The organism is Shewanella sp. NKUCC01_JLK (assembly GCF_019345615.1).
Taxonomy (GTDB): domain Bacteria; phylum Pseudomonadota; class Gammaproteobacteria; order Enterobacterales; family Shewanellaceae; genus Shewanella; species Shewanella oncorhynchi.
In genome coordinates, this window is record NZ_JAHKRD010000013.1 from 57672 (window position 1) to 115342 (window position 57671).

Sequence of the window (57671 nt, forward strand, 5' to 3'; positions counted from 1 at the left end):
ATATTAGTGGCAAACGTCGATCAGTATCGCCTTGTCATCGATATGTTGGGGAACAGAGGCACGCCAACCTTTGGTAAGCTCAGCCAAGAATTGTACGGCAGTGCTAGCCATAAACTGCATGGCGATCGCCATACCTTGCGCCAGTTAGGCGATAAACTCAGCTACATTTTCTCGCTGCCCGCGGCGAGGCACATGAATAAACACCACCCTAAAATTATTAGCGCGCCAGAAGCGGTTAACGTGCTCAGCCAACGTTTAGAAAAGTACTTTCATAGCGATGATATGCGTGTACGCCTTAGTGACGGTATCGTCTCTGACGCTGCAGTCGGTGGCGACACTGTTAAGCTCAATAGCAAAGCAATGTTCAGCGAATCGGATCTTAATGTATATGAAGTTCACGAAGGTTGGGTGCATGTCGGCACAACGCTAAACGGCCGAGCTCAACCCCACGCCACTTGGCTCAGTGTCGGTTCTCCGCGCGTAGCAGCAACCCAAGAAGGTCTAGCCGTTTTACTGGAAATGCTGACGCTAAGCTCAAATCCAGGACGGGCTCGGCGAATTAGTGACCGTGTTGCCGCGGTCGATATGGCTGAAAATGGTGCTGACTTTATAGAGGTATTCAATTATTTCAGAGGATTGAATCTAAGTGCGACAGACAGTTACCGTGTCACTCAAAGGGTTTTCCGTGGGGGCATGGTGGAAGGCGGCAGTTTCTTCACTAAGGATATTTCCTATGTGCGTGGTTATGTGGAAAACATTAACTTTATCCGCAGCGCCATCACCTCAGGCCTTCCTGAACTCATCCCTATGCTATTCCTCGGTAAATTGGCGATCGAAGATATCCCCGTGTTATACCAAGCTTGCCAAGAGGGCATTCTGACTACGCCTAAATATCTACCGCCTATGTTTGATAACTTTAGTGGCCTTTATGCTTGGTTTGGTTTTGCATCAGGTTTAGCAGGAATCGATTTGAAAGGTGTACAGCGCCATTTCACTCGCTTATTTAAAGACGTACCGAATGTCGTCCCGACCTTTGAGTTACTCGATGATACTGAATTTGACAACAACTCTGACTAATACAGTAACCTGCTTGATTTAAAATAAAAAAGCTCACAACTATGTGAGCTTTTTTATAAAACTAAACGCTAATCTTCGATAGAAAAACCTTCACCATTACATTCAAAATACAACTCATCGCGAGCTCGCTTTGCCACACGTGTAGAAGATAATGGCATTTCCACCCAACTTTTGAACTTGCACTTTCAAATCTTTTAAGGCTTCCACACTAACTGCGGCAGCGCATTTAAATCCAATCGGTCACCCTGAGTCGCGATTGCTATAGCCTTTGGTTTAGTCTGAGGATCTTGGTTAATCACATCGACTAATCCATGCTGCGCCTCGGGTTCTCCATGGACTAAAATTAACGGCGGCTGGCCTTCAAAATGGTGATACCAACGTAATAACTCTGCTTGATCCGCATGGGCTGAAAGTCCACCCACTGTGTGTAACTTAGCCGCTACTTTAATGCTGTTACCATGAATAGACAGTTCCTCAGCGCCATCGACGAGGGCGCGCCCCGGTGTTCCAAGCGCTTGATAACCACAAATAATCACATCACATTCTGGGCGCCATAGATTATGCTCTAAGTGGCTACGAATACGTCCACCGTTACACATGCCGCTCCCTGCGATAATGATCAATCCCTTATGCACATCGTTCAGCGCTATCGACTCTTCGGTCGTTTGGATAAATTCGACATTCGACAACAGTGGATGCTGCCCAGGATGTTGGCGGGTAAAGCGTTTAAAGTCCTCATCCATCAGCGGATAATTATTAACGTAGACGCGTGTCGCCTCAATTGCCATCGGGCTGTCTAGGCAGATTTTCCAACGGCCGAGATCCCATTCTTTAGCATATAAATGAAATAGATATAATAACTCCTGTGCTCGTCCAACCGAAAAAGCGGGGAGCAATATATTGCCTTGGCTCTCGTTGACTGTCTTAGCAAAAATGGCTTTCAACTCGGCTAAGGTATCCGTCCAACTGCGGTGAAAACGATTGCCATAGGTGCTTTCCATTAAGACTAAATCTGCCGAATCCACTAAGGTAGGATTACGTAAAATCGGCATACCTGCACGGCCAAGATCGCCACTGAAGACGATTTTCTTCTGTGATTTTCCCTCACCTAACCACAACTCGACTAAGGCGGAACCTAAAATATGCCCTGCATCTGAGAGGCAAATATCCACATGGGGAATAACCCGAGTCACTTGACCATATTCCAATGGTACAAATTGAGTTATCGCGAGTTCAGCATCTTCAACGGTGAATAGCGGTTCTAGGGGTTCAAGATCATGTTTAGCACGCTTTTTATTGACTCTTTCGGTATCGCGGGTCTGCAGCATAGCCGCATCTTTGAGCATGATGGCGCACAGCTCTGCCGTGGCTTTATGGGTGTAGATAGGCCCATCAAAACCCGCTTTGACTAAAAGTGGTAAACGCCCAGAATGATCGATATGGGCATGGCTAAGCACGACAGCAGAAATAGACTCAGGATCAAATGCGAAGGGATCATGATTACGCAACTCATCAGACTTACCGCCTTGGATCAAACCACAGTCGAGCAATAAGTGTTCATGATCAACCGAGAGTAAATGACACGAACCCGTCACTTCCTCTGTCGCCCCTAAAAACTGCAATGTCATTCGCATGGTGTCCCTCCAAGGTGTTTATCTCATATAAAGATAGACTATGCCCTTATTCCTAAAACAAAAAGGATTAATTAGTCACGTGCGAGCAATGTCAACTTTAGCTGTAATGCTTAGTCATCAATAACCTAACAATGGGTACAACTGACCTTGACGTACCGTTTTGCCAGCGTTAGCAATAGTGCCATCGCGCAGCCATTGTTCGAGCAAAATCTGCAAAGGCTGTTTGACCTCTGCGGCCGTCATTCCAGCGCTAATACTTGGGCTATAGAGTAATTTAAGCAAAATGAAATCGAGCCCAGTGAGTAAGTCCTGCGGGGTTTTGTCGTTAAAGATGGAGGGAAATACTTTCTCTGAATCATTGGGTAAACCAAGCACTTGGGTTATCTCTTCCACTACGCAAGCCACTAACTTACCGTGCATTTTGGCTTGATCTACAGGAATAATAATCCAAGCACGTTCAATCTCTTGCCGTGAATTGAGAGCAAATTTTGCCATACACACAGAGCCATGGACATTTTTCGCCGAGCTCGGTCCCATTAAGCGCATCACCTCACTTGCCCATAGGGATTGACGGGTAAACACTAAGTGCAGATTCGCCTCTGAGAGCGTATCTACCCGTTGAATATCGAGGCCGGTGATCTTGCCTAAGTGTGTTAAGTGCATCAACACTAATTGAGTGTGCAGCGCCTTATCACCCACTTGATGCTCAATAAACACTCGTACCGGTATGCGCCACTTACGCACGCTATGTTTAGCAAGGTCATACTCATTTTGTAGGGCGACTTCACTAAATGCTTGGGTGATATAAGCGGAGTTTTTCCAATCCGTAGCGGGCGTTAACACTTGGGTTAATCCGGGAGATGTTTGAGCAGCAAACAAAGGCAAAACGAATAAACTTAGCGTTAGAAAAAGCCCTAAACGAAACAGACGTGCAGTAAAAAATAACCAACTGTAGAAACGTGTTAATACCCTAAGCCACTTTTGCATTGGCACTCATCCCGCAACTTGACGAGGTCACTGAATCAAAATCATAGCAGTGATACTGATAAAAGAAGTCGAAATCTGCAAACAACCTCATACAACATAGACTTAATAAACTCGCCCAGATAATGCAATGCTGACTAAACAGTAGCCAATAAAACCCCATAATAAAATGACTACACAAAGCATCAATGCATTATTTTTAAACACATTATATTTAATATCATTAATCGTATACTGATGATATTACACCACCATTGCCAAGGATTCAGGATGACAATGGTGTGCATTTTTAGCTTAAGCGCTTTCTAACGAGCATACTCCGTGCAACTATTCAGCGAGTCAGCGAGCTCTAGTCCCTTAACCACCCCTCAACTTCATCGCGCGTCGGTACTGAGCCGCTATGTATGAGCTCACCATCGATCACTACCGCAGGGGTTTTCATCACTTTAAATTTCAATAGGCTTTGAGGATCTGTGTCCTTTTTTACAATCACATCCACACCCATTTCTTCTGATATGTCCGCAATCATCTCAGCGGTTTTGCTACATTTAGCGCAACCACTGCCTAATACTTTGACTTGTTTCATGTTACTTCCTCAACGAACTGTGCTGCAAAATTAAAAATTTCAACCTACTGTCATACTCACAGCCACATATAGCAAGGTAAATTTCCAGCCAAGCAAACTCATAGACAAGAGTATGGCAACATCTATAGCTCAATTCATGCCACAATAAGATAACTGCATTATTAGTTGCATTGCATTGATTGCTATTAATTTCTATATATAAATATAAACAAATATTTATAAACCATCTGTTATAAACACTACCAAAAAACTAAAAAAGTACAGCCTAGTTTTTCATAAAATCACAATACTCTAGTTAATTTCACGACTCAAAAAATAATCTTGATAACACAACAAATATTAATACAACCTAAATTAGATGTTTGGTGAATATAGCTAAAACAGTCAATATTTTACTTGATTATTATTTAGGTATTTCCCCGCCATCATTTATCAACACATCTCGTGACCCATATCACTTATTGCAACATTTAAGATTGATCCTACATCACTAAACACTAGTATCTGCTATGTTGCGGCTGCAACACGATTTATCAACATATTATAACAATACGGAAACCTCCCTATGACCTGGACCCAAACATACACGCCACTCGGTAGCTTGTGGCTAACCGCAATGGTTGCTTTACTGCCTATTGTGTTTTTCTTCCTAGCCTTAACTGTGTTAAAACTTAAAGGCTATATCGCTGGGGCATTAACCTTATTAATTGCCTTAGCAGTCGCGATACTCGCCTACAAAATGCCTATTAGTATCGCGCTTGCTTCTGCTATATATGGTTTTAGTTATGGGCTATGGCCGATTGCTTGGATTATTATTACCGCAGTATTTTTATATAAAATCACCGTTAAAACAGGTCAATTTGAGGTTATTCGCTCGTCAGTCATCTCAGTCACGGAAGATCAACGATTACAAATGCTATTGGTTGGCTTTTCATTTGGAGCCTTCCTCGAAGGTGCTGCGGGTTTTGGGGCACCTGTTGCTATTACAGCTGCGTTACTTGTCGGGCTTGGATTCAATCCATTGTATGCAGCAGGACTTTGCTTAATCGCAAATACGGCACCCGTCGCCTTTGGAGCTATGGGTATCCCAATTATCGTAGCGGGCCAGGTTTCATCACTAGACCCATTCCATATTGGACAACTCGCTGGCCGTCAGTTGCCAATATTATCGATTATTGTCCCCTTCTGGCTCATCGCAATGATGGATGGCATCAGGGGAATACGTCAAACTTGGCCCGCAACATTAGTAGCAGGCGTTTCATTTGCGATCACCCAATTTTTGACCTCAAACTTTATCGGCCCCGAATTACCCGATATTACTTCGGCGTTAGTCAGTCTAATTTGTTTAACGTTATTTTTAAAAGTCTGGCAACCAAAAGAAATATTCAATTTCTCAGGAATGAAAAAAAGAATTACTACCCCTAAGTCTACTTTTTCTAATAGCCAGATATTTAAAGCATGGTCTCCCTTTATTATTCTCACGGCGATTGTAACCCTGTGGAGTCTTAAAGATGTACAACTGGCATTAAGTTTTGCCACTATCAGTATTGAAGTACCTTACTTACATAATCTCGTTATCAAAAGTGCGCCTATTGTCGCTAAGGAAACCCCTTATGCAGCAATATATAAACTTAATTTATTAGGCGCTGTTGGAACAGCCATTTTAATCGCAGCAATGATCTCAATTGTGGTCCTTAAAATGTCAGTAAGTAATGCACTGACATCCTTTAAAGACACTTTAATTGAATTAAAATTCCCGATATTGTCAATTGGATTAGTATTAGCATTTGCCTTTGTTGCAAACTATTCAGGTCTATCTTCAACCTTAGCACTCGTGCTCGCAGGCACTGGCGTGGCATTCCCCTTCTTCTCACCATTCTTAGGTTGGTTAGGGGTGTTTTTAACAGGTTCAGACACCTCATCAAATGCCCTATTTGGTGCGCTGCAAGCCAATACAGCAAACCAAATAGGTGTAACACCGGAGTTATTAGTCGCCGCAAACACTACGGGAGGAGTAACGGGCAAAATGATTTCGCCACAATCTATTGCCGTTGCTTGCGCTGCAACGGGATTGGCGGGTAAAGAATCAGATCTTTTCCGCTTTACGCTAAAGCACAGTCTATTTTTCTGTACTTTCATTGGCGTGATCACAGTACTCCAAGCATACGTAGTCCCTTGGACATTAGTGTTTTTCACTAAATAAAGCGATATCTAAGATATATTAAAAGCCGAGTGATAAACCACTCGGCTTTTTAGATTGGAATGGATATAAAACTCACTCTGCGATGAAGTTAAAATGGGTTCAATTAAGCAAAGTAGCAAGGCAGCTTTATTAATCCCAGTGAAGTCAAACAATCAAAGTCCAGCTTGTCATTCTTGTCGTAGATAAATACCAGGTACATTGATGACAAATGCAACTTAAGCCAGCAATTTCGCCTTATCCTTACCTAATACGCCTTTTAGCACTAAAGAGTTAAAGTGCAATGGTTCCAGCTGCGGCCATTAGTCACTTGCAGTATCAATGAGATCCATTCGGATAGAGATCTAAATACTGGCTCGATAGCATTAATCAACACTGCAAGCTCCTAATCGTTTATCTCATGGCTAAACAATCACTTGATGATAGGTTTCCACATGGTATGACTCGACTAATTCGGGCATCACTTGGTGGAAATAGTGTTGAATTGCATCTTTAGCGCAGTGCTCATCAAAGGCGGCAATATCGACAAACTTCTCTACAAACGTCACGCGACGTGGTTCATCACGGCTCACATTGAGTTCGTAACGAATACAACCCGCTTCACGGCGCGTATCAGGAATAAGGCTCGCGAGCGCAGCGATTAGCGCTTCGGTTTTGCCCTCTTTAGCCAGAAAACTCGCCACGCAGGCAATTTGTTGTTGATTGATTCTATAGTCCGTTGAAATCGACATCTCGGTTCCTTATTGGCTTAATATTGAATGTTTATGTGCCAAGATTTTGTTGATCGTTTATGTTGATAATTGATGTAGATAACTCATATTGATAGCCGCTTATGCTGATTGGTAGCGCATATCTAAATGGGGAATACCATCTTCTAAGTACATCTCAGAGCAGGCGACAAAGCCGAGTTTTTGATAGAAAGCTTTGAGGTAATCTTGAGCCCCGATTTGGATCCCCGCGTCGGGCCATGTCGTCAGTGCAGATTCGATGGCGTGCTGCATTAAAGGCATGGCTAGCCCTTTGCCTCGACCCGCTGGCGATACCACCACACGGCCGATACTCGCCTCTGGATAACTCAACCCCGGCGGTAAAATACGCGCGTAGGCAAGCAGTTCCCCGTCTGACGATAAGCCGAATAAATGCTGGGTTTCTGGATGCCTATCCTTATCGTCAAGCTCTGGATACGCACAGGTCTGCTCTACCACAAACACATCGACTCTTAGCTTCAATATGTCGTATAGCCTATTGGCATTTAATTGATTAAATGTAAGATTTTGCCACTGCAAACGATATCCCTCTGCAAATCATCGAAAAAGAGCTTTGAGTCTACCACAGCATAAAGACCATAAAAAAGCGCCTTAATCCGTGAGGACTAAGGCACAAAGCTGTTGCGCAAACCAATAGATCTGGGGAAATCTATGGCAACAACAGGATAACGAAAAACGTTATTACTCAACCATGGCATCGTGGGCCACAGGCCCTGTCGGTTTACGGATCAGCAGCACAGCGAATACGGCGATGAGTAGCAGAGCGCCCATGATGTAAAACACATCGTTATAGGCCTGAATATAAGCTTGCTGACTCATGGTTTTGCCCAGTAAAGCTTTCGCCTGCGCGGCAGCGGTATAGGGATCTGAACCTCCCGCCTGCAACATGCTTGCGCTTTGGGTTAAATAATCCTGTGCTTGTGTGCTCACTGCGGGTAAAGATTCCTTAATATGAGCCAAATGCCCGCGCGACAAAGTGTCAGTCAGGGTCGCCACCAGCGCGATACCAAAAGCACCACCTAAGTTACGCATCACGTTTAATACCGTCGATGCCGAGGCATTTTCATGGGGTTTTAAATGCATGGTCGCAAGCATTCCAATTGGCACCAGAATAAAAGGCTGACCTAATGCCCGCACTACTTGCGAGGCGATCATCTGCGGTCCGGCATAATCTGCGGTCATCTGGCTATTCATGTAATAGCTAATAGCGAACATTAAAAAGCCAAAGGCAGCGAGATAACGACTATCGAAGCGCTCCATCAATTTCGGCACTAAGGGCAAGACCAATAGCTGCGGAAATCCCATCCACATAATCACACCACCAATTTCTAACGGTGTGTAATCATGGACTTGTGATAGGTAAAGCGGGATCAAATAAATAGCACCGAATAATGCCATGCCCAGTAAAAAATACGCCACGGTAGAGAGCACAAAATCACGCTTACCGAGCAGGCGCAAATTCACTAACGGCTCTTTACGCCTTAACTGGATCCAAACAAATAACACCAGATTCACGACGGCAATAATGGCCAGATTACGAATGAGTTCTGAACCAAACCAGTCCTTGCGGTTACCTTCTTCGAGCACCACTTCAAGGCAACCCATCCCCAGCGCCATAGTGACTATGCCCGCCAGATCGACATTCTTCAGCTTATCCCAAACGACCGACTGCTTCTCTAAACCGTAGGCCAACATGGCCATCACCAACAAACCCGGTGGCACATTGATATAAAACAGATAATGCCAGCTAAATTGCTCAGTCAACCAACCGCCTAAGGTCGGGCCGATTGAAGGCGCAAAGGTCGCCGTCACGCCAAATAACGCCATGCCGACGGCACGCTTGTTATCGGGTAAAAACTCAAGGATAAGCCTAAAGGCCAGCGGAATAAGCGCACCGCCAAAGAAGCCCTGTAGCGCCCGAAAGGCGATCATGGCCTCTAAGTTCCACGCCATAGAACAAAGTACGGAAGCAAAGATAAAGGCGGCCGTGGTCCATAACAGATAACGCCTGACCGACAATCCCGTACTGAGCCAGCCAGAAAGCGGGATCGCGATCATCTCAGCAACCAGATACGCGGTTGAAATCCAACTGCCTTCTTCGAGCGTTGCCCCAAGGCTGCCTTGAATCTCCTTCATCGATGCATTAGTGATTTGAATATCGAGGATCGCCATAAAGGCGCCGATCAAACCACCAAATACCGCAATCCATGAACGGCGACTGCCACGCTCATAATCGGTAGGCTTTCTAGGTACACTGATGCCCTGCGCCTCCATATCGGCAGACGCAGTGATAGAGCCAGTTGCGCTCATACTAACGACCTGTATTTGCAGCGATTGCCGATATTGCAGTACCCGACGCCGTATCCACTTTCACGACCGCACTTAAGCCCGGTAGCATGTGTGCTTCTTCCTCAGACAAATCTAAGCGAATACGCACGGGAATACGCTGCACGATTTTAGTGAAATTACCTGTGGCGTTTTCCGCAGGCAGTAGACTGAATTTGGCTCCGGACGCCGGTGACAGACTATCGATAACACCTATAAAGGTTTTGTCGGGAAACGCATCGAGACTGACCTGCACCGACTGTCCTGGTTGCATATGTTGGATCTGGGTCTCTTTAAAGTTCGCCGTGATCCACACAGCCCCATCCGGAACCAAACTGTAGAGTGCTTGGCCGGGCTGCACGTACTGCCCCACCATAGCGCCACGTTTACCAATCACCCCAGAAAAAGGTGCGGTCACACGGGTATCATTTAACTGAATTTTCGCCAGTTCTAAAGTCGCATTGGCCTGTTCAACCACAGAACCCGCCTGATCTAATTGGGCATTAAAAACCGCTAACTCACGTTGCTTTGCCACTAACACGGCTTGAGCTTCATCGAGACGGGCGGCGGCAGAATCAAATCCTGCTTGCAGTTGATCGACATCATCTTGGGAGCTGTAATTACTGACTTTAAGCTTTTTTGAACGGCTCAATTGTTGTTGTGCCCGTATTTTATCGGCCTTTGCCGCCACCACGCCTGCGCTGGCTTGAGTGATTAACGCCCGTTGCAACTCCACCTTTGCAGCTAAGGTTTGCAAGTCCGCCTTCGCACTCGCCTGTGAGGCTTCGGCTTGACTCACTTTGGCACTAAACTGGTTATCTTCTAGCTGAGCTAATAACTCACCCTTTTGCACATGCTGGTTATCGGTTACATCGCTTAACACAACGTAGCCGGGTACTTTCACGCTGATATGGGAAATATCGGCCTCAACATAAGCGTTATCAGTGGTTTCGATAAAACGTACCTGTGTCCACCAGTAATAACCGCCTCCCGCAACTGCAGCGAGTAACAGTGGAACGGCGATAATGAGTTTACTTTTGGACATGAATGACTCCTTGATTAGTGATATCTAGTGTACTACTGTCTCACTAAGTTTATTAGTCAGTAAAAAATCAACCCACTGTTTCACAGGTGTAACAATGATGGATCTAAATCGCGTGCAAATTTTCGCTCAAGTGGTCGAGCAAGGCAGCTTTACTGGCGCAGCTAAAGCCCTTGGGCTCACTAAGGCAACCGTCAGTCGCAAGATAGCCGAGCTCGAAGCCGATACCGGCACACAACTGCTTTTTCGCACCACGAGAGCCCTAAAACTCACCGAAGCAGGATCGAGTTATTACAACAGGATCAATAAGATCCTCAGCGATCTGCAGAGCGCCGAAAATCAGCTCAGCGCCCAACAGCAATTGATTAAAGGCAATCTAAAAATTGTCTGCCCAATTGAATTAGGCCAATTGTTTTTAGGGCCGATTTTCGCGCAGTTTTTAACGCTTTATCCCGAAATCACCATAGAGGCTGAACTCACCAATCGAAAGGTTGATGTAATAGAAGAAGGCATAGATCTGTTATTTCAAATTGCCGATTCGGGTGACACTCGCCTGCAAAGCTATGCCTTAGTCAACGCCCATAAATCGCTCATGGCAAGCCCAGCTTATTTAGCTGCCCATGGAACACCCAAAGTGCCACAGGACTTAGCAAAACATAAAGCGATTCGCTTGCAGTCGGCGCATATCGAAGGTGCGTGGAAATTATTCGATGGTAAAACTTGGATTGTCGCCGAGCCCAAGACTCAACTGACGGTAAACAATGTCACCCTCGCTCGCGAGGCCGCCATTGCGGGGCTTGGGATCACAGCGGTGCCGTCCATCATAGCCCAAGTCGCATTAGAAAAAGGCGATTTAATCCCGCTACTAGATGACTATCCAATGGTGCAAACTAAGGTAGTGCTTAGCTATCCACAGCGGGCGTATCTACCGCGAAAATACCGCGTCTTTATCGAATTCATCTATAGCTCCCTATTTAAACGTTGGGGATCGCAAGTCTTAGAAGTCCCTGATTTTATCGGCCATGCCGATCTAGATGAATAAATCGAATACCCCAAACAGTAACAATTGTTACTTTGTAAAGTGTAAATTATTGCCTTGAGGATAAATCCTCTATGTCAGAATTGCCTTAATCCATAAGCCCCTATAAGCTTGGCAAGGTAACAGGCTGCAAAAGACCTTAGGTTTTCCTGATACAGTTTGCACAATAAAATTTAACATTTAATCTCAATTTTGGAGGAAACCTAATGAGCTTAATTAAAGAGTTCAAGGCTTTTGCGTCCCGTGGCAATGTGATCGACATGGCCGTTGGTATTATTATAGGTGCCGCATTCGGCAAAATCGTCTCGTCCTTCGTGGCCGATGTCATCATGCCACCAATTGGCATCATCCTAGGTGGTGTGAATTTTAGTGATTTGAGCATAGTGCTACAAGCAGCTCAAGGTGATGCGCCTTCTGTTGTCATTGCCTATGGCAAATTCATTCAGACTATTATCGACTTTACGATTATCGCCTTCGCCATTTTTATGGGTTTAAAAGCCATTAACACCCTAAAACGCAAGGAAGAAGATGCGCCTAAAGCGCCACCAGCACCGACCAAAGAAGAAGAGTTGCTGTCTGAAATCCGCGATCTATTGAAAGCTCAACAAGAAAAATAATCTCAAACTTAAGTGTCACGCATAAAAAACCCATCTCTAGAGATGGGTTTTGTTTTTACATCAGCGAGATAAGTGATTACTCAGCTTCAACATGCACAGTTTCACTGTAATCTTGCACTACTTCTGCCACCCGAATGCGATAAGAGTTAAACAAACAGGGCACGATACCCGTTTGCTCGGCAATGCTGTGGGCCATCTGATTGCGCCATTGGGTAATAGAGGCTTGGTCCTCCCAAAACGACAGGCTTAGTACTTTGCCATCGTCGGTTAAGCTCTGAAAACGTTCGATCGAAATCAATCCCTTGCGGCCTTCTAAATATTGGCGCATTTCAGCGGCCACGTGCAGATACTCTTCCTTCCCTTCCTTTGTCGGGATGACTTCAAAAATTACCGCAATCATAATGTTCTCCAGAAATGAATGTCCTTAATGTCGACTCTAAGACTAGCCCATCTATCACTCTTTAGCTCACTGATTTTTAGAGTTTTAGTCAATGTGATAACCCTGCCTACAACGAAAGGCAATAACCCGAAACATAACAAGTTATTGCCCACGATGACGGCTTACTTGTGATTAACCGAGCTCATCAATGCGCTTATCGCCGCGATATAGCCAGCGATACAAGGTCGGCAAGACGAGTAAGGTCAGCGCCGTCGAGCTAAACAAGCCACCGATAATCACCACTGCCAAGGGCTTTTGGATCTCACTGCCAACACCCGATGACAATAAAATCGGGATCAAGCCTAAGGCCGAGGTGAGTGCCGTCATCAATACCGGCCGTAAACGCCCCACAGTGCCCTCATAAACACAATCATAGAGTGCTTCGCCGCTTTGCCTGCGCTGATTAATCGAATCCACCAGCACCACACCGTTGAGCACAGCCACCCCAAATAGAGTGATAAAGCCAATAGAGCTAGGCACTGACAAATAAGTACCACTGACATACAGGGCCACTATGCCGCCAATCAAAGCTAAGGGCACGTTCGCCATGATGAGCAACACTTGCTTGAATGAACCAAAGGAGAAGTACAACAACAAGGCAATCAAGGCGATAGAAATCGGCACCACTAGCATCAACTTTTGCTGCGCTCGCTGCTGATTCTCATATTGGCCGCCAATGATCACTGTATATCCCGCTGGCAAATCCGCCTTTGGCACTAGGGCATAAATATCTTTTACAACCGAGCCCATATCGCGCCCCGCCACGTTGGCCTGCACCACAACACGGCGCTGCACATCGTCACGGCGAATATTCGGCGGCGCCATTTCCACTTCGACGCTGGCGACTTCCCCTAAGCGCACTGTGGCGCCATTCGTGCCGCTGAGTAACAAGTCTTTAATCGCATCAGGGCTTTGGCGAAACTCGGCCGCGAGTCGCACATTGATGTCGTATCTGGCATTGCCATCGATCACTTGCCCTGCACTCGCGCCGCCAATGCCTTGGCTGACGAGGCTCATCACTTGATCGACACTGATGCCGTAACGCGCCAATAGCTCGCGTTTGGGCCGCACGACTAATTGCGCCTCGCCGCTCACTTGCTCAAGCGACACATCCACGGCACCAGGGATTTTCGCAACGAGATCAGTAAGTGCTTGGCCTTTCTGTGACAATACCGCTAAATCAGGGCCGAAGATTTTAATCGCTAGCTGGGCTTTTACCCCCGAAAGTAATTCATCTACCCGAGTCGCAATCGGCTGCGAAAAGGTCAACAAGAGTCCAGGGAACACGCTGAGCTTTTCCTCCATCAAGCGTTGCAGTTCCAAACGCGAGCTTGCCGACTGCCACTCTGCTATCGGTTTCAAGCCAATATAGACTTCAATATTACTCACAGGCTCGGGATCGCCGCCCAATTCAGGTGCACCAATGCGGCTCAGGGCATATTCCACCTCGGGAAATGCTAGCAAAATAGCCTCAAGCTTAGGTGCTACTTGGAGCGAAGTACCTAAACTCGCTGTTGGTGCCAGCGTCACCCTCAAGTTAATCGTGCCTTCCTCCAGTTCAGGCACAAATTCGGTACCCAGCCTTGGTAGCAATAATAGACTCAAGCCGAACACCACCAAGGCGCTGAACATCACCACCTTTGGCCTAGCAAGCGTTGCCGTCAGTAACTTGCGATAAGCGGTATCCAGTGGCGCTAAAATCACACTTTGTTTAAGCAGCACACCGCGCTTAAACAGATACACAGCAAGGGCTGGCACGGCAATCAGCGCCACCAGCAACGCCGACATCATAGCCAAAATGATACTGACCGCCATCGGCTGAAACAATTTACCCTCAACCCCTTCGAGGGCAAATAACGGTGCAAATACGACGATAATAATGGCGGTGGCGAAGAAGATTGGACTACACACCTCTTTTGCCGCGAGCATGATCCGAATAACCATATTCGATTCGCTGACATCCCCACTGGCTTTAGCGCCATCCTCCTCACTGTGATAGGGATCGTCCTCACCATCGGCACGCGCCCTCGCCTCAGGTAAATGGCGGCGATCCGGTTGGGTTAAGTGTTTGAAAATATTCTCTACCATCACCACAGAGCCATCGACTAGCATACCAATCGCCACAGCTAAACCGCCAAGCGACATCAGGTTTGCCGACAGACCATAATAGGACATCACCATAAGTGCGAGCCCGATAGACACTGGAATCGACAACAGCACCAGCAAGGTCGCGCGGATATTGACGAGGAACAACGCTAAGATCACCACGATAAACACAAAGGCCATTAGCAGCGCGTCGCGCACTGTGGTCACAGCCTTATCGACCAGATCCGCTTGGTCGTAAAACACCTCAAAGGACACGCCATCGGGCAATGCCTGCTCAATAAGGCTCACCCGCGCACCAATATCGTCAATCGTCGCCTTAGTGTTTGCCCCCATGCGTTTGAGCACGACACCAGCCACCACTTCACCGAGATTTTGCACTTGGCCAGATTCATCGCGGCGCGTCATAGTCACAGCCCCGACACGGATCTCACTGCCGAAATCCACCTGAGCGATATCGCCAATACGCACTGGCGTACCGCTGGCTTCGGTCAGAGGGATCTGCGCGATCGCCGCTAATCCCGCATCTCCTGCGGGCAACATGCCATAGCCGCGCACCACAAGTTGCTCTTGGCCTTGGTCCATAAACCAACCGCCAGCGTTGCGGTTATTGCTCTCTAGCGCTTCGGTCACCTGCGCCATCGACAAGCCATAGGCACGCAGTTTATTCGGGTCGACCTGCACTTGGTATTGGCGCACATCGCCACCAAAAGACAAGACTTCAGTCACGCCGCCCACGGGCATCAATATCAACTTCACCAGATAATCATTTAAGCTACGCAGCTCGGCGGCATTAATGCCAGAGTTAGGTTCTGCACGCAGAATATACTGATAAATCTGCCCTAATCCCGAGGTATTGGGGCCGATTTCCGGCACTCCAACGCCGCTTGGGATCATCTCCCGCGCCGCCTGTAACTGTTCAAACACTTGCTGACGGGCGAAGTAAATATCTGTCCCCTCGGCAAATACCACAGTCACAATCGACAAACCAGTACGCGATAACGAGCGCACCTCAGTCACGGCTGGCAAGGCGTACATGGCCGATTCCACCGGATAACTGATAAGTTTTTCCACCTCTTCAGCGGCTAAGCCTTCGGCCGCAGTATTGATGGTCACTTGCACGTTAGTCACATCAGGAAAGGCATCGAGATTCAACTTTGGCAGCATGGCCACACAGCCCACAATCACGGCGAGCAGAGCCAATACCACTAACAGCCGATTTTTAATCGCGGCTTCGATTAACTTTTGCAACATAGAAAATCTCCAAAATGAGGGCGCTCATATTAGTGGGCGTGAATATCAAAGCCCGCTTTCGCCTGCTCGGATGCCAAGAAGAACGCGCCAGCCACCACAACCTTGAGCTGTGCCTGTTGGGCTTTTTCAAGCTCAGGTCCACGCACTAGACTCAAGCCGCGTTGACGTTGCACCACTTCTACCTCAATGGACTCAAAGCCATCCTCATCTTGAATAAAAATCTGCCAATCGCCATCGCCGCCACGGGTCAACGCCGCATCGGGCAGCACTATGCCACTGCCGTTTGGATCGGTAGTAGAGCCAGCAAAGTACAATTCAGCAAATTGCCCCGCATGCAACACATGATCAGGATTGGGCATACTCACCAGCACTTGCTCGGTGCGCGTTACGCTGTCGAGTTCATGGGAGCGACCGATGATCTTACCTGCCAACGTCTTATCCCCTACTTGCACTAAAGCTGAACTGCCAACCTGGATATACGTAGTTTGAGTTGGGGTTAACTGCGCCTCCACCCATAAATAGGATTCATCGGTCAGTTGCATTAAGGGCGTGCCCGCGCTAAACACTTGACCTAGCATGGCGATATCCTGCTGCACTCGGCCGTCAATTGGCGCTAAGAGTTGATAACTGCCTATGGCTTCGGGCGTCGATTCCAGTGCACGAATTTGCGCGGGCGTCATCTTAATGGCCTCTAAAATTGCCCGTTTAAGTTCGGCATCCACCTGCGCCTGCATCCGCCTACTGACGCTAACCGCACCTTCACTCATGCGTTTGACTCGACTCCATTCGGCAGCGGCATTAATGTAGTCCGCCTGTGCCTGCGCAACGGCGGCGCCACCCAAGGTAAGTAAAGGCTCACCTTTTTTCACTTCTTGTCCCGGCACCACATGGCGCGCCAACACACGCACATCGAGCTGCGGCGCAAGGGTCGCGGTTCGATCGCGATCCACCACTAAGGTCGCCGTCGCCCTAATATCGAGATTCAAATTGGCTAGGTTCAAGCTATCGCTCGACAAAGGTAATAAGTTAATCCCCGCCAAGGCTTGCTGCGCTTCGGTCAATTTCAGCGCCTGTTCGCCGTGTTCATCCGTCGACGCCATTTGCGTTACCGAATCGCCACTTTCCTTAGCGACGGGGGCGTGATCACCGCCAGCCAATACAGGCTGAGCGAGAAATGCCAGCGTGCTCAGCACGAATAATGCGAGAGCGATTTTTGATAGGTTAAACCGACGCTTTTCAGACGTCGTTACAGCATCCAGTTGAAGGACATTTTCATGGTGAGTATTTGAATTCATTATTGTGACCTCATGGGTTTACTGTGCGTACGGCGGTATTAGATGTTATCGAAGGGACTGCATTTAGCTTTTCTATAATGAGCTTTTCGATAAAAGGCATAAGCTGGCCGCTTTCGCCCATCCAATTTAACCAACTTTGATAGATAGCCGTTTCTAGGTTTAAGCCCACCAAATAACTGGCGGCTAACTGACGACGGCTCTGTAAGTACTCGCTAGTACTCACATCCCCCGCCTGCCATTGTTGGCTTAAGGATTTAGCGGCTTTAGCACCTGACACTTGCACTAACTCGCGCCAGTCTTGGTAACGTTCGAGTAAACGCGGTAACGCATAGAGGAATTGTTTCTGCTTAGCGGTAAGCACTCGCTCACGGGCAAGATAGCCTTGCTCCGCGATAGCGATGCCCTTATCGGCTACGGCTTGCAACTCACTGTAGTTATTGCGAACTTGTAGAGGAATCGACACGCCGACACCGAGCTTATTGTCCGTGCCTTCCTTTTCAGCGCCTAGGCTAATAGTCGGGTCAGCTGAAGCTTCCGCTTTGACTTGCATGACATTAACTCTGGCGAGCAGCACTTGCTGATAAGCACTCGCCAGGGCTGGCAAGGCTGATTTAGACGTGCCCAACTCGGCCGCTGGCGCTTGCTTAGCCTGAGTCACAAAGAAATGGATCTCCTTGATAAACTCACTAAAAGCGAAATTATTATCCCCAAGTAATTCAATTACTTTGCCATCGGCCACTAAGGCCACCTGCTCGGCTAAGGCGTAGTCGGCAGTATTAGAGGCGACTTCGAGTTGTATCAATTGCAGCTCGACGTTGGATAAATCCCCCGCCGCCAATCGCTGCTCAGCAATATTAAGCTGCGCCTTGGTGAACCTTAATTGCTGCTCGGCAAAGGTCAGCGCCTTACGGCTTTGCGCCTGTTCTGCCAAGGCCTGTAAGCGTTCGGCCAACATTTGGCTACGCTCTAACCCTATGTCCGCTAACAGGATTTGTGCTTCAAGCTCGGCACGCTGTGTCGCCACGCCGCGCTTGTCGCCCCAATCGAGGGTTTGACTGAGCCCTAAGCTGTAGGCATCTGTATCAGCATTTTGATAATTAAGCCCAAGTTCTGGGTTATACACAGCGCGATTTGCCGCCTGAATGGCCAGTTTGGCCTGTTGCTGCCTTACAAGTTGCGCCTGAACTTCAGGTAACTGATTGAACTGTTTGAGTAACTCAGGCAACCATTGGCTAAAGTTGACATGTGCCGTGTCGGTTTCTTTGGCGGGTAAGCCCAGTGATTGCGCCTTAAATGCCTCAACTTCAGAGGCTTTGATTTCAGGGGCATTAGCTTCAGAGGCTTTGGTTTCAAGGACCTTGACTTCAAGGACATTGACTTCAAGAGAGTCATTTTCTGCCGCGAGGGCAAAGGCTAGCAATCCGGCGGCCAATACTAATCCGCAGCTAAACAAGCCCGATCTAAACAGACAAACTAAAGTACGGGCGAGAATCGTTTTTTTCATCGCAAATCCTAACAATATCGAATGTGGATCGGCTGACTTTTGCGCCCAAAGCGAAACGGCTAGATGTGAGCTTCATTTAAATAGCTCAATGCAAAGCAATCATATCGTTCTGGGCATGGCAAATAAGCGCCGATCGAATCATCCCGCCAAGCAATACAGTGCGCGGCTAAAAAGCCAATGACGGCTCCAACAGTTAACGCTGCGAGCATCAGTTCAAGCGTATCTTTTGGGGGATGAACATAACGGGCTTATCACGCGGCAAAATAGAATGAGATCCAATCAGATGAATCAATCGTCATAGGCCGAGAAATAAGCCGAATATTAGAGAATTAAGCGATAGGAGGGCGGTATTTAGGTAAATTTTCAGGCGGAAAATAGGATACATCGGTAGGCAGATAGACGCTTTCTAACGCCTGTACAGGCTGACTCACTGCCTGAGATAACAACGCCACATGACCGCCATGGCATTGGCAGTCGAGGCATAGGTCAAAATCTTGTATTTCAGTGGTTTTCACTAAGTGGGAATGAAATCCGCTGCTTTGGTTTTCTCCCGTGTGATTACTGGTGACACCCGTGGAGTCCGCAAAGCCTAAGGCTTGCTCGCTTGGACAAACGCAATCGACACATTGGGCCAAAGTGGTCACTTGAGCACTAAATTGCAGATGGGGATGATTCTCAGCTTCTTCCGCGCCATTGCCCGCATGTAACTGATGCGCACCCAAATTCGCGCCAGCAAATTGCAGCACGATAATGGCTATCAGTAGGGTCACCATTCGAGTAAAAAATGGCTTAGCGGTAGAATTCAAATATCACCTATAGCAAATAACGGATAACGGATAACGGATAACGGATAACGGATAACGGAACATCTGACCCGTATGTGACCCGTATGATAAACATAAGTTCACAGCTCGCAAGCAAAGTCTTTCAAGCTGTGATCTCTAAAGGCTAACGCTGACTTAAACACTCAGTGCTTATTTAAACACGCAACACTTATTTAAATACACAGTGCTTATTTAAATACACAGTGCTTAGCATAATCAGCGGCTTCGTTAGCAGTCCAATCGCCAGACGGCTTATTTTTCATCTGTTTACACCAAGCATCACTGCCCACTTCTGGCGCGCAGGCACTCAGTCCAGCGGTAAATGCCAACACTAACGCAATCGCACTGACCTTAGAAACGGTCAGCGAAGAAAAAGAGCGCAATTTCAATAATGACATACTTAATTCCTTGTAAATATGGCCTAAATTAGACCATTAAATATTCGAACGCTTAGTGATCCAAGCAATCGCTTTGGCTTTCTGTTCGAGTGGAAACCAAGCCACTTCGCCCTGCATAAAAGGCCCGAGTAAGCGCACCGCATTTCCTACCCAATCAGGGCCGCCCACAAATACTAAGGCTTCAAAATTCGGTAATTGGACTTCACCACTACCGGTCAACGACTCAAATTCCCAGCCTTCGAGTAACACATCCGCCTCAATATACAGGCAAACTTGGCCCCAATCCTTACGATAACTCTTAATCGCAGGCTGTAAACGGGTCCGATAATCGGTGGAGGATAGTCGGCCACTGGCAAAAAGACTGATAACACCCTTAGCAATATCGGGGATTTGGCATAACATAGAGGCACTCCGAATCGAGAACACTTTTGCAGGCAATGGCTTTAGCCAATGCAGCGGCAAAGAATGCGCCCGATGATAACAAATCTATTGGAAAGCCATAAGTCATTATTGATGGCTTCTCAATCCATGCTGAAAAATGCCTAAGTTTGCCATGATAAAAATCTCAAACCGTGTGGAACTTCAGGAAAATGAAATCGAGTGGCAATTTATCCGTTCGAGTGGTGCAGGCGGCCAGCACTTAAATAAAGTGTCCACCGCTGCGCAGCTGATTTTCGATATTAAAAGCTCATCATTACCCGAGTTTTACCAAGAACGCTTGCTCAACAAGGCGGATCACCGCATCACTAAAAGCGGCAAAATCATTATCAAATGCCAAGCGAGTCGCAGCCAAGATGCCAACCGCCAAACGGCTTTGGAGCAATTTATCGCCTTGGTTGCCAGTGTCGGTGAAGTGCAGAAAAAACGCATCCCCACCCGCGCCACTAAAGGCAGCCAAACTCGGCGATTAGAAACCAAGAAACAAAAAGGTGCCACTAAGGCCATGCGTCAACAGAAGAGTGACTATTAACTTAGGTGACAGTTAACTTAGGTGGCAATTAACTCAACTGACAGCCAACTTAGACAATTACTAACCCGGTACCAGAGAAATAACCGCAATTGAACCCAGCCAACAATGGCACAAAATGTCAAAGGTATAATTGGCTCGTACATGCTCAGCTCGCACACAATCGACTAACGGATAATGCAAAATCGATTTGAACAGGTTAAGTTAGTGGCCTATGTCGAAAACTGAAATAAATTTATTCCAACTTTAATCCCAACATTAATCCCAAGGCATGCCGTAAAGGAAAGCGCAATGAGTCACAAAATTTTGCTCGTCAATGGCCCCAATCTCAACCTCTTAGGCCGCCGCGAGCCCAGCGTTTACGGTCATCAAACCTTAGCCGACATAGTGGCGGAGTTAAATCAGCAGGCAAAGTTGGCGGGAGTTGAGCTCGAACATATTCAGTCCAACGCCGAATTTGAGCTAATCAATGCGATTCATGCGACCGATGCCCAGATGATTATTATCAATCCCGCCGCCTTTACTCACACCAGCGTCGCCCTGCGTGATGCCTTGCTTGGCGTGGCAATTCCGTTCTTTGAAGTACATTTATCCAATGTGCACGCCCGTGAAGCCTTTCGCCACCATTCCTATTTTTCCGATAAGGCGATAGGTGTGATTTGCGGTTTCGGTTCACAGGGTTATGAGTTTGCGCTGGCAGCGGCCATTAAACGGCTCAACCAGCCACAGTAATCCCATTCAATAGCGTGCTTTGCAAGGGCAGATAAATGGCAATGGATCTTCGTAAAATTAAAAAACTCATTGAGTTAGTACAAGAATCTGACATAGCAGAACTGGCGATCACCGAAGGTGAAGAATCAATTCGCATCACCCGTTACAGCCCTATGCCAGCCAATGTGCAATCACAGCAAACGCTACCCAGAGCACGCGTCACGCCTTTGAGTGAACAGGCAAAGCAAACAGGCATTTTGCCAAGTACAGAAGGTTTTGTACAAGTCTCACCTATGGTCGGCACTTTTTACGCGGCGGCAGAACTCGATGAGGTGCCGCTGGTTAAAGTCGGTCAACGAGTGAGCCAAGGTGAAGTGATCTGCATTATCGAAGCGATGAGAATGATGAATCCCATCCAAGCCGAGCGCGATGGCGTGGTCAGCACTATTTGGGCCAAAGACGGCGATGAAGTGGCATTCGATCAGCCACTATTTACCTTAATCTAACCGCTCGCCTTCCCATGAATTGAAGCGCACTTAGATTTAAGATGCGGTTTTCAAACCAAGACAGCATTAACCGAGGTCACTATGATATTAATTACCGGCGCCAGCAGTGGTTTAGGCGCGGCGCTCGCATCGCTCTACGCCAAAGAGAATGAAGCACTGACACTCACAGGTCGCCATGCCGAGCGCCTGCAAACCGTCGCCAATGCATTAACGCCTTTCTCCAACAAAACGATCGCTGCTATCACCGCCGATCTCGCCAGTGAATCGAGTCTCGAAGCCCTGTTCGATGGCCTAACGCAAGCCCCTAAAACCGTGATCCACTGCGCGGGCAGCGGCTACTTTGGAGCGATTGAAACCCAAACCGCCAGCGATATCCAAAGCCTGCTCAATAACAATGTCACCTCGACGATTCTGTTAGTGCGGGAATTAGTTAAACGCTATAAAGATCAAGCGGTCACTGTGGTTGTGGTCATGTCCACCGCAGCACTGGCCGCCAAGGCGGGAGAATCCACTTACTGCGCGGCAAAATGGGCGGTACGGGGATTTATCGAATCGGTGCGATTAGAGCTTAAACAAAGCCCAATGAAGTTGATTGCCGTGTATCCCGGTGGCATGGACACAGGCTTTTGGCCCAGTAGCGGTAAGGCTTTAGATACCTCAAGCTTTATGTCCGCCGATGAAGCGGCGGGCATGCTCAAACAAGCCTTGGTTGCCACAGAGCATGGTTATATCGCCGATATCACCATACAAAGGGGCTAAATGTGCGGATTCGAGACGCAGAATATGACCACTGCGTCTCTTCCTTAGCGCTCGCTAGTCGGCGCAGTTTGCTGTGTTTAGGGTAACGACGCGACGGCTTTCTCTGTGGGTCAGCCACCACATCAGCAGTCCTCCCAATGACAACAAAGACGCCGCATAACCTGTTGCGGCAATGCCTTGTCCAGACAGGATCACTAAACTGCCCACCCAAGGGCCAATTGCATTGGCAAGATTAAAGGCGCATTGCACTAAAGCGCCTGTCATGGCTTGCCCATCGGGCGCCACATCCATCAATCTGGCTTGCACAATAGTGGCGAGCCCTAACCCACAACCGACAAAAAATACCACGGGCATCAGCGCCCAGTAATGTCCGGTCAAACTCGGGTAAATCGCCAACACCACAGTGCTTAACACTAACGACCAAAACGCCGCCGCTAAGGCCGACTTATCCGCCGCCCAGCCGCAAACTAAGGTGCCCAATGTTGCGCCAATACCAAATACCGCCATCATGATTGGGATCTTAAACGGCTCGACTTGTGTCACTTGGATTAAGGTTTCAGCCAGATAGGTATACACGCAGAAGATACCACCAAAGCCAATGGCCGCGATACCGAGCGTCAGCCAGACTTCACGATTTTTAAGGGTTTGTAGCTCTTTTTTGGGACTCGCATCAGCGGGCACGGCTTGATTAGGTGCTAAAAAATACACCATTATCGCGGTAATGGTCGCCAGAATTGCCACTATGCCAATGCCAGAGCGCCAGCCCACAGTTTGCCCCATCCAAGTCGCAAACGGCACACCGATAATCGTCGCCAGCGTAAGGCCAATAATCACCCGCGATACGGCGCGGGCCTTCATTTCTGGCGGCACTAAAGAGGCGGCGAGCAACATAGCCACGCCGAAATAAGCGCCGTGGGGCAAGCCGCTGAGAAAACGAAAAAAGATTAACCAATTCAATGATGGCGCTAACGCACTTAAGCCATTGGCCACCGCCATTAACCCGGCTAAGGCAATCAAGAGTGTTCGCCGTCTGACCCTAACGGCCAGCACCATGATAATTGGCGAACCGACCACAACCCCCAGCGCATAGGCACTAATGGCATAACTCACATGGGCAACCTCTACCCCTAAATCACTCGCGATATAAGGCACTAAGGTCATGGAAGCAAATTCTGTGGTGCCTAAAGCGAATGTTCCGAGTGCTAAGGCAAGTAACACCCATAATGTACTGGCGCCCTTATGCTGATTTTGGACAGATGGATTTTGAACCTGATGTTGAACGGTTTTCAAACGTTTTCTCCGCTATGCTATAAAACGACAACTAGCTGATAAATAACTAATAAAAAGATAATAAAAGATGATAAATAACTAATAAAAAGATAATAAAAGATGATAAATAAATTGGAGCCCACTAAGGGGCTCCAATTTCTCAGTCATTTACGTAATGTAAATCTATCTGACTAACTGTTCTTGATAGGTTTGACTGTTCCAGTCGTAGGCGTAAAGCGTGCCTTGCCACTCGTAAAGTGTACGACCATCCTGCTGCACAACCCTAGCATTGCTCGGCAAGCTAGACACACTGTGCGGTGCGCGTGGGCGCGGAGTTGCAGCTGTTTTGCCTGCGGCATTACTAGTTTGCGACACCAGTTGCCCAGTCGTTTGTCCGGCCATATTTACAGGCATACTCGACACCATACGGCCTTCACTCGCAGAATACTGCATACTGGTTGTTACCCGTACAGGTGCAGAAATGGCCACAGGTTCATCATCATAGGCCATAGGAATCGACAAACCTATGCCCGAATAGGGCGAGTTCCAGTAATTTCGAGCGTAGGCGTCACGCGACGTATTCCAACCCCAATCATTGTTCCAATGGGTGTTCACACCGTAACCAACATTCCAACCCGATCCCCACCCCGTAGCGAGCCCTAAACCCCAAGGGTAATAAGGTCGATAATAGGGACGATAATGGCGATTATCTTTGCGCACATGGCGGTTGTCGTAATAATTGTCATGACGATTGTTGTAATGACTATCGCCACGACTGTAGCTATCACGATGACCGTGGCGTTCGTCTTGATCCGAATAGCCTCTATTTCCGGCCACCGCCACAGTCGGCACACTGAGCGCCCCCAAAAGTGAGATCCCCACGGCAAGCGATAAAACCAAGCACTTTAGCGACCGCTTATGCGCGCCATGTGATTGACTTTGAACACACTTTTCTTGAGCAAACCATACAGGAATATTCATATAAACCTCGAAATAAAGGGCGTAAGCGAGATCTATCGCGACTTACTGGTAACCATTTTACGCTTCCTAAGCTTGAAGATCACTGAATTGGTTAACCCTAAAACAGAAAAATGCTATAGTGCGCGCCACATGGATTTTCACTGCAGAGGCTATTTCCACATGAGTTTTAAGGATTTACGCAGCTTTATTGATCACTTAGAAGCCAATGGCGAACTCAAACGCATTAGCTACCCAGTTGATCCTCATTTAGAAATGACAGAGATCGCCGATCGCGTATTACGCGCTCAAGGCCCTGCGCTATTATTTGAAAATCCCAAAAATCATCACATGCCCGTGTTGGTAAACCTGTTCGGTACGCCAAAACGTGTGGCCATGGCACTCGGCAAAGACGACCCATTAGCCCTGCGCGAAGTGGGCGAACTGTTAGCCTTTTTAAAGGAACCTGAGCCACCACGCGGTTTTAAAGACGCGATCGCTAAGATCCCTATGTTCAAGCAAGCCTTGAATATGCCGCCAAAGACAGTGCGTAATCCGCCTTGCCAACAAATCATCAAAACCGGCGATGAGGTCGACTTAACCCAATTGCCTATTCAGCATTGCTGGCCTGGCGATGTCGCGCCACTAGTGACCTGGGGCTTAACCATCACCAAAGGCCCGCGCAAGAGTCGTCAGAATTTAGGCATTTATCGCCAACAATTACTGGGTAAAAACAAGCTGATTATGCGCTGGTTATCCCACCGTGGCGGCGCGTTAGATTTTGCTGATTTTAAACAACAATTCCCCGGTGAGCGTTATCCGGTTGTGGTCGCACTCGGCGCCGATCCTGTGACCATTTTAGGTGCCGTCACCCCAGTCCCCGATTCCATGAGCGAATACGCTTTTGCCGGTTTACTGCGCGGTGAACGTACCGAAGTCTGTAAGGCATTAAGCTGTGACTTAGAAGTGCCCGCCACCAGTGAAATCATCCTCGAAGGCTATATCGATCCTGAGGAACTGGCGGAAGAAGGCCCCTACGGCGATCACACGGGTTACTACAACGAAACCGATAAGTTTCCAGTATTTACCGTTACTCACATCACTCAGCGTAAAGATGCCATCTACCACAGCACTTACACTGGCCGTCCACCGGATGAGCCCGCCATGCTGGGGGTCGCATTAAACGAAGTGTTTGTGCCGATTTTGCGTAAGCAATATCCTGAGATCGTTGATTTTTATCTGCCGCCTGAGGGTTGTTCGTACCGCATGGCAGTGATCTCCATTCGCAAACAATATCCGGGACATGCCAAACGAGTGATGATGGGCGCTTGGTCTTTCCTGCGCCAATTTATGTACACTAAGTTTATTGTCATAGTGGATGAAGATGTGAACTGTCGTGACTGGCAGGATGTGATCTGGGCGATCACCACCCGCATGGACCCTAAACGCGATACTGTGATGATCGAAAACACCCCGATCGACTACCTCGATTTTGCTTCACCCGTTGCGGGCTTAGGCTCAAAAATGGGACTCGATGCCACCAATAAGTGGGAAGGTGAAACCAACCGCGAATGGGGCACGCCAATCGTGATGGATCCAAAAGTAAAACAAAAGATCGACTCAATCTGGGATGAGTTAGGCATAGACGACAGCCCAACCCTATAATTCAGCTTAAGCCATTACTCAAGTATCGGCTTAAGCCAAGAGAATAGGCCAATAACAGGCCTCTAAAGCGACACCTAGACACATACTGTTGAAGAAAGGTGCAAAGGAAGTTTGATGAAAACCATACGTTGTAAGATAGAGAAAGTTAACCCATTTAACGATGCCGTATATCAAGTATTGTTAAGGCCTGAAACCGCCTTCGATTTCCAAGCGGGGCAATACTTATGTGTTGTCATGGGTGAAAAAGATAAACGCCCCTTCTCTATCGCATCAGCGCCAAACGCCGAGCTGATCGAATTACACATTGGCGCCGCTGTAAGTGAAAGCTACCCAATGCAAGTGGTCGAGCGCCTGAAAGCCTGCGCCATTGATGGCAGCACTATCGACATCGAAGCCCCAGGCGGCGAAGCCCACCTGCGTCACGAAAGCATTCGCCCTCGTCTGTTAATCGCCGGCGGCACAGGTTTCTCTTACATTAAAAGTATCATCGAGCACCAAATCGCCCTCGGCCAACAAGTTGAAACTATGCTGTATTGGGGTTGTCGCACCCAAGATGCCATGTATTTTGAAACCATCGCTCGCCAATGGCACGACGCTCACCCTTGGTTACACTTTGTGCCAGTCATCGAAGAAGCTCCCGCAAATTGGCAAGGCAAAACCGCCAATCTGTTAGCGCAAATCAAACAAGATTTTGTCAGCTTAAATGGCTACGACATCTATATCGCCGGCCGTTTCGACATGGTGGGTGCTGCACGGGAAATCTTCCGCGAGATTGGTGTAGAAGAAGCGCATCTCTACGGAGATGCGTTCGCGTTTATCAAATAACGCGATAATTGGTTAGCTTAGCTGGCTAACCTTTGCCAGCTAAGGCTTAAATAATAAACCCCAGTTTTTACTGGGGTTTTGTTTTTACATTACGCCGTATTTCACTTATTGGTGTGTTCTAAAGATCTAGAAATTTTCAAGTCAGCGAATAATGTAATTATTAAGCACTGTCATTCCAGTGACTCGCCGTAAATATATCCCTATAGGCTCGACGGCGGCATCCATGCCGCCAACGGTCACTTACATGCCAGTGCTTAATCTCCTTAAACTCCTCAGAAACCTGAAAGTCTTTTTTACTGCCATGATTGCTGAAAGTTTAACAATGGGCGGGTCATCAAATTACTAACAGATAGTAAAGATGTAAACTACATCAGCTGTGAATCTCTTCACAGCCCACATACCCTATAGTTTAGATTAATCTGGCTTTCAATCATCACGACTTCAACCTCAGGAGAAGAACACTCGTGACAGAAGAAGCTAAATGCCAGCTCACCACTTATCAGTCCGCTCTTATCGGTCTAGTGACTATAAGACTAAGATCATCTTGCCAATGTAATCCCGGTGCTTTCATAAACCCGGCATCCTCATCACGGAGAATCACATAGCCAGAAGTTGACTACGCGCCATTAAGATTAGGTGTCTCTATTCTTTTATCTCTTTCAGTGTAAAAAGAACTAACGGAATATTTTTACAGAATACTTCGGAAATTTTCTAGTGATATTAATGATATATAAGATAAGAATGCCAACTCTTATAGTTCAACTTTTTAGGTCTGTATGCCAAAATCAATTTTATCACCCATTATTCCCATAGCTTCCACTCAATCAATATTTGGCACTGTAGGGAAAAGCGAAAATGATTTTTCCAAAAATGTAAAAAGTGTTCGGAATATCCCAAATGTAGCAGCACAAATATCACCAAGGGTCTTCAATCATAATGGCATAGCGATAAGCCAAACAGGTCATGCTAAACAATTAGTTATTTTGACTCACGGCGGATGGAAAGAGCTTGAGAATAAGTCAACCGCCTTTCGCCGCCAGGTCGGTGATGGATGGACACATGTACCCACTGGATTACGTATAGATTTCTATACTGAGGATAAAAACTTCACTAAAGGGCCGAGTGTACTTTCAGAAGTGAATAAACGACCAAATGATGCGCTTAAAGGATTAGAGCCCCATCTAGGGCTCAGTGAAAGCGATTTAGTTCTCTTAGCGAATAGTCGAAATAAGTCGGTTGAGAGTATTAGAGATGACATGCTGAACTTGGCGACTTATAAGAAAGATGGCGTCACTGAGGGCGGGAGAGTGAAAGATTATGCCTTATACCATCATGAAAATACTCATGCCTTAATACAGCAACATCAAAATGGAAAATATAGTCCAGATGTTGATATTGCATTGGTCACGGATAAAAAGCATAAACGACATCTCTCTGATATTTTTGAAGCGATCAAAAAATCTGGAGCAGAATATCAGGTTATTCACTTTGGAGCTTGTAGGGTTGAACGAAGTGGTTCTGCAGTGCCTGAGTTAGCATAATCTCAGCAGTCAGAATCGCAACGGATTTGACCAGTAGACGATTTGAGACCTAGCAACACCTTTAGACACCTTGCTAAGTGAGTTAAATCACTTAGCAAGGTGAATCATGGCGACATAGAAAATCGCTGAATTTAGAGTCGAAGCACTGAGGCGTGTGGATAAGATCGCTGTTGCCGCTCAGCTCACCGTTAGACAATTGTCACTCACCCCATACCCGACCAATGAGGACTGCTCGTCCTATCAAAAACGTCCATGTTAAATAGCCAGCTCGATATCCATATCTCGCGCTCAAAGCGGCCGTAGGCCTTCGCCCTTGGATTCTCCAAGACGAACAACTTCCATATCTAACTGCCAGTTCGTCATCCATGACTCTCGTTCATAACGCTGCTGCGCAGCATTCACCCTAGCGAAGTTACATGCATTAGTGACTGGCTTCGTGCTTATTCGAAAATCGCTCACGCGATTTTCTTCAACCCCTTCAGCAACTTCGCAGGTGATAGGTATTATCTGTAGCTAACGAGTTAAAAATTTAATTTTAATCATACTGTTATCACTATTTATAGCTTTTTAATTCCATTAAAAGAAGCGGCTAATTGTTGAAGCTCGCCAGTTTCATGAAGCCACAAATAAACCGTGTCCAAAAACCTGCCTGACTCTTTTATAAAAACCATTTGGTCACCTAACCCATTGCCCGCAATTGTGATGGCATTCTCAGGGAAATGACCGAACCCTTTGCAGGAACTAGTTTCATAAAGGATGTGATGACAAGTGCGGGAAATTCGTTTTCTATCGGAAGTATCTTTAATCGGGTACAACTCCCAATCATCATCTGCCGTAGCAGCCTCGCCACCATTATCCAATTTCATTGCTTCACGATATTCGTGTGGCAATGTTGCACCCAACTCTAGTTCAGTTAGGACTAGTTGTTCTTCCGATAAATCAAAGGGCACTTACCTCTCCTTAGATAGAAAATCTAGCCGCCCATTATAAATCACTATTCGAGTGTGAAAACAGCAAAAAAATCATCGACATCGAAAAATGCTTCCACTAACTTATGCATAAGATCTCCAGTGTAATGGGGCTCTCGTGGTCAAAAAAATCGATCACGAGGAGGGCCATTAGTTCAGATTAGTTAATAATCTCTAGCTACTAAGAAAGGAATCAGATAATGCAAATAAATAAGGATTGGTCATTCTCCGAAGCTATTTTAAAAATTAACAGTAACTATAAGCCTGGAGGTCAGTTTTCTGGAAAGGCTAGAAATGTCGCTATCGAACACTGGGTGCAATTAGCAGGTAAAAATAAAGCCCGAATTGAACTTCAATCGGCTTTGGATGAGTGCGGAACTAAGAAAGCGTTTTATCAAAAATACCAAATGGCGAGTGCTACGTTGGAAGTAATTCTGGAGCTTATCTCTAACCTGCCTGAGCAACAACTTGTACAGCCAAAAGCACATACCAGCAAATATCAAAAAGTAGACAGAGCTTTCAGCTTTCTTGTTAGTAAGGAACGATCAGGTGAAACTTTCACGATAAAAGAGCTTGCTGAAGCTACAGACTGGACAGTTGAAACGTGCAGAACATACCCAACAAAGCGTTGGCATCAGTATGTGGAGAAGATTGGTATGGATTATTCCAGCTCGGGCTTTGCCTACATGAGTTTGGAAGAGTTCAGGGCCGTTCACAGCCAAAAATTGCAACAAACTACAGATCTATCTTCACGAGGTATTTTGCTTGAGAAAGCAAAGGAATTTGCCTTGCTAGCAGTATCAACCTATAACAATCCTTTTACTCACTATAAAACCTATGGGTTTATAGTGAATGTTGTGATTGCTTACACTTCCTTGTTTCACGCAATTTTCGAGAAAAAAGGGGTGGATTATAGGTATCTTGATGGTTCTGGTAATCCAGTCATGATTGATGGGGATACGAAAGCTTGGGAATTATCAAAATGTTGTCGGTATTACTGGCAAAATACTGGAGCGGCTGAGGTAGCTAATATTGAATTTTTGATTGGGCTAAGAAACAGAATAGAACACCGAAGTCTTCCTGCTTTGGACCTTGCTGTTGCAGGAGAATGCCAATCAGCTCTTTCTAATTTTGAGAACCTTCTGATTAAGGAATTTGGAGACACGCACACGCTATGCGCAAATCTAGCCATTGCAATGCAGTTAACCAGAATTTCTGAGCAGGCTCAAATTGATGCAATGAAGCAGCTACAAAGAGAAAACTACCGTGTTGTTCGGGAATACATGGAAACTTTTAGAAAAGACCTCGATGAAGATGTGTTTCAAAGTCAACACTTCCGATTAAGAGCATTTTTGGTCCCCAAAGTAGGCAATCATGCAAAAAGCTCTGATTTGACTATTGAGTTTGTTAATGTAGAAAAACTGAGTGCTGAGCAGCTCATGAATTATGAACGTGGTATAGCTTTTATTAAGGGAGTTGAGTCTCCATATAAGTTAAAACCAGGCAAGGTGGTCGCTCTTTTAAATGACCATTTCTCTGAGTTCAATATGGCAATGCACACAAAGTGTTGGAAATACTTCACGGCTAGACCGCAGAGCATTGAGGTCTCTTTTAAAGGTGAATATGCAGGCTACGTAGAGGGTTTTGATCATTATCTTTATACAAAAACGTGGGTCGAACACCTTAAGACTGTAATGAATAATAAAACTTTGATCGCAACAATAAAAAGTCATGAAAATCAATAAAATATGAGGAATATATGGTCACTTCGGGTTTAGAAGGCCAATCTACTTTCCTTTTCAAACTACATTCACGCTAAATTGATATATCACCTTTTACAACAGAGTATCGATTATTAATGATTGGTGGTTTTGCAACATATATCCGGCGTCTCAGCCCAGCGGAGAATTGAGACACTTACAATTATTTGGCTTTCAGGGCTAACTAACAACATTAAAACTTAAGGGATACACCATACCCTCGGAGTTGCCGCAGGGCGAATAGACAAATTGCGTGAGTCTCGACATGGATGGCGAGCTAGCTTTCGCAGGTGCAGGGATGCATCCTTCGGAAGCGATAGCAAATTTGTCAATGAGCACAAGGGGCTTTCAACTCCGTTAGGGGCGTCTTGGAGAATCCAAGGAGGATAGGACGAGCAGTCCTCCTTGGTCGGGTGTGGGGTGAAGCCCCACGACTTTGACTTAGATTTAAAAAGTTAACAGTTAAACTAATGCCCAAAACTCAAACGAAGTTTAAAAAATCAAAGCCCTGCGGCACCTGAGCAACCCCCTACACTTGTGGTCTATGTAGATCGAAACGCAGATCTTCACAGATCCCATAATAAGCCGATGGGCCGCCGGCACGTAATACGGGCTCGGCAAGGGCAGTTTGATAAATCCCCTCGGCATTGAGTAAATGCTTAGCAATATGCACGGCCACCACTTCACCTAACACTAACCAAGTATCAATCTTGTCGCCATTGGCGGCGGTGAGTTGAATACATTGGGACAATTTGCATTCGAAGTTTACTGGGCTTTCAGCCACTAAATCGGCCTTAACAATGGTGCCAGCTTTAGCCGTGAGTCCTGCAAAACTAAACTCATCTTGACCGCGTGGCAGCATGGCGGAGGTTTGATTCATCTGCTCGGCTAAGCCGCGAGTGGTGAGGTTCCACACAAACTCCCCTGTTTCGACGATATTGGCGACACTGTCTTTCCAACCTGTGCTGGCAAAGCCGATGATGGGTGGTTTGTAGTTGAAACAATTGAAAAAGCTGTAAGGTGCGAGATTGCGTTGCCCCTCGGCATTCCGCGATGAAATCCAGCCGATCGGTCGAGGCCCCACAATCGCATTTAAAGGATCGTGTGCAAGGCCATGGCCTTTGCTCGGTTCGTAAAAATAGCGGTTATCAGCAGTCATACTTCATCCTTTTGTTATTGCCACAACAATACTGGTGCAATTAATACAGCCATCACAGGTACGCTTTTATAGCCGCTATCTTACCCAAGTTTCGAGCAGCGACCAAAAGTCTGTAGGGCAACTTAAGTCAGCTCCTTGAACAACATCTGGCTGCAAATTTCAAATCCAACACACTCTTCTGCTAAAGTAATACTTATCAGTGGGCTAAAAAGCCTAACTCTGCTAAATAGCATGCGGCAAATGAAGGAGCGGTGAATGGGCGCGATAAAAGGGGGATGGAAGAGGTTGTTGTTGGTCACAGTGCTGTTAGCGACGGGTTGTGCCAGCGTAGCGCAAATCGATTTTAATGCTCTGTTTGGCACTAGCTCACCGCAAAAACGTGTCGAAAATGCACAGCTGAACGACCAATTTATTCAACAAGCCGAGTTTGTGCACACACAAGTTGAGCCTATTCTCAATAGCCGCTGCGTGGTATGTCATGCCTGTTACGATGCCCCCTGTCAGTTAAAAATGACCTCAAGCGAAGGTATAGAGCGTGGGGCAAGTAAGGAAAAGGTTTACCAAGGCACACGCTTAGTCGCTGCCACACCTAATCGCTTACTTGTCGATGCCTTTACCCCAGAAGCTTGGCGTCAACGCGGGTTTTACCCCATGCTAAACGAGCGCGATCAAACCCCAGAAGCCAATACCCAAGCCTCGGTATTAGCCAGAATGCTCACGCTTAAGCAAATGCATCCCCTGCCCGAAGACAAGATTTTAGATAAGCGTTTTGATTTCAGCCTAGACAGAGTTCAGCAATGCGCCAGCCTAGAGGAAATGGACAAATACGAGCAAAGCCAGCCCCTTGCAGGTATGCCTTATGGCTTGCCAGCACTGAATGCGAATGAACATCAAGTGTTGATGCACTGGCTCGAGCAAGGTGCGCCACTGCCGTTTGCACAAGCGCTTACACCTGAATTTATTGCAGAAATAACCCTCTGGGAGAAGTTTTTAAACGGCGACAGTTTAAAAAGCCAATTAAGTGCACGCTACATCTACGAGCATTTGTTTGCCTTCCATTTATATTTTGAGTCTTTGAATCAGCCGAACACCCAGCCTTTATTCTTCGAGTTAGTGCGTTCTCGGACGCCGCCGGGGCAAGCGCTGGATATTATCGCCTCCCGTCGTCCCTTCGATGATCCTAAGGTGGAGCGAGTCTATTACCGCTTTCGGCCTTATCGGGCAACCATAGTCGATAAAACCCATATCCCCTACGCTTTGAATACCGGCTTGCTGGATAACTGGCAACAATGGTTTATCGATGCGGATTACTCAGTCACTCAACTGCCGAGCTACAAGCCGAGCGTTGCGGCCAATCCCTTTGAAGCTTTTATTCAAATTCCTGCCAGTGCGCGCTATCGATTTATGCTGACCCGCGCCCAAGATACCATTATGGGCTTTATCAAAGGCCCAGTGTGCCGTGGTCAGGTGGCGCTCAATGTCATTAACGATAGATTCTGGGTGTACTTTGTGACTCCAGATTATATGGACGACACTGACTTTAGCGCCTTTTACCATTCCCAACTTGAAAACCTACGTATGCCAGCGGAGGAAGAAAGCACTGCACTCGCCGTAACTTGGGTGAAATATGCCGCCAAACAAGGCAAATATATGCGGGCGCGTAATCAGTTCTTGAACGAGAAATTCAAAAACGGCCAGCACCTCACTATCGACGGACTCTGGGATGGCGACGACACCAATGATAATGCCAGCCTGACAGTGCTACGCCACTTCGACAATGCCACAGTGGTCAAAGGCTTAGTCGGCGAACCGCCCAAAACGGCTTGGATTATCGATTATGCCTTGCTGGAGCGTATCCACTATTTATTGGTCGCGGGTTTCGATGTTTATGGTAACTACGGCCACCAGCTATTAACTCGCTTATACATGGATTTTTTACGGATGGAGGGGGAATCGAATTTCCTGACCCTATTGCCGCAGGAGGAAAGACGCAAGCAGTTGAGTGATTGGTATCAAGGGGCAGGTACTCAGCTCACGGCCTTTATCGCAGGGGATATCAACACCTTTCATCAGCCTACGGGCGTACTCTACTTTAGCGACGATCTAAAGGGCGAGCTGTATCAAAAACTCGGACAGAAGGTTGCTAAGGTTCAACCCAATCGATATTACATAGAAAACAGCAGCTTGCAAATACATAGCAAAGCACTTTTACACACATTAGATCGATTAAAAGGCACACAAGCGACCCTGTTACCTGAACTAACCATGATCATGGTCGAACCTGAAAAAGCGGGTAAAGCTGAGATATTTACCTTAGTTCGCAATAGCGCCCATCGGAATATTTCGAGCCTGTTTAATGAGGCGAGTAACCGCGAACCCGCTAAAGATGATGTCACTTTAGTGCATGGCTTATTGGGTAGTTATCCTGAGGCATTTTGGCGAGTGAAAGAACAAGACTTGCCTAACGTCGTGGCGACAATAGAGAAAATGCAAACTGAAAAAGACTATGAAGCACTGTTAGATATGGTGGGTGTACGCCGTACTGATCCGAAGTTTTGGGCCTTTAGTGACAAACTCAATCAGATCTTTTTCGACAATCACCCGATAGAAAGTGGGTGGCTGGATTACAACCGACTGCAAAATCGTTAATAAAAAGGGGAACGTTAGTGTTCCCCTTCCTTTCAAATCAACCCAGTAAACTTACCAGATCTTAACGCGATCTTCAGGGGCTAAATACAGCTTGTCGCTAGGCTTAACATCGAATGCAGTATACCAAGCATCTAAGTTACGCACGGTCAGCGCGCGATACATGCCGGGGGCATGTCCATCGGTTGCCACCCGAGCACGCAGGGCTTCGTCACGCATCTTAGTGGCCCAGGTTTGCGCAAAGCCGATAAAGAAGCGTTGATCACCCGTAAAGCCTCCAATCACTGGCGCATCTTTGCCTTTAAGCGAGGCGTGGTAAGCATCATAAGCGGCGGCTAAACCTGCTACGTCGGCAATGTTTTCACCTAAGGTCAACTTACCATTCACGTGTAAATCAGGGAAAGGCGCATAGGCATCAAACTGCTGCGCTAACGCATCGCCTTGCTTATCAAATTGAGCAAAGTCAGCGGGCGTCCACCAGTTACGCATAGCACCAGTCGAGTCAAAGGCCGCACCATTGTTATCAAAACTATGGCTGATTTCATGGCCAATCACAGCGCCAATCGCGCCATAGTTGTAAGCGGCATCGGCCTTAGCATCGAAGAATGGCGGTTGCAAAATACCCGCTGGGAAGTTAAGCGCATTCTGCACGGGCAAATTCACCGCATTCACCACTTGCGGCGTCATCCACCACTCGCCTTTATCCATTGGTTTGCCAATCTTGGCTAACTGATGGCTGTACTCCACTTTTTCGCCATTGATGGCATTGGCGTAGGCATTGGTCGCAGTCACTGCATAGCTGTCGTAATTGCGCCATTTGTCGGGATAACCCACGCCCACCGCCATCGTTGCCACTTTTGCTAGGGCTTCTTTCTTGGTTGAAGGGTCCATCCAATCGAGTTTTTCCACTCGCTGACCGAAGGCGGTCACTATGTTATCCACCATAGTGCTGACTTCTGCTTTGGCCGAAGCAGGGAAATATTGCTCGGCATAGGCATGGCCTACGGCATCACCTAAATATTGGTCGAGTGCTGCTAAGGCACGTTTATCGCGGCTGCGCTGCTCTGGCGTGCCAGAAAGCTTAGTGCCATTAAAAGCAAACGAAGCGTTGTCGATAGCCGATGGCAACACATCAGCATGGCTGTTGATATGGTGGAACACGAGCCAATCTTTCCATGCTTCTAAAGGCTCTGAGGCCACAAGCGCAGAAAGTCCCGTAATCGCCGTTGCATGGTAGGCCGCAAATTTAGGCTGATTGCCCAGTTGCGCCGCCGCTAGAAAGGCAGTCCAATCGATGCCCGGTGCTTTGGCATCAAAGTCAGCACGGCTCCATACACCCGAAGACTGAGTAAAATCTTCGCTTGCTTCACGGCTGGCGTGGGCTGCGGCAATCTTGTTTTCAAGGGCGAAAATACGATCGGCACGGACAGCGGCATCGCTCACACCCGCATCTTTGAGCAAGGTTTCAATGTAAGCGCGGTAAGCGGTGCGAATGTCGACCATTTTAGGATCGGCAGACAGGTAATATTCACGCTCAGGTAAGCCTAAACCGCCCTGTAAAAAGTAAGGTAAGACTTCGCCCGGCGTGGCTAAACCTTGGGTGACGAAGATCCCAAATAGGTTTTCGGTATAAAAGTCAGTCGCGTTGAGAGGGTCGACATCGGCGCGCAGATTTCCGCCTAACGCCGCAGATAAATCCTGCTTGCTCGCAATGGCCTCATAACGGGCAATATCCGCCTCGGCAGGCTTCATTCCTGCGGCATCAATAGCGGCGGTATCTGTGTAAGCCTTGTAGAAATCGGCGATACGCGCTTCGTCGCTTCCCGCCGTATGTTGCGCTTTCACCAGATCGGCAATCAAACTGGTTTTATGCTTTTCGGTTGCTTCAAAGGCAACGAGGAAAGCGCCAGTGCTGGAGCGATCGGCTGGGATCATCGTCGTTTTCATCCATTCGCCATTGGCGTAGGTATAAAAATCATCCCCTGGTTTTACCGTTGGCGTCATAGCCGCGACATTAATGCCAATCGGCATTTGAGCCGCAACGTCTTGACTTTTTAGCGCGTTTTCGCTGGTTTTTACGGTGTTTTCTGTGGTGTTATCACTGCAAGCAGTGAGCCCAGCCAGTACTGAAGTTGATAGTAATAGCACGGGAATAAGACGGTCCGACATGAATGACTCCTCTCTTTTTTATTATTGTATTTATCTTGTGATGATTAGGTTTGGCAGTGTAACTGGCACTGAATGAAGAAGTAAAACAAAGCCAATTTTTATGATAGAAAGTTAATGCAAACAATTTGAGCCAGACGCTTAAACACGCAGCTTAGTATCATCACGACCGCGCTCAACTGCAGGCACAAAAAAGCCGACACTATGTCGGCTTAATCAAGTCTGGCTAATGACTGCTCTATAATTTGATCTGAGTGTACTGAGTCCACGCAAGTACTTGTCCCATCTGAGGAATGATCCATACTGCCGTGTGCTCATTTTGATAAACACGATAATAAAATAAATCTTCATCACGGATATCATGCTTACGAATTTCACGGTAGAACTGCATAGCAGAATGGCTGACTTCATCCGGTTTTGTCAGTTCTTTTTGTAACACTTTAACGTGAAAAACATCGACTTTAAGGTCATCAATTGTGGTCTGGTACTGCTCAAACTCACCGCGGATAGTGTATTTAATCGGCGTCGTTAAACAATCTTGATCTGTAATACAGGAGGTTGAATAAAACTTACCCTTATTTTGCCCTTCATAGACCAGAGACATACTGAGATCGTTACGAACTAAGAGTTCGCCCGCGACGGGAAAATAAATATCCGCATGGTAATTATGCTCAAGTAGCTCACCCATTCCTTTATCATCCGCAGGGAGGACAATACGGTTATAGCGAATGCGCTGCTCCATTATTTGGCTCAGCGGAATGAACTCCGCCATATTTAATCCTGCGGGTTTTGCATCTATCGCCGTGACATTGATGATGCCGTGACCACTGCAGGCATCGGCGTCCAGCTCAGGGCAAATCGCCATCGAATAATTTTTGCCATCTGTTGAGGTAAACGCACTGAAGTAATTAAGGTTATTGATGTGATTTCCCTCTGGCGCTAAATGTTTTTGCCACCATGAAGGATGTAAACGATCCTCATCACCAATATAGAAGGTTCGTGCCGTCCCCAGCGTGCCACCAATATTGAGGCTGATATATTTATCGGCATGCCATTTAGCCACCTGTTTAACCACCGCATGATGGTCGCTCACATACCAAACGATTGCCAAGATAGCGCACAAGAGGGCAATACCAGCAACTTTAGTCCAAACCGACACCCCCACTAAGGCATCACGAATTGCATTCGCATCATTGATCGCCAGCATCTTTACATGGGATTGTTCAGAGATATGCAATTGATAACCGCGGCGTGCCACGGTTTTAAGCTGCACTTCGGTATAGGGTTCGAGCTTTTTACGTAAGGTACTGATGCATTGTGTTAAAGAGGTAGGAGCAACCACCCTTTCAGGCCAGCCGACCTGCAGCAATTCTTCCTTAGTAAAAATGGCATTCGTGGATGATAACAGCAGCACTAATAAGGCCGTTTCGGAAAAAGTCAGGCTGATGGTTGTCCCATTCACATGATCGACTAATTCCTTAGCCTGTTCATCTAACATTAAATAAGATGTGATTTTATGCATGTTAAACGCCTGAAAGATCAGCCAATACTGATAAAGTTTGATTACACTAACAACATGCAATCATCATGTGACATTGTTTCTTTCCAAGAAAACGATGATATGCAATCACCAAGTCAAGATGGTTAATTTTACCTTTTAACAACATATAAGAGTGTGACTCTATACTCAGTTTAGTCATTGTTTAATAAGTACAAAGTTAGACTAATACAGAGGTCGCTAAACTAGATTTCTTGGTATTTAAAGATCCAAGAACAACACAAAAGTAATGCACCAATCCAGCCACCCAGCAAACCATACATTAAGGGTAAGCCCAGCCCAGTTTGAGCAAGCAGAGTGAGACTACTTTTAGCCGCGAGTGTATCCGAGGGAGTCGCGAGTAAATTTAAAGCACGGAACAGATCAGTGGGGTTCAACAAAATCAGTAGATTGAATACAGTACGATTAAACATCTCACTCATTCCAACCACAGCACTGAGTAAAATCAGATCATAAACCAGCACAAGCACAAACCATAAAATGAGTAATATCCCCAGTGCCTTAGCTTTTTCTCGCACACACAAACTAATCCAATAACCCAAGAGCACGAACACTAATGACAGCAAAATACTGCTCATAATCAAATGGCTAAACCCGATCGCTATGGATAACTGGGCCTGAGTATCGCCCAGTGATATCAGTATTAATCCTGTTAAACCAAAGCCCAAAATGCAGGCAATGGTCATCACGCAGGCATGGCCTAAAAACTTGCCGCACACCAGATGCCAACGTGCTAATGGATAGGTCAGCAGTAACAGCAGAGTGCCGGATTCTTTTTCACCAACAAAGCTGTCATAACTCAATAAAATCGCACCTAAAGGGAGCATAAATACCGATAAAGTGACTAACCCAGAGAGGATCTGGGCAGGCTCAAATACCACTAAGTTGCCGGACACAGCGCTGCCCATAAAACTCACACACAGAGATAGCAGCAACAAGATTCCCGCCATCATCCATAACCAACGATTACGTAAATTATCCTTAAACTCTTTGGCGGCTATGGTGCTCACTATGCTCAGAGCACTTAAACTATGGTGCAAAACCTCGGAACGGTTCATAGGACTGATTCCAAATTAATCGCCTGATTTATATCTGTTATATTAATAGTCTTTGTGGGCATTGTTGGCGACTGAAGGGGGCAAAGACTTTCCATGTAATGATGAAACACACTCTGCAAACTAGGAGGTTCAATAGAAAAATCCCCCGCGGGCACTTTTTGTAATAAGTGATTTAACACGGCTGACTTTTGTTCCTGTGGCACGGCTAGTATGAGTCCCTGCCCCGCATTTGCCTTAACACATGCCGCTAAAATGGGATCTGCTAGCAATGCTTGCCTTTGAGTATTAGATAGAAAATGCAACAAGATATGATTTGGCAACTGAGTCGCTGCCCTCAGGGAGGTTAAGCTTCCCGAAGCTAACATTCGTCCTCTACCTAAGATCAAAGCGCGATCCATCTGATCTTGTACTAATCCCAACTCATGGGTACTGATAATAATGGCGCAGCCCTGCGCCCTGAGCTGAGCGATTTTTTGATACAGGAAAGCCGATGCCAAGGGATCTAAGCCAACTGTCGGTTCATCGAGTAACAGTACCTTAGGCTCAGCCAATATCGCCTGCGCGAGCCCAAGACGTTGCCGCATCCCCTTAGAAAAAGTACTCAAACGCTTATCTTTAGCAGCCTCTAAACCAAATTCATAAAGTAATTCATGCACTTTAGGCAAGGCAATGCCCTTAAGCTTAGCAAAATATCGCAGCAGCTCATTGGCGGTCATATTGTCATAAAAACTCACATTTTCAGGTAAATAGCCTAAGGACAAACTCTGTCTGGCATTCATACTTCCGACACTATGACCTTGAACTTGGAGCAGACCACTTGTGGGGGTAAGTAATCCCAAAATAAGCTTGAGTAACGTAGATTTACCCGCACCATTATGCCCAAGGAGTGCGATCACTTGACCCGCTAATACCTCAAAACTCACATCATCCAGTGCCTTAAACTTGCCATAGCATTTACTGATATTTGTCGCTTTAACAACCACATCTGCACTCGCTATAGGCTTACTTACTGAGCAGGTCAAAGTTTGATGATTCATCGCGAACCTCCATCAATCAGTACGTGCGCGCCACTTTGCATTAGTGGAAAACTATCACTTATACCGCTCGTCACTTGGGGCTGAAATTGGCGTTCCACCCAACGTAGTAGTAAAACAACGGGGCTTTCCATCAACAGTTTGGCTTCAGGATAAAGCCAAAACAGTTTATCTAAACTGTCATTCGGCCTATGGACAATATCCCCTAATCCATCGCCATTCAGATCCCAACCTTGATATTCCGACCAGTAATTCCCCTGCCCCTGATAACTCCATTCAAGTTGAGTTTCTCCGACATATTTGACTTGGGTTTGATTGGCCATAATACGATTATGCCAAAGGCGATTTTCCTCTCCGCCCATGGCCATACTGATCCCGGTATCGCTGTGGCTAAACTCGTTATCTTGAATACGGTTATGTTGAGCGGCGTAAATAAAAATACCTTTCCCCTCATTGCCAAGCTCCACAGTGCCCTTAGGGTTATGGATTTGACTCGCAACATTGGCTTGCACATGGGATGCCTCAGTAATGTTGAGTAAAATGCCAAAGTCCCGCGCCTGAGTCACACGGTTGTGGTGCAGGTAAATATGGGTTGAATTCATTAGGGCATAACCGCCATCGACGGCAATCGCTTGGTTTTGCCACGCTTCGTCGGCTTGGGTATACATATAGTGAATGCCATATTGCAGCTTAGTGAATTGATTTTCATAAATGCGGCTGTGGGTCACGGACTCTAAATACACACCATCACGGACAAAAATCAGCTGATTTCGGTCAATTTGTGGCGAATTAACATGCTTAAGATAAATGCCATCACCCCGATCAAGCACATGAATGGCACCGTTGCCACTAATACTATTGTCCGTGATGGTGGGCGAGTTTAGCTGTTCGCCATAAATACCAAAACCATCACCCACCAAGCGGTTTCCCTTAATCAGCACATTATCCGCCCCTTTTTTGAGTAAAATGGCGGCATCACGGTAATACAGATCCCGTCCCCAGTGGCGGATATTGAGCCCCTCAATACTCACCTGAGGTGCCTCAATGACCAATGCACTCCCTTGGCGCAGTGCATCTAATGTCGCGCCTATTTCCCCCTTTAGCGAAATGGATTGCGTCACCTTAAAGGAGCCTTCATACACCCCAGTGGCTAGCACTAAGGTGTCACCTGCTTGGGCTTTGTTAAGGGCAAGGGTGAGTGAATCTGTATCTGTTACCCGAATGAGTGCAGCCCAACTAGCAAAAGAGGCAAAGCACAGCAGCCAGATAAGGACGAGACGCAGCTTCATCATCACAACCTTATTTATCACCCGCGAGCAGTTCTAAGGTGATGTCATCAAATCTCAGTACTCGGCCACCGTATTCCTTAGCAAAGGCTTCGGCGGCAGCTTTAGTGCTAAAAGGGGCAACGGCAGGTCCCATCACGGCTTTCTTGGTCGTACCGTAAACATAGAAGGCATTTTGAGCATCAATAAAGGCGCCATCGTCTGGCTGATCCCAATCGGTCGTGCCCGCGTCATGCACCATCATGTAATCAATTTGTCTTTTATTTTCAGGCTGTAATGCAAAGTTAAACATATCGCGGCTAGAACAAAACTTAGGTACCGTTTTCTCAGCCTTGAGGTGCACTTGCCCTTTAGGTCCGGGATATTTAGTGATCACCATGCCGCATAAATGACAACGGTCATGCTCGTGGATCATCTCTGCTTTATGAACATGGTCTGTGGCCTCGCTTTTATTACAGCCAAATAGCAAGGGCACTAACAGCAACAATACATAGTATTTCTTCATCCTATTTATCCTTTTATTAAAATATCAACGCCTCGCCAGATTCCTTGCAGGGACAGATCTTTACGGCGAGGGTTGATAGAAACGGGTTTCATCTTTCATTCATTTTGCTTTGTGCTTTTGCAATCGCATTATCGATTGCTTCACGGTTGATACTGTCCCCATTGTGTTTGAGCAGGAGCTGCCAATGGTCAATGGCCTCTTGGTTACGAGCATGCAAGTAAGCATCTGCCGCGAGTAACATATGGGTTTGAGGCTCAAAGGGAGAGAGTGCTAATGCTTTGGCAATCACCTCTTGGGTTTCAGGTGTCATTTGCCGAAGCTCACGGTAATAAAGCGCGTTAGCTTTTGCCCCTAACACTTCGGCATCTTCTCCCCCTATTTCGAGTAATTTATCTAAGGTCAGCACCGCATCTGAGTACAAACCTCCCGCATTGTAAGCCTGAGCTAATGACATAAGTGCCAAGGTGTTTTGCGGCTCACTCTGAGCCCAACGACTGGCTTTGGTGATCTCGGCCGCCACTAAATAATCAATATTTTCATCAATCCGACCTTGATCCCAATCCCTAAAACGGCCTGTTTGACTGTAGATAGCAAGGGTAAGCAGCACTAGGACGATTCCCATCGCAAAGGGCACCTTGCTCGACATGTTTGGCAACTGTGCGATTCCCATTACTAGGTTTAGACGCATGTGCTGCCAATAAATGTAAGCAACAAACAACAGTAAACTGATGCCAATGCCTAGTCCTAAGCTCACCATTCCAGTCTCCATTTCACTCTCCAAACAACTCGTTTTAGGAGGCTGATTAACCGTGTGCAGGCATCATCTTTTTATTTTTCATCTCTTTCATTTCGCTGGGTTTCTCAATATTTTTCAGTTCAATTTCAAAGATAAGTGCTGACTCAGGAGGGATAATACCTACGGCTTCAGTGCCATAGGCAAGGCTTGCAGGTACCACAAAACGGTATTTAGACCCCACAGGCATCAACTTTAATCCCTCTTCCCAAGCGGGGATCACCGACATTAATGCAAACCGAGTGGGCTCTTTACGTCCAACCGTATTTTCAAACTCAGTCCCATCGATAAGAGTGCCAACATATTCCACTGTGACCACATCTTCTGGATTGGGTTTATGACCTTTACCTTGGGTTAATACTTCGTATTGAAGACCAGAGGCGGTGACTTTAACGCCAGACTTTTTTTGATTTTCAGCAAGATATGCCGCACTTGCCTTTTTAGTTTCTGCCATTTGTTTTTCAGCAACGACAGTTCTTGCGGCATTGAGTTGTTCTGCTCTTTGGTTCAGGTAGGTCAGCACTTCTTCGTCGGTTAATTGCTGTTTATCTTTGAGCGCATCCACAAAACCTTGCACGACTAAGTCGACATTCACCTCTGAGCCCAATTCAACTTGGTTATAAACCTGGCCAGAAATGTAATTACCAATAGAAGCGCCAATGCTGTAAGAGGTTTTATCTGCATCGGTTTTCAGACTTGTGCCGGCAAAACTGGCTACCGAAACAAATAATGCGGCGCAGGTCGCCACTGTGATGCTTTTGGGGATAAAAGAAGTTGGCATACGTGTTTTCATTTTATGTTCTCTACAATGTTAACCCTGTGGGTTTCGCCTTTTGGCCCTGCAAACCAAACCGATAAAATATCGGTCCTGTGTGTTACTAAGGTTTTTCTGTTACTCGACCTGACATACGCCAGCCATAAATACCATCGGCCATATGACGCACACCTGTGTAACCTAGCTTCATGGTTTCTCTCGCCGCCATATTGCTGCTGGTGCAAAGGCGGTTAGCGCAGTAAAACACCATGACTGCATCTTTATTCTTTGGAAGTAACTCTCTCCAATTCTGAACATTGAAAAAAACTGCTCCGGGGATAAAACCTTCTGCCCATATCTCCAGTGTATTTACGTCGAAAAAATAAACGCCTTGCTTGCCGACTAAGGTTTCCGCTTCCATCATCGAAATGGGATTTAATTGGATTTCGTTATAGGGCACTTCAGACATTTCTGAGCCACCACCGGCGATGACTGGCATCGCAGTCACGCCTAAGGCCAACACCATCAATATTCGGCTTACACTTTGACGAAGCATGTTATGCATAATTAGGCTCTCATATTCCCCGACACCCAAAGGTGTCGGGGATAACTAGGACTCAAGTTAAACTATATTTTCTTCGCACTCAGCGCATTACCATCAATAATGGCTTGGGCTTGGGTCACATAGGTCAAGGCGGCATCTAAGCGTTTTTGTGAGTAACGCGCACCATGAACACCCCATGAACCATCGGCTTTAATCAGCTTGAGGACATCTTGAGCTTTATCGGTCAACAACAGCACTTGTGTCTTATCTTCTACCGATAACTTCGCCATATTGGGCGACTTATCGATGCTAATAAGGGCTTTTTCTACTTTGGCATAGGTTTCTTTCACTGGTTTTTGCCACTTCTGAACTTTGCCGTAGATTTGCTGTTGATCTTTAAAGTGCAGACCCTCACCCAACTTAGATTGGAATTGGCTATGGCAACCTTTGTTATCCACTACATCGTGATCAGAAGCGGAAGTACGAGCACAGGTCCACATGAGATCGAGGTAGTTATGGCCATTTTCGTCCTTCGCCACAGTCCAGCCCTTAGTGGATGAGTCGCGAGACTTACCTTCAGGTGGGTTAAGCGTCTTACGCAATGGATCGACATCGATTTTCCAAATGTGCGACTTACGAACGTTGTCGAAACCGGCCATATCAGGGAACTGGATCGCGGTGAAGTTTTCACAACTACCCATGTTTGGCATATGACAGCTTTGACAGGTTTGTTTACTGTGGGTCTTGGTATTACTCGCAATTTCAGCCTGTGCCGTATGGCAATCGGTACATTCTTTGATGAGTTTTGGTTTAGTAATACCGGATTTCCAATCACCATCAGTCACTTCGTGTGGATCATGACAGGTAGAACAACGCATACCCTTATCGTAGTGAGATGAGGCAAACATTTGCGAACCTTCTGTACCACAAGATGGGCACGAAGATTTCATCTTCACGTTAAAGGCATATTCCAGTTTTTCTTTACCCTGTGGGGTTTGCGCAAGTTCTTCTACGAAGTTAAAACGCTGGTGACAACGCTCACAGTTAGAAGGCATACCACCACCGATACCGCCGTCTAAATGACCACCTGCGCCATGACACTCTTCACAGGTAATACCGAGTGACACTGTATGTTTTTGGAGCTCTTTAGGATTACCAAGGGCTGCAAAAAACTCATCTTTAGTTTTAAAATCAAACTTAAAGGTGTGGCACATTTCGCAATAGGAACTCGCAGGTTGGAATAAGAATTCCTTCTCGTATTTAGCACCATAGGAGCTCATACCCCACTGGTGTGAACCACTCGCGCCAAAATCTTCCATTTTAGTTGGAAATTCAGGAATAACTTTCTGAATTTTCTTCGCCATTTCAGGGGTTAACCATTCAGCCCAACCACGGGAGAATTGGTTACCACCGGCGACCATAGTGCCAGTACCATCTTTGAGTAAACCGTCTTTCACATGGAAAGTACCGCGTACTAAGTAGCTATCGATAAAGCCGTATTTGGTTCTTGGTGTTCCCACCGTCGCATAAATTGCATCAGGGGTAATGCCGTCTGGCAGGATAGAAGTATCCTTAGTGCCATACATGGTTTTGTTTAAATCGTTATCGACTTCGGGATGACTCCCCGGGAAACGTAAGGTTTTTGAATGGCGTGAACGTTTCCACTTTTCATATTGTGGACCGTGGCACTCACCACATTTTTCAGGTCCAACAAACTTATTTGGGAAGTCCAAAATCGACTTGGCACCGAGGCGATATTGCAATGCCATAGGGCGATTGCCCTCTTGATGTTGGCTATATTTTTGGCTATCACCACCGTGTAAGTATTCTTCACCACGGTCACTGACCTTATAGGTTCCTTTTAAACGACCTTGCTCGGCATATTTAAATACCGGATGATTTTCAAAAAGAAAATCAAACAACTCTTTTTCCTGAACAATATAATCCTGCAGTGTTCTTACACCACGGGATTCTAGTGTTAGATCGGGATTAGCCATAATTCCCTGAGCTTCCGCACTCTGTTGTTTATTACCATAGCCAGGCTTTACCTCGCCCGGTTTAGCATCGGATGCTATTCCGGCCACACTGACGATAGTACCTAAACAAAACAGCACGCTGAGTGCTATTTTGGATTTCCATCGTTTCATCATTCACTCCTAATTATCATTAGTTTTTTATTTTCTACTGAACCTAACTGCTCACTGAACGACATAAACAATTGACCAGTTACAGCATGGTGGAGGCAAAAAACCATTAAAAATCAGAGCTAGAGCACACTAAATTCCCGCTGATAAATCAAGATGAATAAAATCAATTAAAACAAATTAAATACAATAACTTACAAAATTAATGTCATTTATTTTTTAGAAGTTAAAAAGCACATTTCAGTTATAAAAAAAACTAAAAATGCGTTTGATTTTTCAAAAAACATCAAGCGTAAAAAGGAATGATTTAATAACGGATAAGATCACATTATTAAATTCGAAACTCGACTAATCTTAAAATCAACAGTGATTAAACCTTGTGATTAAACTGACTTTTCCCAATAAGGTCTTATATGTAAATTTAAAATCACAAGAAAATAACTCAAGTTTCTGAGCGAACTTAATAAAAATCAGCATGTGAAAATCACACGGGTAAAATAGCCAACTGTAAACACTATATTACCGCGACCACATTATTCTAAGGCATAATAAATGACAACTATGCTTCCAGAAATTGGACATATATTACTGATCATCAGTAGCGTATTGGCATTATTTTCTGCAACACTGACCTTAATCGGTGTTAAGCAGAATAATGCCTATCTGGTGGGATTAAGCCCGACACTCTTTAGAGCCATATTTACCTCAGTTTTCGTTTCACTTCTTTGCTTAATTTATTGCTTTATTACTGATGATTTTTCTGTTGCTTATGTCGCAAACCACTCGAATAGCCAATTAGCCTTGGGTTATAAAGTAGCCGCCGTTTGGGGCAGCCACGAAGGGTCAATGCTGTTTTGGATATTTGCGATTGCCCTTTGGGGGGCGATCATCAGTTATCGCATAAAGATGGCGGATTGCACTCAAGATAAGGCCAGCGATAAATACCAAGACGCCCAGTATTTTGCGAGGCTGTTGGCCATTTTGGCATTAGTGATCCTTGGTTTTAACTTATTTTTACTCTTTACCTCTAATCCCTTTGCCCGCTTATTACCTAACATTCCGATTGAAGGGCGAGATCTTAACCCCATATTGCAGGACATTGGCTTAATACTGCATCCGCCTATGCTCTTTCTTGGTTATGTTGGCCTCACAGTTTGCTTTGCCGCAGCGTTAGCATCACTGCTCGGTGGTGGCTTTAATACTCGTCAAATTAACTATTTACGACCTTGGGTATTATTAGCGTGGGTGTTTCTAACGGGCGGCAATGCCTTTGGATCTTGGTGGGCCTATAACGAACTGGGTTGGGGTGGTTGGTGGTTTTGGGATCCGGTAGAAAATGCCTCCTTTATTCCTTGGCTTGTGGCAACGGCATTAGTGCATTCCCTCATTCTCACTCAACGTACTCATGGCTTTAAACTCACGACTTTACTGCTGTGCTTATTGGCATTTTCACTCAGTTTACTCGGCAGCTTTTTGGTGCGCTCCGGCATAGTGCAATCGGTACATGCCTTTGCCGCCGATCCGACCCGTGGCATGTCAATCCTCTGCTTATTAGTGATTTTTGTTGGGGCTGCGTTACTCATTTTTGCACTCAAAGCCCATCATTTAAAACAGGATGTGACTTTCGCGCTTTTCAGTAAAGAAACGCTGTTACTGCTCGGGATCGTTATCTTAGTCGTAGCAGGGTTTTCCGTATTACTCGGTACATTTTACCCTTTGATCTATGAGCTGCTCGATTTAGGTACACTTTCAGTGGGGGCCCCTTATTTCAACGCTATATTTGTCCCCCTCACTTTCTTGCTTGTCCTGTTAATGGGCATTGCGCCCTTAGTGCAATGGCAAATAGCGCAATGGCAAATAGCGCAATGGCAAAATGCCTCAAAGACTCGTATTACTTCCCTGCTCATTACTAGCCTAGTGATATTAGCCGTCGCTGGCAGGGTAAGCTTACAGGCCGCCTCGGGCAGTAGCTTATTTTTACTCCTTGGCACAGCCGCAGCACTTTGGTTGCTAGTGTGTTTATTGCTCACGATATTGGCAGCCTCAGGATTGGGTAGACGAATATATGCCCGTCAATTAACCCAAAACCGCAGCGAGCACGGCTTAAATCCTCCCGTTAAATCATCAAAACAAGGGTTTATAGCCATGCTATTCGCCCACTTGGGGGTGGCTATCACTATTATTGGAGCAACATCCGTCTCCTTTTTTGAACAGGAAGCCCTACTGCGAATGGGGCCTGGTCAAGGTAAGCCTTTAGCGAGTTATGTCTTAGTTTATGAAAGCACTGAGAATGTTGAAACGAGTAGCTTTACCGCCATTCAGGCCAATATCAGTATCCGCGATGGTGCGAATGATGAAGTGATCCTCGGTTACGTTAGGCCGCAACGCCAAACCTTTAAAAGCAATGGGATGGAAATGTCCCACGCGGGTATCGATCATGGATTCTGGCGGGATATTTATGTGTCTATGGGGCTGCAATTAAGTGACAGCGAATACCTTATCCGCATCAGCTATAAACCCCTTGCGAGTTGGATCTGGCTTGGTGCGCTATTAATGATGCTAGGTGGGGCGATTGCCGCTTGGCCTACTCGCCATTTTAGCTACCAAGCTGATTTAACAACCTTAGGTAACCTATCCCATCACGAACCACAGGAGACACTTGCCTAATGAATCCAATATTGCGCTTTTTAGTCTTACTGCTCCCTATCACCTTATGTGGGATAGATATCCCATGCTTATCCGTCGCGCAAGCTCAGCCCATATCAAGCCTTTCCTACCAACAACAGGCAATAGATATCAGTAAAGTGCTGCGTTGCCCTATGGCGACGAATCAAAGCCTATTTGAATCACAGGCGCCAATCGCCCACGAGCTCAAAGCACAAATATTCTCGATGCTGGAACAGGGGCAAAGCCAAGATGAGATTATCGATTTTATGGTGCAACGCTATGGTCAAAAAATCCGTTATCAACCTGAATTTAAAGCCTCCACCTTCGCACTTTGGTTTGGGCCACTGCTGTTATTAGTGCTTGGTGTTGGGTTGTGTCTCGCATTGGTAACCCGTAGAAAAACACAAACGACTATTTGAAAGTAAAGGATAACCAGATGAAATTACACTATTTTCCCTTTGTTCTACTCGCGTGTTTAGGTCTGTTTTCTAATAGCAGCTCAGCCCACTCACTAGACAATAAACTCTACAGTACGGGAGAGCCCCTCCCTAAGCCACTAGTGATGACTGGTTTTATAGAAATGCAGCACGCACGCGGCGTACCAGAAGTTCCCTTTATTGATGAATCAGGACAAACCCAAACCCTAAAACAGCACCAAGGAAAATTGGTTTTAGTTAATCTTTGGGCAACCTGGTGCGCCCCCTGTTTAAGGGAAATTCCAGAACTCCACAAGCTTAAGCAGCAGTATCAAGGGAAGAATATCGCCATCATTCCAATCTCTATCGATGAAGAATCTAAAGATGTACGCCCTTTTCTTAACCAACATGGCTTTAGCGGCTATGCCACTTGGCTTGACCCGGAGCAAAACATAGAACAAATCATTCCCGCGAATGTCGTACCCGCCAGTTATATTTTTGATGCTAAAGGTAATCTTGTCGGTTTTGTGCGGGGATATCTCGATTGGGCTGATAAAGACGTTGGCCCTTATCTTGATCAACTGATTGCAAAATACGGCCAATAATCACCAAGTAACACAGACTCACAATATATTTCTCCATTCGGTCATCCGCCAAAATTTACCGAAACCCGCTGCCGCCTATTTGGCTGCGGGTATTTTTATCTCTACCCCATCTTTGTATTCTGCGACGCATTTCTTTAAAATTGCCGCCAAACTCTTTATTTCAAGGCAAATCAGATGAAACTCACCCGCTTAACTCAACCTATTTATGACCACTTATATCGTGATATCAGTGAGTTTCGTAGCACCTTCGACTTGCCCGTTAATGATGTTGATTCTTTAGATGACAAGGCCGATACCTTACATACTTCACTAATTATTGAGGAGTTAACTGAACTTGCAGAAGCCGATAGCCGTATCGAACAGGCTGATGCCATAGTCGATTCTGTATACGTGTTAATGGGCCGTTTAGTGCACTTAGGCGCGCAAGCAATGACGGATAGGCTCGAAATCAGTTACCTGATTGACTTGTTGCTTTGCGTAGCTCAAAACCGTGAAATCGACTTTATTAGCTGCTGGGATGAAGTCCACTCGAGCAATATGAGTAAAGTGTGCCGTAACGAGCAAGAACTGGCCGAGACCATTGCCTTCTATGCCAAACAAGGTGTTGAAATTGTCGGTAGTCAGCAAGGTGATTTCATCATAGCCAAATGCGCTAAAGATGTGGAAATGGCAGGTAAAGTGGTTCGCCAAGGCAAGGTACTAAAATCGGTTTACTATCGCCCAGCGGATCTGACAACACTGGTTAAAGCCTAACCACGGCAAGCCTAGGATAGCACTTAACTAAGTGCGTCCTAGGATGCGTTGAACAAGGCTAAAACGGCAGAACTCAGTCCGATGTATCACTCTTACGATATTCTAAAATATCCCCAGGCTGGCACGACAGGTACTCACAAATACTCGCCAGAGTTTCAAAACGCACGCCTTTCACCTTGCCACGTTTTAGCAGGGATAAATTCGCTTCGGTAATGCCAACCGCTTTGGCAAGCTCCTTAGAACTCACCTTCCGTATCGCCATCATGACGTCTAAATTAACGATAATGTCCAAAATTACACAAACTCTTTGTTTTCTGCCTCAAAATCTCGGGCAGCTTTAAGCAAATAAACAATCAGCAACATCAATAAAATCGTGGTGATATTGCCAAAATCGAGCGCCAAGTCGATACGGGTATCCTCAAAAAGCGACTTGTGATAGTAACCTACGCCTAAGGTTTGCAGTATCTCTATCACTAAGGCGGCAACCTTAAGCCAAACCAACCACAGATAACAATGCATACTTTCGTCGCTAAAAAACAAGCCGTCTTGATAGTAGGCTAATAATTTTTGCAGCCAATAAACACCCAGTAAAAACGTGATAAACAATGGACTTAACATTAACAGCAACAAGGTTTGACTCGCATCAGGCGATACCCATAGCGCTTGGAACAATCCATTATTCGATCCAAAACGTATCTCATCATGGACTAAGTAGCTATAACCCAGATACACCACCACAATCGTAGCGGCCAACAAAATCATCCACCGGAAAAATGCACTGATTTTTATTAACTTTTCTATGTTTTTATTCATCACTCAATCCTAAATTTAATCCAATCCCAGTGCTCTTTAACCTTGGCTAGTATACTCGTTCGGTAAAATATATTGCAAAGAAATATAATTTTATTGTTTTACGATAATTAATTTTCGTATTAACATGATGTCACTTCTAACAACTCAAGGTTACAACAATGCGATTATCCTCCTTCACAAGCCAGTTATGCAGTGCTGCTATTGCCGCTATGCTACTCGCAAGCTGTTCAACCTCAACCACTGAGCAAAAAGCCAATACGGATAGGCTTAACAGCCAGCAAGCCCAAGTGCCGCTCATTCCCATCGAAGATTTTTTCAATGAGCAAAATATTCACCATTTAAAAATGTCCGCCGACGGTAAATGGTTAGCCTTCACAAAGGAATACCAAGGTGCGAGCAATATTTATGTAATGGCGGATAAAAGCGATCTTGCAAGCGCGACACTCTTAACGCAGTCCATTGAACCTATTAAAGAATTTGAATGGTCATCAAACAGTAACGAACTCTTTTTTATGAAAGATAAAGGGGGAAATGAAAACACCCAAATTTTTAAACTCAGCTTTGAAACTCCCCAAGGCAAAATAGCGCCAAAAGAGCAGCAACTCACGCACAATGACAAGGTGAAATACAGCGTCATGGAACAGCCCAAGGATAACCCTGAGCAGCTGGTTGTGATGGCGAACCACGATGAATCGAGTCGGATGGATATCTATTGGCTCAACACCCATGATGGCAAGCTAACGCCTATTTTTGAAAACAACTTAAACTTGGTGCAAATGAAGTTTAATAAGCAAGGGCATCCCGTTATTGGCAGTAGCACTAATCTAGATAACAGCTATAGCCTCTACACACTCATTGATGGCACTTGGCGTAAAATAATCCACACTGCTAAGGGTGAAAGCATTGATATCTTAAAAGTAAACGATGCGAAAAAACTCGCCTATATCAGTGCCAACATTGGGGAGCGGGATAAACAACAACTGCTCAAAGTTGATCTTATGACGGGAAAATATGAAACCTTACATAAAGATCCTAACGATGAAGCGGATGTTTATCAGGTATTGTTTAACGATGCTGGTGAACCTTTAGCCATTTCCTATTACGGCGGGCGCTTAAGAACCTATCCACTTGATACTGAGTTTGCTAAGCACTGGGATGTGATCAATAAGCATTTTAATCAAGATGTTGAAATAACCATTACCGAACGTAACGAGAAAAATAATCTCTGGCAGATCAACGTCGCGAGCGATAGGGCATCGAGCTTAGATTACCAATACAATGCCATTAATGGTGATATCCACTTACTCGCGGATATTCCTCCAAGCATACAACCAGAACTGCTATCACCAAGACAATCCCTAGTCTATACCGCAAGGGATGGTGTAAAAATTCAGGCTTATTTGACATTACCAAAGGGAAACCAGCGCAATTTACCCACCATCATTCTGCCCCATGGCGGCCCTTGGGCTCGGGACTACTGGGCGCTAGACTCGGGTTACTTCCATGCGATTGCTCAGTTCTATGCCAACCGTGGTTATGCCGTGTTACAGCCAAACTTTCGCGCATCGACAGGATTTGGCAAACACTTCCTCAACTTAGGCAATAACAATTGGGGCACTGGCAGTATGCAAGATGACCTGACTGATGGTGCAAATTACTTGGTTGAACAAGGGATTGCGGATAAAAATCGCTTGGGGATCTTTGGCGCATCTTACGGTGGTTATGCGGCTTTATCCGGCGCGACTTTTACGCCAGATCTTTACCAAGCTGTGATCGCCTATGTGGGGCCGTCAAGCTTAGTCACGCTAATGGCGTCTTTCCCCGATTACTGGCGCCCCTATTTAGGTCAATGGTTTGAATCGGTGGGAGACCCGTTAATTCCTGAACAAAAACAAGATATGGAGAACCGCTCCCCAATTAATTTTGTCGATAACATAAAAGCACCGCTGATGCTTATCCAAGGAGCGAATGATCCGCGAGTGACTCAAGTTGAATCAGATAATATTGCGAAAAAAATGTACCAAAAATCGTTACCCGTTGAATACTTACTCGCCAAAGATGAAGGTCATGGATTTATCAAACGTGCCAACAAGCTCGCCTCGATAATTGCGACTGAACGTTTCTTTGGTAAGTACTTAGGCGGAAAAGTGGATAATAATGTCAATCCAGCTTTGCTTGAACATCTTAATAGCTTAAATGTTGATATAGAAAAACTGTAACCTTAATAAAGCGTTAGAAGTGCAATACAGATTTTGCCAAGGAAGGCGAAATATCTTAACAGGCTAACGCGGTTAACTGTGGGCCAATAGGCTAATCTATCAAGTATGACTACACCCCAAGAGATAAAAATGAATCCAGCAAAAGTCGTGCGTGCCGAGGTTAAGCAATTGACTGATTTACCCAATATTGGCAAAGCCTGTGCGGCGGATTTACGTTTGCTTGGCATAGATAAGCCTGAGCAGTTGTTAGATAGAAACCCCTACGAGCTGTATCAAACGCTGTGCGACAAAACGGGCAAAAGACACGACCCCTGTATGCTCGATGTGTTTATCTCCATCACCCGTTTTATGGCAGGTGAAGATCCTAAACCTTGGTGGTTTTACACCGATGAGCGCAAAAATACCTTAGAGAAATGATGCTTTAGCGACTATCTATCCGCCTGTTTATCCAATGGTATCGTTTCGGGCTCTTCCCTTAACCACTCACGCCAAATGGCCACCAGCAGGGCCATCAATACAGGACCAACAAACAAACCGACAAAACCCATGGTTTTTACGCCGCCGATCAGACCGAAAAAAGTCGGTAAGAAAGGCAATTTAATCGGCCCACCGACAAGATTAGGCCTTAAGGTTTTATCGACAATAAACAGCTCTATGCTGCCCCAAAGAAACAAACCGACACCCGCCGTCATATCGCCTGTGCCGACAAGATAGAGTGAAATCAAGGTAAACATGGTTGGCGCCCCCCCGGGAACCAAGGCCATAAAGGCGGTTAACACCCCAAAAGCCACGGCCGAAGGTACTCCCGCAATCCAATAGGCAATCCCCAGCACTATGCCCTCACCAATTGCGATAAGCGTCATACCTATCACGGTAGAACTGACTGTTGCAGGCACCACACGGGAAAAACTATGCCAGCGAGCAGGCAGCACTCGCTCACCCACGATATCCAACTGTTTAGCCACTTGCGGACCATCTTTATAGAGGAAAAACAAAGTGATCAGCATAAAAAGTAAGGTCAACAACAACCCTAAAGTATTCCAACCCAATTGCAGCACCCAACGGGAAATGCCACTCAAATTCTGGCCACTAATGGCACTGATAATTTGGCCTAATTCATGGGGTTCACCAATAAACTGCTGCCATTGCAGGGTTAACCATTCGCCCATCCAAGGCAAGTCTTTGATCCACAAGGGCACGGGCGAACCATGTTGGTTAGTAAACACCAACCAATCAACCCAAGTTCTAATCTCTTGTAACGCATAGGAAAATACAAACACCAGCGGAATAATCAGCCCGAGCACAATACAACACAGGGCAATGGTTGCCGCCAACGCCGAGCGACCACCGCATTTTGCCAATAGTTTTTGATAGAGAGGCCAACTTGAAAAACACACAATCAATGCAGCTAAGGCGGGCACTAAAAAATCGATAAAAAAGAATACGCCAGCACACAAGAGCAAAACCAACAAACTACGGCCAATAGCGGCATTACTGAAAATCGGCGTCATAGTGGTACGGCTCCCAAAAACTTAGATGATTAAACAATCGGCTATACGCCACATTGAGCGCGCAAATACACTCTTATAAACGCTAAGCAGACTAACTCAGATTGGTCGATAAATCATCTAATTAGCATGTAATTTCATGGTTATAAATCTATTCTAAGAAACTTTTTTGTAATTTTGGAGTATGCCCAATGCATCAGCTAACACTTGAGGTTCATCCACGACTAAGTTGATCACTGTCAACGACTCAGGCAATTGTCCCATGCCACCATAATAAGTTTGGGGCAGCTTAAAAATCAGCTGCACATTCGCGGTATCACCCCGTCCTATCGTCAAGATTTCTGGTGCATTGATTGCAGTTGAATCACCTACCGATTTCCCCCACCCCATTTGCAGTGGCTGTAAATGAGTCAAAAATGTTCCCAATTTCAGTTCACTTATCTGGGTTAAATCGATCGACATAAAACCCCAGATACCATTATTGATAATGAGCTTACCTTCCCTTTGATACAGGGAGTAATAACGACTGATACGGTAATTGGCAGCAATTAATACCACTGAATACAAGATCAAACCAGAAACGAATACGGCAGCAATATGACTCACATTATCGACTAGTGTGTAACTCACTGTGGCAGCAGCGATTAAACACATTATGATGACTAATGCATGCCAAGGCTGGGCACTGAGCAACTTAAGCGGCGTGATGGATAAAGGGTGGCGACGGGAAAAATAAGGAATAGCGTAATACCAGCTCGCGGGTTCAGTGGCGAGTATTAAACCTAAGGTCAGCTTTTTATCGTCAAGCATTTGATTCTTTGAAAAATCAGTGTTTGATGCACCCTTAATGTTAAATGATCTAAGTTCATTCGCCTCATCACCCTTCTCTTGCTCCACTGTTTCAGCATACTGAGCAATGATCGCTAATCTTGGATCGCCTGAAGCCTTCCTCGCCTGCCACAATCCCTTAATAATACTCACCATCAAGTACAATTCGATGAGCAGCAATATCGCAATAATAGGGAAA

The 57671-nt window shown here is 46.0% G+C and carries 52 protein-coding genes and 1 pseudogene (2 of these 53 cut by a window edge); 19 read left to right on the forward strand and 34 right to left on the reverse strand.

Annotated elements, in window-relative coordinates:
- Positions 1–1077: the 3' portion of a flavohemoglobin expression-modulating QEGLA motif protein gene (locus KO537_RS15000; RefSeq protein WP_105250320.1), read on the forward strand. The gene continues 279 nt to the left of window position 1, outside the view; the window shows 1077 of its 1356 coding nt (coding positions 280–1356); its start codon lies beyond the left edge, outside the window; the stop codon is at positions 1075–1077.
- A 194-nt stretch (positions 1078–1271) separates the two neighbouring features.
- On the opposite strand, the gene KO537_RS15005 is transcribed toward KO537_RS15000, so the two are convergent.
- The 3 genes from KO537_RS15005 to KO537_RS15015 form a co-directional block, all read right to left on the reverse strand.
- Positions 1272–2711, reverse strand: coding sequence for an MBL fold metallo-hydrolase (locus KO537_RS15005; RefSeq protein ID WP_173247626.1), 1440 nt, complete (start codon positions 2709–2711; stop codon positions 1272–1274).
- Positions 2712–2828: 117 nt separating this feature from the next.
- Positions 2829–3698 carry a DUF2927 domain-containing protein gene (locus tag KO537_RS15010; protein WP_173247629.1) on the reverse strand — a complete coding sequence of 290 codons (870 nt, stop codon included), beginning with the start codon at positions 3696–3698 and terminating at the stop codon, positions 2829–2831.
- Positions 3699–4044: 346 nt separating this feature from the next.
- Complete coding sequence (locus tag KO537_RS15015; RefSeq protein ID WP_028761824.1) at positions 4045–4281, reverse strand: thioredoxin family protein; 237 nt, start codon at positions 4279–4281, stop codon at positions 4045–4047.
- A 565-nt stretch (positions 4282–4846) separates the two neighbouring features.
- Here KO537_RS15015 and KO537_RS15020 point away from each other — a divergent pair.
- Positions 4847–6484, forward strand: a complete 1638-nt coding sequence (locus tag KO537_RS15020; protein WP_219234764.1) for a lactate permease LctP family transporter — start codon at positions 4847–4849, stop codon at positions 6482–6484.
- Positions 6485–6758: 274 nt separating this feature from the next.
- Here the strand turns inward: KO537_RS15020 and KO537_RS23175 are convergent.
- The 5 genes and pseudogenes from KO537_RS23175 to KO537_RS15040 all read right to left on the reverse strand — a co-directional run.
- Positions 6759–6857 (reverse strand): annotated as a pseudogene (locus KO537_RS23175) (radical SAM protein); the annotation flags it as partial.
- Positions 6858–6885: 28 nt separating this feature from the next.
- Positions 6886–7212: a putative quinol monooxygenase gene (locus tag KO537_RS15025; protein ID WP_173247731.1), complete on the reverse strand. Its 327-nt coding sequence runs from the start codon at positions 7210–7212 to the stop codon at positions 6886–6888.
- 99 nt (positions 7213–7311) lie between these two features.
- Positions 7312–7767 carry a GNAT family N-acetyltransferase gene (locus KO537_RS15030; RefSeq protein ID WP_105250325.1) on the reverse strand — a complete coding sequence of 152 codons (456 nt, stop codon included), beginning with the start codon at positions 7765–7767 and terminating at the stop codon, positions 7312–7314.
- A gap of 162 nt (positions 7768–7929) precedes the next feature.
- Positions 7930–9558 carry a DHA2 family efflux MFS transporter permease subunit gene (locus KO537_RS15035; RefSeq protein WP_173247733.1) on the reverse strand — a complete coding sequence of 543 codons (1629 nt, stop codon included), beginning with the start codon at positions 9556–9558 and terminating at the stop codon, positions 7930–7932.
- Position 9559: 1 nt separating this feature from the next.
- Positions 9560–10618, reverse strand: a complete 1059-nt coding sequence (locus KO537_RS15040) for an HlyD family secretion protein (protein WP_219234765.1) — start codon at positions 10616–10618, stop codon at positions 9560–9562.
- A gap of 94 nt (positions 10619–10712) precedes the next feature.
- Between KO537_RS15040 and KO537_RS15045 the strand changes: the two genes are divergently transcribed.
- Both KO537_RS15045 and mscL read left to right on the forward strand, forming a co-directional pair.
- Positions 10713–11657 (forward strand): LysR family transcriptional regulator, encoded by a 945-nt coding sequence (locus KO537_RS15045; protein ID WP_168827308.1) that lies wholly within the window; start codon positions 10713–10715, stop codon positions 11655–11657.
- A 203-nt stretch (positions 11658–11860) separates the two neighbouring features.
- A complete protein-coding gene (gene mscL / locus KO537_RS15050) occupies positions 11861–12271 on the forward strand; it encodes a large-conductance mechanosensitive channel protein MscL (RefSeq protein WP_105250328.1) in 411 nt (136 codons plus the stop codon).
- 76 nt (positions 12272–12347) lie between these two features.
- On the opposite strand, the gene KO537_RS15055 is transcribed toward mscL, so the two are convergent.
- From KO537_RS15055 to KO537_RS15085, 7 genes are all read right to left on the reverse strand, one after another.
- A complete protein-coding gene (locus tag KO537_RS15055) occupies positions 12348–12671 on the reverse strand; it encodes an antibiotic biosynthesis monooxygenase (RefSeq protein WP_025008611.1) in 324 nt (107 codons plus the stop codon).
- A gap of 171 nt (positions 12672–12842) precedes the next feature.
- Positions 12843–16067 (reverse strand): efflux RND transporter permease subunit, encoded by a 3225-nt coding sequence (locus KO537_RS15060; RefSeq protein WP_219234766.1) that lies wholly within the window; start codon positions 16065–16067, stop codon positions 12843–12845.
- Positions 16068–16096: 29 nt separating this feature from the next.
- A complete protein-coding gene (locus KO537_RS15065; RefSeq protein WP_219234767.1) occupies positions 16097–17362 on the reverse strand; it encodes an efflux RND transporter periplasmic adaptor subunit in 1266 nt (421 codons plus the stop codon).
- 10 nt (positions 17363–17372) lie between these two features.
- Positions 17373–18866, reverse strand: coding sequence for a TolC family protein (locus KO537_RS15070; RefSeq protein ID WP_219234768.1), 1494 nt, complete (start codon positions 18864–18866; stop codon positions 17373–17375).
- A gap of 329 nt (positions 18867–19195) precedes the next feature.
- Positions 19196–19639 carry a hypothetical protein gene (locus tag KO537_RS15075; RefSeq protein WP_219234802.1) on the reverse strand — a complete coding sequence of 148 codons (444 nt, stop codon included), beginning with the start codon at positions 19637–19639 and terminating at the stop codon, positions 19196–19198.
- 239 nt (positions 19640–19878) lie between these two features.
- Entirely contained in the window at positions 19879–20088 is a 210-nt protein-coding gene (locus KO537_RS15080; RefSeq protein ID WP_219234769.1) for a DUF3012 domain-containing protein, read from the reverse strand.
- 36 nt (positions 20089–20124) lie between these two features.
- The gene (locus KO537_RS15085) at positions 20125–20490 is read right to left on the reverse strand and encodes an STAS/SEC14 domain-containing protein (protein ID WP_105250333.1); all 366 of its coding nucleotides are present in this window, start codon (positions 20488–20490) and stop codon (positions 20125–20127) included.
- A 136-nt stretch (positions 20491–20626) separates the two neighbouring features.
- Here KO537_RS15085 and arfB point away from each other — a divergent pair, with 136 nt between their 5' ends.
- The 4 genes from arfB (at position 20627) to KO537_RS15105 (ending at position 23031) form a co-directional block, all read left to right on the forward strand.
- Entirely contained in the window at positions 20627–21058 is a 432-nt protein-coding gene (arfB, locus tag KO537_RS15090; protein WP_011787977.1) for an alternative ribosome rescue aminoacyl-tRNA hydrolase ArfB, read from the forward strand.
- 288 nt (positions 21059–21346) lie between these two features.
- Entirely contained in the window at positions 21347–21787 is a 441-nt protein-coding gene (gene aroQ / locus KO537_RS15095) for a type II 3-dehydroquinate dehydratase (protein WP_028759381.1), read from the forward strand.
- A 35-nt stretch (positions 21788–21822) separates the two neighbouring features.
- Positions 21823–22272 (forward strand): acetyl-CoA carboxylase biotin carboxyl carrier protein, encoded by a 450-nt coding sequence (gene accB / locus KO537_RS15100; RefSeq protein ID WP_219234770.1) that lies wholly within the window; start codon positions 21823–21825, stop codon positions 22270–22272.
- Between the two features lie 81 nt (positions 22273–22353).
- Positions 22354–23031, forward strand: a complete 678-nt coding sequence (locus KO537_RS15105; RefSeq protein ID WP_113939203.1) for an SDR family NAD(P)-dependent oxidoreductase — start codon at positions 22354–22356, stop codon at positions 23029–23031.
- A gap of 54 nt (positions 23032–23085) precedes the next feature.
- On the opposite strand, the gene KO537_RS15110 is transcribed toward KO537_RS15105, so the two are convergent.
- Positions 23086–24321, reverse strand: a complete 1236-nt coding sequence (locus tag KO537_RS15110; protein ID WP_028759320.1) for an MFS transporter — start codon at positions 24319–24321, stop codon at positions 23086–23088.
- Positions 24322–24483: 162 nt separating this feature from the next.
- Positions 24484–25281, reverse strand: a complete 798-nt coding sequence (locus tag KO537_RS15115) for a hypothetical protein (RefSeq protein ID WP_219234771.1) — start codon at positions 25279–25281, stop codon at positions 24484–24486.
- 159 nt (positions 25282–25440) lie between these two features.
- Between KO537_RS15115 and ubiD the strand changes: the two genes are divergently transcribed.
- The 3 genes from ubiD to KO537_RS15130 all read left to right on the forward strand — a co-directional run bounded on the left by ubiD (position 25441) and on the right by KO537_RS15130 (position 29288).
- Positions 25441–26922 carry a 4-hydroxy-3-polyprenylbenzoate decarboxylase gene (gene ubiD / locus KO537_RS15120; RefSeq protein ID WP_173247757.1) on the forward strand — a complete coding sequence of 494 codons (1482 nt, stop codon included), beginning with the start codon at positions 25441–25443 and terminating at the stop codon, positions 26920–26922.
- A gap of 114 nt (positions 26923–27036) precedes the next feature.
- A complete protein-coding gene (fre, locus tag KO537_RS15125; protein WP_028759394.1) occupies positions 27037–27747 on the forward strand; it encodes an NAD(P)H-flavin reductase in 711 nt (236 codons plus the stop codon).
- 776 nt (positions 27748–28523) lie between these two features.
- Positions 28524–29288: a putative adhesin gene (locus tag KO537_RS15130; protein WP_173247763.1), complete on the forward strand. Its 765-nt coding sequence runs from the start codon at positions 28524–28526 to the stop codon at positions 29286–29288.
- Positions 29289–29576: 288 nt separating this feature from the next.
- Here the strand turns inward: KO537_RS15130 and KO537_RS15135 are convergent, their stop codons facing one another.
- Positions 29577–29747, reverse strand: coding sequence for a hypothetical protein (locus tag KO537_RS15135; protein WP_219234772.1), 171 nt, complete (start codon positions 29745–29747; stop codon positions 29577–29579).
- Between the two features lie 98 nt (positions 29748–29845).
- On the reverse strand, positions 29846–30238 hold the full coding sequence (locus KO537_RS15140) for an SMI1/KNR4 family protein (protein WP_173247766.1): 393 nt from the start codon (positions 30236–30238) through the stop codon (positions 29846–29848).
- Between the two features lie 218 nt (positions 30239–30456).
- Between KO537_RS15140 and KO537_RS15145 the strand changes: the two genes are divergently transcribed.
- Positions 30457–32001 carry a DUF3644 domain-containing protein gene (locus KO537_RS15145; protein WP_251071120.1) on the forward strand — a complete coding sequence of 515 codons (1545 nt, stop codon included), beginning with the start codon at positions 30457–30459 and terminating at the stop codon, positions 31999–32001.
- Between the two features lie 544 nt (positions 32002–32545).
- Here KO537_RS15145 and KO537_RS15150 read toward each other — a convergent pair.
- Entirely contained in the window at positions 32546–33175 is a 630-nt protein-coding gene (locus tag KO537_RS15150) for a flavin reductase family protein (protein WP_012588671.1), read from the reverse strand.
- Between the two features lie 255 nt (positions 33176–33430).
- Between KO537_RS15150 and KO537_RS15155 the strand changes: the two genes are divergently transcribed.
- Positions 33431–35824 (forward strand): fatty acid cis/trans isomerase, encoded by a 2394-nt coding sequence (locus KO537_RS15155; RefSeq protein ID WP_173247769.1) that lies wholly within the window; start codon positions 33431–33433, stop codon positions 35822–35824.
- Between the two features lie 51 nt (positions 35825–35875).
- Here KO537_RS15155 and KO537_RS15160 read toward each other — a convergent pair whose 3' ends face one another.
- From KO537_RS15160 to sirA, 10 genes are all read right to left on the reverse strand, one after another.
- A complete protein-coding gene (locus tag KO537_RS15160) occupies positions 35876–37990 on the reverse strand; it encodes a M13 family metallopeptidase (RefSeq protein WP_219234773.1) in 2115 nt (704 codons plus the stop codon).
- A gap of 235 nt (positions 37991–38225) precedes the next feature.
- Positions 38226–39509 (reverse strand): winged helix-turn-helix domain-containing protein, encoded by a 1284-nt coding sequence (locus KO537_RS15165; protein ID WP_105250343.1) that lies wholly within the window; start codon positions 39507–39509, stop codon positions 38226–38228.
- A gap of 221 nt (positions 39510–39730) precedes the next feature.
- On the reverse strand, positions 39731–40603 hold the full coding sequence (locus KO537_RS15170) for an ABC transporter permease subunit (protein WP_173247777.1): 873 nt from the start codon (positions 40601–40603) through the stop codon (positions 39731–39733).
- Positions 40600–41640: an ABC transporter ATP-binding protein gene (locus tag KO537_RS15175; protein WP_173247780.1), complete on the reverse strand. Its 1041-nt coding sequence runs from the start codon at positions 41638–41640 to the stop codon at positions 40600–40602. The genes KO537_RS15170 and KO537_RS15175 overlap by 4 nt, the downstream gene beginning before the upstream one ends.
- Positions 41637–42926, reverse strand: a complete 1290-nt coding sequence (gene nosD, locus KO537_RS15180; protein ID WP_219234774.1) for a nitrous oxide reductase family maturation protein NosD — start codon at positions 42924–42926, stop codon at positions 41637–41639. The genes KO537_RS15175 and nosD overlap by 4 nt, the downstream gene beginning before the upstream one ends.
- A 10-nt stretch (positions 42927–42936) precedes the next feature.
- Positions 42937–43428 carry a nitrous oxide reductase accessory protein NosL gene (locus tag KO537_RS15185; protein ID WP_219234775.1) on the reverse strand — a complete coding sequence of 164 codons (492 nt, stop codon included), beginning with the start codon at positions 43426–43428 and terminating at the stop codon, positions 42937–42939.
- Between the two features lie 88 nt (positions 43429–43516).
- Entirely contained in the window at positions 43517–44197 is a 681-nt protein-coding gene (locus KO537_RS15190) for a nitrite reductase (protein WP_251071121.1), read from the reverse strand.
- Positions 44198–44231: 34 nt separating this feature from the next.
- The gene (locus KO537_RS15195) at positions 44232–45014 is read right to left on the reverse strand and encodes an FKBP-type peptidyl-prolyl cis-trans isomerase (protein WP_105250349.1); all 783 of its coding nucleotides are present in this window, start codon (positions 45012–45014) and stop codon (positions 44232–44234) included.
- Between the two features lie 85 nt (positions 45015–45099).
- A complete protein-coding gene (locus KO537_RS15200) occupies positions 45100–45540 on the reverse strand; it encodes a rhodanese-like domain-containing protein (protein WP_028761786.1) in 441 nt (146 codons plus the stop codon).
- Between the two features lie 62 nt (positions 45541–45602).
- The gene (gene sirA / locus KO537_RS15205; RefSeq protein ID WP_219234776.1) at positions 45603–47666 is read right to left on the reverse strand and encodes a dissimilatory sulfite reductase SirA; all 2064 of its coding nucleotides are present in this window, start codon (positions 47664–47666) and stop codon (positions 45603–45605) included.
- Between the two features lie 549 nt (positions 47667–48215).
- On the opposite strand from sirA, the gene KO537_RS15210 reads away from it, so the two are divergent.
- From KO537_RS15210 to KO537_RS15225, 4 genes are all read left to right on the forward strand, one after another.
- The gene (locus KO537_RS15210; protein ID WP_219234777.1) at positions 48216–50330 is read left to right on the forward strand and encodes a heme lyase CcmF/NrfE family subunit; all 2115 of its coding nucleotides are present in this window, start codon (positions 48216–48218) and stop codon (positions 50328–50330) included.
- On the forward strand, positions 50330–50749 hold the full coding sequence (locus tag KO537_RS15215; RefSeq protein ID WP_219234778.1) for a cytochrome c-type biogenesis protein: 420 nt from the start codon (positions 50330–50332) through the stop codon (positions 50747–50749). Before KO537_RS15210 ends, KO537_RS15215 begins: the two co-directional genes overlap by 1 nt.
- Positions 50750–50766: 17 nt before the next feature.
- Entirely contained in the window at positions 50767–51351 is a 585-nt protein-coding gene (locus KO537_RS15220; RefSeq protein WP_219234779.1) for a TlpA disulfide reductase family protein, read from the forward strand.
- 174 nt (positions 51352–51525) lie between these two features.
- Positions 51526–52104 carry a nucleoside triphosphate pyrophosphohydrolase family protein gene (locus KO537_RS15225; RefSeq protein WP_105250355.1) on the forward strand — a complete coding sequence of 193 codons (579 nt, stop codon included), beginning with the start codon at positions 51526–51528 and terminating at the stop codon, positions 52102–52104.
- Positions 52105–52177: 73 nt separating this feature from the next.
- Here KO537_RS15225 and KO537_RS15230 read toward each other — a convergent pair whose 3' ends face one another.
- Both KO537_RS15230 and KO537_RS15235 read right to left on the reverse strand, forming a co-directional pair.
- On the reverse strand, positions 52178–52396 hold the full coding sequence (locus KO537_RS15230) for a helix-turn-helix transcriptional regulator (RefSeq protein WP_063883682.1): 219 nt from the start codon (positions 52394–52396) through the stop codon (positions 52178–52180).
- A 2-nt stretch (positions 52397–52398) separates the two neighbouring features.
- Positions 52399–52917: a DUF2975 domain-containing protein gene (locus KO537_RS15235; protein ID WP_219234780.1), complete on the reverse strand. Its 519-nt coding sequence runs from the start codon at positions 52915–52917 to the stop codon at positions 52399–52401.
- Positions 52918–53075: 158 nt separating this feature from the next.
- On the opposite strand from KO537_RS15235, the gene KO537_RS15240 reads away from it, so the two are divergent.
- Together KO537_RS15240 and KO537_RS15245 are read left to right on the forward strand one after the other, a co-directional pair.
- Positions 53076–55136 carry a prolyl oligopeptidase family serine peptidase gene (locus tag KO537_RS15240; protein WP_219234781.1) on the forward strand — a complete coding sequence of 687 codons (2061 nt, stop codon included), beginning with the start codon at positions 53076–53078 and terminating at the stop codon, positions 55134–55136.
- A gap of 129 nt (positions 55137–55265) precedes the next feature.
- Positions 55266–55553 (forward strand): helix-hairpin-helix domain-containing protein, encoded by a 288-nt coding sequence (locus KO537_RS15245; protein ID WP_131524228.1) that lies wholly within the window; start codon positions 55266–55268, stop codon positions 55551–55553.
- Positions 55554–55564: 11 nt separating this feature from the next.
- On the opposite strand, the gene KO537_RS15250 is transcribed toward KO537_RS15245, so the two are convergent.
- Both KO537_RS15250 and KO537_RS15255 read right to left on the reverse strand, forming a co-directional pair.
- Positions 55565–56647, reverse strand: coding sequence for an AI-2E family transporter (locus tag KO537_RS15250; protein WP_113939224.1), 1083 nt, complete (start codon positions 56645–56647; stop codon positions 55565–55567).
- A gap of 153 nt (positions 56648–56800) precedes the next feature.
- Positions 56801–57671, reverse strand: partial view of a hypothetical protein gene (locus KO537_RS15255; protein WP_219234782.1) — the 3' portion only. 311 nt of this gene lie beyond the right edge of the window; only the last 871 of its 1182 coding nucleotides appear in the window; its start codon lies off the right edge, out of view — the gene reads right to left on this strand; it ends in the stop codon at positions 56801–56803.

Coding starts and splice junctions, on each gene's coding strand:
- KO537_RS15005 (WP_173247626.1), bottom strand. CDS start 2,711: ATGCGAATGACATTGCAGTTTTTAGGGGCGACAGAGGAAGTGACGGGT.
- KO537_RS15010 (WP_173247629.1), bottom strand. CDS start 3,698: ATGCAAAAGTGGCTTAGGGTATTAACACGTTTCTACAGTTGGTTATTT.
- KO537_RS15015 (WP_028761824.1), bottom strand. CDS start 4,281: ATGAAACAAGTCAAAGTATTAGGCAGTGGTTGCGCTAAATGTAGCAAA.
- KO537_RS15020 (WP_219234764.1), top strand. CDS start 4,847: ATGACCTGGACCCAAACATACACGCCACTCGGTAGCTTGTGGCTAACC.
- KO537_RS15025 (WP_173247731.1), bottom strand. CDS start 7,212: ATGTCGATTTCAACGGACTATAGAATCAATCAACAACAAATTGCCTGC.
- KO537_RS15035 (WP_173247733.1), bottom strand. CDS start 9,558: ATGAGCGCAACTGGCTCTATCACTGCGTCTGCCGATATGGAGGCGCAG.
- KO537_RS15040 (WP_219234765.1), bottom strand. CDS start 10,618: ATGTCCAAAAGTAAACTCATTATCGCCGTTCCACTGTTACTCGCTGCA.
- KO537_RS15045 (WP_168827308.1), top strand. CDS start 10,713: ATGATGGATCTAAATCGCGTGCAAATTTTCGCTCAAGTGGTCGAGCAA.
- mscL (WP_105250328.1), top strand. CDS start 11,861: ATGAGCTTAATTAAAGAGTTCAAGGCTTTTGCGTCCCGTGGCAATGTG.
- KO537_RS15055 (WP_025008611.1), bottom strand. CDS start 12,671: ATGATTGCGGTAATTTTTGAAGTCATCCCGACAAAGGAAGGGAAGGAA.
- KO537_RS15060 (WP_219234766.1), bottom strand. CDS start 16,067: ATGTTGCAAAAGTTAATCGAAGCCGCGATTAAAAATCGGCTGTTAGTG.
- KO537_RS15065 (WP_219234767.1), bottom strand. CDS start 17,362: ATGAATTCAAATACTCACCATGAAAATGTCCTTCAACTGGATGCTGTA.
- KO537_RS15070 (WP_219234768.1), bottom strand. CDS start 18,866: ATGAAAAAAACGATTCTCGCCCGTACTTTAGTTTGTCTGTTTAGATCG.
- KO537_RS15075 (WP_219234802.1), bottom strand. CDS start 19,639: ATGGTGACCCTACTGATAGCCATTATCGTGCTGCAATTTGCTGGCGCG.
- KO537_RS15080 (WP_219234769.1), bottom strand. CDS start 20,088: ATGTCATTATTGAAATTGCGCTCTTTTTCTTCGCTGACCGTTTCTAAG.
- KO537_RS15085 (WP_105250333.1), bottom strand. CDS start 20,490: ATGTTATGCCAAATCCCCGATATTGCTAAGGGTGTTATCAGTCTTTTT.
- arfB (WP_011787977.1), top strand. CDS start 20,627: ATGCCTAAGTTTGCCATGATAAAAATCTCAAACCGTGTGGAACTTCAG.
- aroQ (WP_028759381.1), top strand. CDS start 21,347: ATGAGTCACAAAATTTTGCTCGTCAATGGCCCCAATCTCAACCTCTTA.
- accB (WP_219234770.1), top strand. CDS start 21,823: ATGGCAATGGATCTTCGTAAAATTAAAAAACTCATTGAGTTAGTACAA.
- KO537_RS15105 (WP_113939203.1), top strand. CDS start 22,354: ATGATATTAATTACCGGCGCCAGCAGTGGTTTAGGCGCGGCGCTCGCA.
- KO537_RS15115 (WP_219234771.1), bottom strand. CDS start 25,281: ATGAATATTCCTGTATGGTTTGCTCAAGAAAAGTGTGTTCAAAGTCAA.
- ubiD (WP_173247757.1), top strand. CDS start 25,441: ATGAGTTTTAAGGATTTACGCAGCTTTATTGATCACTTAGAAGCCAAT.
- fre (WP_028759394.1), top strand. CDS start 27,037: ATGAAAACCATACGTTGTAAGATAGAGAAAGTTAACCCATTTAACGAT.
- KO537_RS15130 (WP_173247763.1), top strand. CDS start 28,524: ATGCCAAAATCAATTTTATCACCCATTATTCCCATAGCTTCCACTCAA.
- KO537_RS15145 (WP_251071120.1), top strand. CDS start 30,457: ATGCAAATAAATAAGGATTGGTCATTCTCCGAAGCTATTTTAAAAATT.
- KO537_RS15150 (WP_012588671.1), bottom strand. CDS start 33,175: ATGACTGCTGATAACCGCTATTTTTACGAACCGAGCAAAGGCCATGGC.
- KO537_RS15155 (WP_173247769.1), top strand. CDS start 33,431: ATGGGCGCGATAAAAGGGGGATGGAAGAGGTTGTTGTTGGTCACAGTG.
- KO537_RS15160 (WP_219234773.1), bottom strand. CDS start 37,990: ATGTCGGACCGTCTTATTCCCGTGCTATTACTATCAACTTCAGTACTG.
- KO537_RS15165 (WP_105250343.1), bottom strand. CDS start 39,509: ATGCATAAAATCACATCTTATTTAATGTTAGATGAACAGGCTAAGGAA.
- KO537_RS15170 (WP_173247777.1), bottom strand. CDS start 40,603: ATGAACCGTTCCGAGGTTTTGCACCATAGTTTAAGTGCTCTGAGCATA.
- KO537_RS15175 (WP_173247780.1), bottom strand. CDS start 41,640: ATGAATCATCAAACTTTGACCTGCTCAGTAAGTAAGCCTATAGCGAGT.
- nosD (WP_219234774.1), bottom strand. CDS start 42,926: ATGAAGCTGCGTCTCGTCCTTATCTGGCTGCTGTGCTTTGCCTCTTTT.
- KO537_RS15185 (WP_219234775.1), bottom strand. CDS start 43,428: ATGAAGAAATACTATGTATTGTTGCTGTTAGTGCCCTTGCTATTTGGC.
- KO537_RS15190 (WP_251071121.1), bottom strand. CDS start 44,197: ATGGAGACTGGAATGGTGAGCTTAGGACTAGGCATTGGCATCAGTTTA.
- KO537_RS15195 (WP_105250349.1), bottom strand. CDS start 45,014: ATGAAAACACGTATGCCAACTTCTTTTATCCCCAAAAGCATCACAGTG.
- KO537_RS15200 (WP_028761786.1), bottom strand. CDS start 45,540: ATGCATAACATGCTTCGTCAAAGTGTAAGCCGAATATTGATGGTGTTG.
- sirA (WP_219234776.1), bottom strand. CDS start 47,666: ATGAAACGATGGAAATCCAAAATAGCACTCAGCGTGCTGTTTTGTTTA.
- KO537_RS15210 (WP_219234777.1), top strand. CDS start 48,216: ATGACAACTATGCTTCCAGAAATTGGACATATATTACTGATCATCAGT.
- KO537_RS15215 (WP_219234778.1), top strand. CDS start 50,330: ATGAATCCAATATTGCGCTTTTTAGTCTTACTGCTCCCTATCACCTTA.
- KO537_RS15220 (WP_219234779.1), top strand. CDS start 50,767: ATGAAATTACACTATTTTCCCTTTGTTCTACTCGCGTGTTTAGGTCTG.
- KO537_RS15225 (WP_105250355.1), top strand. CDS start 51,526: ATGAAACTCACCCGCTTAACTCAACCTATTTATGACCACTTATATCGT.
- KO537_RS15235 (WP_219234780.1), bottom strand. CDS start 52,917: ATGAATAAAAACATAGAAAAGTTAATAAAAATCAGTGCATTTTTCCGG.
- KO537_RS15240 (WP_219234781.1), top strand. CDS start 53,076: ATGCGATTATCCTCCTTCACAAGCCAGTTATGCAGTGCTGCTATTGCC.
- KO537_RS15245 (WP_131524228.1), top strand. CDS start 55,266: ATGAATCCAGCAAAAGTCGTGCGTGCCGAGGTTAAGCAATTGACTGAT.
- KO537_RS15250 (WP_113939224.1), bottom strand. CDS start 56,647: ATGACGCCGATTTTCAGTAATGCCGCTATTGGCCGTAGTTTGTTGGTT.